50 protein-coding genes, 1 tRNA gene and 1 pseudogene (1 of these 52 running past the window's edge) are annotated in these 56,807 nt (G+C 71.1%); 31 read left to right on the top strand and 21 right to left on the bottom strand.

All coding sequences use genetic code 11. From position 1 onward, the window contains the following. The 3 genes from AB0G15_RS10015 to AB0G15_RS10005 form a co-directional block, all read left to right on the top strand. A protein-coding gene (locus tag AB0G15_RS10015; protein ID WP_362837195.1) for an NACHT domain-containing protein crosses the window boundary here: on the top strand, positions 1 to 848 show its 3' end. It extends 2,620 nt beyond the left edge of the window; the window shows 848 of its 3,468 coding nt (coding positions 2,621-3,468); the start codon falls outside the window, past its left edge; the stop codon is at positions 846 to 848. 661 nt (positions 849 to 1,509) lie between these two features. After that, positions 1,510 to 2,049: a hypothetical protein gene (locus AB0G15_RS10010; RefSeq protein WP_362837193.1), complete on the top strand. Its 540-nt coding sequence runs from the start codon at positions 1,510 to 1,512 to the stop codon at positions 2,047 to 2,049. 293 nt (positions 2,050 to 2,342) lie between these two features. Continuing rightward, positions 2,343 to 2,720, top strand: a complete 378-nt coding sequence (locus AB0G15_RS10005; RefSeq protein WP_362837191.1) for a hypothetical protein — start codon at positions 2,343 to 2,345, stop codon at positions 2,718 to 2,720. A 29-nt stretch (positions 2,721 to 2,749) separates the two neighbouring features. Here the strand turns inward: AB0G15_RS10005 and AB0G15_RS10000 are convergent. Then, positions 2,750 to 2,823: transfer RNA gene (locus tag AB0G15_RS10000), tRNA-Arg, on the bottom strand. Positions 2,824 to 3,197: 374 nt separating this feature from the next. Here AB0G15_RS10000 and AB0G15_RS09995 point away from each other — a divergent pair. The 4 genes from AB0G15_RS09995 (at position 3,198) to AB0G15_RS09980 (ending at position 7,152) form a co-directional block, all read left to right on the top strand. Continuing rightward, entirely contained in the window at positions 3,198 to 4,004 is an 807-nt protein-coding gene (locus AB0G15_RS09995; protein WP_362837189.1) for an aminoglycoside phosphotransferase family protein, read from the top strand. Positions 4,005 to 4,053: 49 nt separating this feature from the next. Then, the gene (locus tag AB0G15_RS09990) at positions 4,054 to 4,962 is read left to right on the top strand and encodes a cobalamin biosynthesis protein (protein ID WP_362837498.1); all 909 of its coding nucleotides are present in this window, start codon (positions 4,054 to 4,056) and stop codon (positions 4,960 to 4,962) included. A 163-nt stretch (positions 4,963 to 5,125) separates the two neighbouring features. After that, positions 5,126 to 6,658 carry a cobyric acid synthase gene (locus AB0G15_RS09985; protein WP_362837187.1) on the top strand — a complete coding sequence of 511 codons (1,533 nt, stop codon included), beginning with the start codon at positions 5,126 to 5,128 and terminating at the stop codon, positions 6,656 to 6,658. 290 nt (positions 6,659 to 6,948) lie between these two features. Further along, entirely contained in the window at positions 6,949 to 7,152 is a 204-nt protein-coding gene (locus tag AB0G15_RS09980) for an SHOCT domain-containing protein (RefSeq protein WP_362837185.1), read from the top strand. 48 nt (positions 7,153 to 7,200) lie between these two features. Here the strand turns inward: AB0G15_RS09980 and AB0G15_RS09975 are convergent, their stop codons facing one another. Then, positions 7,201 to 8,235 (bottom strand): 1-acyl-sn-glycerol-3-phosphate acyltransferase, encoded by a 1,035-nt coding sequence (locus tag AB0G15_RS09975; protein ID WP_362837183.1) that lies wholly within the window; start codon positions 8,233 to 8,235, stop codon positions 7,201 to 7,203. A 180-nt stretch (positions 8,236 to 8,415) separates the two neighbouring features. Next, entirely contained in the window at positions 8,416 to 9,249 is an 834-nt protein-coding gene (locus AB0G15_RS09970; RefSeq protein WP_362837181.1) for a patatin-like phospholipase family protein, read from the bottom strand. Positions 9,250 to 9,378: 129 nt separating this feature from the next. Between AB0G15_RS09970 and AB0G15_RS09965 the strand changes: the two genes are divergently transcribed. The 3 genes from AB0G15_RS09965 to AB0G15_RS09955 are packed head-to-tail and all read left to right on the top strand — an operon-like array spanning position 9,379 to position 12,186. After that, positions 9,379 to 10,311, top strand: coding sequence for an ABC transporter ATP-binding protein (locus tag AB0G15_RS09965; RefSeq protein ID WP_362837179.1), 933 nt, complete (start codon positions 9,379 to 9,381; stop codon positions 10,309 to 10,311). Next, complete coding sequence (locus AB0G15_RS09960) at positions 10,280 to 11,083, top strand: ABC transporter permease subunit (RefSeq protein WP_362837177.1); 804 nt, start codon at positions 10,280 to 10,282, stop codon at positions 11,081 to 11,083. The genes AB0G15_RS09965 and AB0G15_RS09960 overlap by 32 nt, the downstream gene beginning before the upstream one ends. After that, positions 11,083 to 12,186 (top strand): helix-turn-helix domain-containing protein, encoded by a 1,104-nt coding sequence (locus AB0G15_RS09955; RefSeq protein WP_362837175.1) that lies wholly within the window; start codon positions 11,083 to 11,085, stop codon positions 12,184 to 12,186. The genes AB0G15_RS09960 and AB0G15_RS09955 overlap by 1 nt, the downstream gene beginning before the upstream one ends. A gap of 137 nt (positions 12,187 to 12,323) precedes the next feature. Here the strand turns inward: AB0G15_RS09955 and AB0G15_RS09950 are convergent, their stop codons facing one another. From AB0G15_RS09950 to AB0G15_RS09920, 7 genes are all read right to left on the bottom strand, one after another. Beyond that, complete coding sequence (locus tag AB0G15_RS09950) at positions 12,324 to 13,286, bottom strand: quinone oxidoreductase (RefSeq protein ID WP_362837173.1); 963 nt, start codon at positions 13,284 to 13,286, stop codon at positions 12,324 to 12,326. 80 nt (positions 13,287 to 13,366) lie between these two features. Next, the gene (locus AB0G15_RS09945) at positions 13,367 to 15,301 is read right to left on the bottom strand and encodes a serine/threonine-protein kinase (RefSeq protein WP_362837171.1); all 1,935 of its coding nucleotides are present in this window, start codon (positions 15,299 to 15,301) and stop codon (positions 13,367 to 13,369) included. A gap of 37 nt (positions 15,302 to 15,338) precedes the next feature. Then, positions 15,339 to 16,061, bottom strand: a complete 723-nt coding sequence (locus tag AB0G15_RS09940) for an HAD family phosphatase (protein WP_362837169.1) — start codon at positions 16,059 to 16,061, stop codon at positions 15,339 to 15,341. After that, positions 16,051 to 17,196: an ABC transporter ATP-binding protein gene (locus AB0G15_RS09935; protein WP_362837167.1), complete on the bottom strand. Its 1,146-nt coding sequence runs from the start codon at positions 17,194 to 17,196 to the stop codon at positions 16,051 to 16,053. Before AB0G15_RS09935 ends, AB0G15_RS09940 begins: the two co-directional genes overlap by 11 nt. Continuing rightward, positions 17,193 to 18,047, bottom strand: coding sequence for an ABC transporter permease subunit (locus tag AB0G15_RS09930; RefSeq protein ID WP_362837165.1), 855 nt, complete (start codon positions 18,045 to 18,047; stop codon positions 17,193 to 17,195). The genes AB0G15_RS09935 and AB0G15_RS09930 overlap by 4 nt, the downstream gene beginning before the upstream one ends. Next, complete coding sequence (locus AB0G15_RS09925; RefSeq protein ID WP_362837163.1) at positions 18,035 to 18,916, bottom strand: ABC transporter permease; 882 nt, start codon at positions 18,914 to 18,916, stop codon at positions 18,035 to 18,037. The genes AB0G15_RS09930 and AB0G15_RS09925 overlap by 13 nt, the downstream gene beginning before the upstream one ends. Beyond that, entirely contained in the window at positions 18,913 to 20,082 is a 1,170-nt protein-coding gene (locus tag AB0G15_RS09920) for an extracellular solute-binding protein (RefSeq protein WP_362837160.1), read from the bottom strand. The genes AB0G15_RS09925 and AB0G15_RS09920 overlap by 4 nt, the downstream gene beginning before the upstream one ends. A gap of 369 nt (positions 20,083 to 20,451) precedes the next feature. Between AB0G15_RS09920 and AB0G15_RS09915 the strand changes: the two genes are divergently transcribed. Both AB0G15_RS09915 and AB0G15_RS09910 read left to right on the top strand, forming a co-directional pair. Beyond that, positions 20,452 to 21,207 (top strand): GntR family transcriptional regulator, encoded by a 756-nt coding sequence (locus tag AB0G15_RS09915; protein ID WP_362837158.1) that lies wholly within the window; start codon positions 20,452 to 20,454, stop codon positions 21,205 to 21,207. Between the two features lie 69 nt (positions 21,208 to 21,276). Further along, positions 21,277 to 21,543, top strand: a complete 267-nt coding sequence (locus AB0G15_RS09910; RefSeq protein WP_362687045.1) for a DUF6504 family protein — start codon at positions 21,277 to 21,279, stop codon at positions 21,541 to 21,543. Between the two features lie 135 nt (positions 21,544 to 21,678). On the opposite strand, the gene AB0G15_RS09905 is transcribed toward AB0G15_RS09910, so the two are convergent. After that, complete coding sequence (locus AB0G15_RS09905; protein ID WP_362837156.1) at positions 21,679 to 22,455, bottom strand: DUF4328 domain-containing protein; 777 nt, start codon at positions 22,453 to 22,455, stop codon at positions 21,679 to 21,681. A gap of 83 nt (positions 22,456 to 22,538) precedes the next feature. After that, the gene (locus tag AB0G15_RS09900) at positions 22,539 to 23,189 is read right to left on the bottom strand and encodes a response regulator transcription factor (protein ID WP_362837154.1); all 651 of its coding nucleotides are present in this window, start codon (positions 23,187 to 23,189) and stop codon (positions 22,539 to 22,541) included. Positions 23,190 to 23,346: 157 nt separating this feature from the next. On the opposite strand from AB0G15_RS09900, the gene AB0G15_RS09895 reads away from it, so the two are divergent. Together AB0G15_RS09895 and AB0G15_RS09890 are read left to right on the top strand one after the other, a co-directional pair. Beyond that, positions 23,347 to 24,123 (top strand): ABC transporter ATP-binding protein, encoded by a 777-nt coding sequence (locus tag AB0G15_RS09895; RefSeq protein WP_362837152.1) that lies wholly within the window; start codon positions 23,347 to 23,349, stop codon positions 24,121 to 24,123. Continuing rightward, entirely contained in the window at positions 24,120 to 26,168 is a 2,049-nt protein-coding gene (locus AB0G15_RS09890) for an FtsX-like permease family protein (protein WP_362837150.1), read from the top strand. Before AB0G15_RS09895 ends, AB0G15_RS09890 begins: the two co-directional genes overlap by 4 nt. Before the next feature lie 117 nt (positions 26,169 to 26,285). Here the strand turns inward: AB0G15_RS09890 and AB0G15_RS09885 are convergent, their stop codons facing one another. Beyond that, positions 26,286 to 27,305, bottom strand: a complete 1,020-nt coding sequence (locus AB0G15_RS09885; protein ID WP_362837148.1) for an LLM class F420-dependent oxidoreductase — start codon at positions 27,303 to 27,305, stop codon at positions 26,286 to 26,288. A gap of 111 nt (positions 27,306 to 27,416) precedes the next feature. On the opposite strand from AB0G15_RS09885, the gene AB0G15_RS09880 reads away from it, so the two are divergent. Beyond that, a complete protein-coding gene (locus tag AB0G15_RS09880; RefSeq protein WP_362837146.1) occupies positions 27,417 to 28,910 on the top strand; it encodes a sulfatase in 1,494 nt (497 codons plus the stop codon). Here the strand turns inward: AB0G15_RS09880 and AB0G15_RS09875 are convergent. Continuing rightward, positions 28,839 to 29,594 (bottom strand): FCD domain-containing protein, encoded by a 756-nt coding sequence (locus AB0G15_RS09875; protein WP_362837144.1) that lies wholly within the window; start codon positions 29,592 to 29,594, stop codon positions 28,839 to 28,841. The genes AB0G15_RS09880 and AB0G15_RS09875 overlap by 72 nt on opposite strands. Before the next feature lie 70 nt (positions 29,595 to 29,664). Between AB0G15_RS09875 and AB0G15_RS09870 the strand changes: the two genes are divergently transcribed. From AB0G15_RS09870 to AB0G15_RS09810, 13 genes are all read left to right on the top strand, one after another. After that, positions 29,665 to 30,480 (top strand): (Fe-S)-binding protein, encoded by an 816-nt coding sequence (locus AB0G15_RS09870; RefSeq protein ID WP_362837142.1) that lies wholly within the window; start codon positions 29,665 to 29,667, stop codon positions 30,478 to 30,480. A gap of 76 nt (positions 30,481 to 30,556) precedes the next feature. Further along, positions 30,557 to 31,963, top strand: coding sequence for a lactate utilization protein B (locus AB0G15_RS09865; RefSeq protein WP_362837140.1), 1,407 nt, complete (start codon positions 30,557 to 30,559; stop codon positions 31,961 to 31,963). Continuing rightward, positions 31,960 to 32,637, top strand: coding sequence for an LUD domain-containing protein (locus AB0G15_RS09860; RefSeq protein WP_362837138.1), 678 nt, complete (start codon positions 31,960 to 31,962; stop codon positions 32,635 to 32,637). The genes AB0G15_RS09865 and AB0G15_RS09860 overlap by 4 nt, the downstream gene beginning before the upstream one ends. Positions 32,638 to 32,870: 233 nt before the next feature. Then, complete coding sequence (locus tag AB0G15_RS09855; RefSeq protein ID WP_362837136.1) at positions 32,871 to 33,413, top strand: GNAT family protein; 543 nt, start codon at positions 32,871 to 32,873, stop codon at positions 33,411 to 33,413. Between the two features lie 338 nt (positions 33,414 to 33,751). Continuing rightward, positions 33,752 to 34,579 (top strand): sirohydrochlorin chelatase, encoded by an 828-nt coding sequence (locus AB0G15_RS09850; protein WP_362687012.1) that lies wholly within the window; start codon positions 33,752 to 33,754, stop codon positions 34,577 to 34,579. 92 nt (positions 34,580 to 34,671) lie between these two features. Continuing rightward, on the top strand, positions 34,672 to 35,775 hold the full coding sequence (gene cobT / locus AB0G15_RS09845; protein WP_362837134.1) for a nicotinate-nucleotide--dimethylbenzimidazole phosphoribosyltransferase: 1,104 nt from the start codon (positions 34,672 to 34,674) through the stop codon (positions 35,773 to 35,775). A 153-nt stretch (positions 35,776 to 35,928) separates the two neighbouring features. Continuing rightward, positions 35,929 to 37,161, top strand: coding sequence for a uroporphyrinogen-III C-methyltransferase (gene cobA, locus AB0G15_RS09840; protein WP_362837132.1), 1,233 nt, complete (start codon positions 35,929 to 35,931; stop codon positions 37,159 to 37,161). A 971-nt stretch (positions 37,162 to 38,132) separates the two neighbouring features. Further along, positions 38,133 to 41,009, top strand: coding sequence for a GTPase (locus tag AB0G15_RS09835; RefSeq protein ID WP_362837130.1), 2,877 nt, complete (start codon positions 38,133 to 38,135; stop codon positions 41,007 to 41,009). Further along, complete coding sequence (locus AB0G15_RS09830; protein ID WP_362837128.1) at positions 41,006 to 42,646, top strand: GTP-binding protein; 1,641 nt, start codon at positions 41,006 to 41,008, stop codon at positions 42,644 to 42,646. The genes AB0G15_RS09835 and AB0G15_RS09830 overlap by 4 nt, the downstream gene beginning before the upstream one ends. 218 nt (positions 42,647 to 42,864) lie before the next feature. After that, a complete protein-coding gene (locus AB0G15_RS09825; protein WP_362837126.1) occupies positions 42,865 to 43,815 on the top strand; it encodes a single-stranded DNA-binding protein in 951 nt (316 codons plus the stop codon). Between the two features lie 621 nt (positions 43,816 to 44,436). Continuing rightward, complete coding sequence (locus AB0G15_RS09820) at positions 44,437 to 45,735, top strand: GGDEF domain-containing protein (protein WP_362837124.1); 1,299 nt, start codon at positions 44,437 to 44,439, stop codon at positions 45,733 to 45,735. A 60-nt stretch (positions 45,736 to 45,795) separates the two neighbouring features. Continuing rightward, entirely contained in the window at positions 45,796 to 47,460 is a 1,665-nt protein-coding gene (gene ettA / locus AB0G15_RS09815) for an energy-dependent translational throttle protein EttA (protein WP_362837122.1), read from the top strand. Positions 47,461 to 47,637: 177 nt separating this feature from the next. Continuing rightward, positions 47,638 to 48,078, top strand: coding sequence for a thioesterase family protein (locus AB0G15_RS09810; protein WP_362837120.1), 441 nt, complete (start codon positions 47,638 to 47,640; stop codon positions 48,076 to 48,078). Between the two features lie 310 nt (positions 48,079 to 48,388). Here AB0G15_RS09810 and AB0G15_RS09805 read toward each other — a convergent pair whose 3' ends face one another. The 5 genes from AB0G15_RS09805 to AB0G15_RS09785 form a co-directional block, all read right to left on the bottom strand. After that, positions 48,389 to 49,930: a glycoside hydrolase family 13 protein gene (locus AB0G15_RS09805; protein ID WP_362837118.1), complete on the bottom strand. Its 1,542-nt coding sequence runs from the start codon at positions 49,928 to 49,930 to the stop codon at positions 48,389 to 48,391. A 240-nt stretch (positions 49,931 to 50,170) separates the two neighbouring features. After that, positions 50,171 to 50,569 carry a globin gene (locus AB0G15_RS09800; RefSeq protein ID WP_362837116.1) on the bottom strand — a complete coding sequence of 133 codons (399 nt, stop codon included), beginning with the start codon at positions 50,567 to 50,569 and terminating at the stop codon, positions 50,171 to 50,173. 19 nt (positions 50,570 to 50,588) lie between these two features. Then, entirely contained in the window at positions 50,589 to 51,464 is an 876-nt protein-coding gene (locus AB0G15_RS09795) for a mechanosensitive ion channel family protein (protein ID WP_362837496.1), read from the bottom strand. A 629-nt stretch (positions 51,465 to 52,093) separates the two neighbouring features. Continuing rightward, positions 52,094 to 52,378, bottom strand: a complete 285-nt coding sequence (locus tag AB0G15_RS09790) for a hypothetical protein (RefSeq protein WP_326643182.1) — start codon at positions 52,376 to 52,378, stop codon at positions 52,094 to 52,096. Positions 52,379 to 52,748: 370 nt separating this feature from the next. Next, positions 52,749 to 53,189, bottom strand: coding sequence for a hypothetical protein (locus tag AB0G15_RS09785; protein WP_362837113.1), 441 nt, complete (start codon positions 53,187 to 53,189; stop codon positions 52,749 to 52,751). 30 nt (positions 53,190 to 53,219) lie between these two features. Between AB0G15_RS09785 and AB0G15_RS09780 the strand changes: the two genes are divergently transcribed. Together AB0G15_RS09780 and AB0G15_RS09775 are read left to right on the top strand one after the other, a co-directional pair. Continuing rightward, entirely contained in the window at positions 53,220 to 54,290 is a 1,071-nt protein-coding gene (locus AB0G15_RS09780; RefSeq protein ID WP_362837111.1) for a hypothetical protein, read from the top strand. Further along, on the top strand, positions 54,287 to 54,781 hold the full coding sequence (locus AB0G15_RS09775; RefSeq protein WP_362686973.1) for a GNAT family N-acetyltransferase: 495 nt from the start codon (positions 54,287 to 54,289) through the stop codon (positions 54,779 to 54,781). Before AB0G15_RS09780 ends, AB0G15_RS09775 begins: the two co-directional genes overlap by 4 nt. Positions 54,782 to 55,071: 290 nt before the next feature. On the opposite strand, the gene AB0G15_RS09770 is transcribed toward AB0G15_RS09775, so the two are convergent. Beyond that, positions 55,072 to 55,530, bottom strand: a complete 459-nt coding sequence (locus AB0G15_RS09770; RefSeq protein WP_362837109.1) for an NUDIX domain-containing protein — start codon at positions 55,528 to 55,530, stop codon at positions 55,072 to 55,074. Positions 55,531 to 55,706: 176 nt separating this feature from the next. On the opposite strand from AB0G15_RS09770, the gene purU reads away from it, so the two are divergent. Further along, positions 55,707 to 56,561 carry a formyltetrahydrofolate deformylase gene (gene purU / locus AB0G15_RS09765; protein ID WP_362837107.1) on the top strand — a complete coding sequence of 285 codons (855 nt, stop codon included), beginning with the start codon at positions 55,707 to 55,709 and terminating at the stop codon, positions 56,559 to 56,561. Here purU and AB0G15_RS09760 read toward each other — a convergent pair. Further along, positions 56,558 to 56,807, bottom strand: a pseudogene (locus AB0G15_RS09760) (IS630 family transposase); the annotation flags it as partial. The gene purU and the pseudogene AB0G15_RS09760 overlap by 4 nt on opposite strands.

Here is a 56,807-nt window from a genome sequence, read left to right as displayed (position 1 = left end):
CCCTCGCCCTCGCCCGCGCTCTCGATCCCGACTCCGCCATCGACCCCGCCGACGCCGCGCTCGCCCTCGCCCGCGCTCTCGACCCCGATCCCGACCCTGACTTCGACCTCGAACGAGTCCGCGTCCTCGACTCCACCCTCGTTCTCACCCTCGAACGCACTCATGGCCTCGGCCCTGGCTCCGCCCTCTCCGAACAGGCCCTCGATCCCGATCCCGGCCTCGCCCTAGCCCTAGCCCTCGCCCACATCTGCGACCTGGCCCGCTTCCACAACCTCAACCTCAACCTCAACCTCGATCTCGACCTCGCTTTCGCGAGGGAGCTTGCGGCCATCGACAAGGTCGTTGACATGCGTCTGGGCCGCGCTTGTGCGGCGTTGCTGGAGACCTTTTCCAAGGAACGGGCAGCTCAGCCGGGGAGATGGGACAGAGGTGACCGGAAAACCACAGGAGGATCGTTCTCCGATTTTCTGGCACTTGCCTTGACCACGCTCTCGCCGCGGCAGCCCGTTGACGACTTGGAAAGCATGTTCGACCGAGCTGAATACCTAACTCGCGAATCCCACGTTCACAATCACAACATCGGTGGCCTGGACGAGCTGATTCGAAATGCGCGAAGGCTGGCGGCACCTTTATGGGATCGCAGCCAGTCGGATATCCCGCAAAGCGGCGTGGTGCAAGCGGCTGTATCTCTACTGGCCGTCCTGATGACCCTGAGCGAACGCGAAACCGACACTGAACTCACCAAGCTGCTGTCCGCCGTACTCGCGACACTGATTGCGCTCACTCCCGGCACCCATCCCAACGACGTCCCGCCGCCGGTCAAACTTCTGTTTTTAATCCGGAACTGAACCACGCCTCCGGGCTCTGTCAGCGTCGCTCCATTGTCATGACGGCGATGCTCAGCGGAACTGGAAAACGTGTTCCGCTTGTCGTGGGGCCTCATTCGGCGCCAACGTGATCCAACACGGTTGTCGGACCATCCCCCTCTGCATCATCCCGCCCATGGCCAAGGGAGCGATCTCTCGGGATGACATCCGGCCCGTTCGTCAAGCTTGGACTCCTCCCCGCCTGGTAAGCCCTCGATCTCGGCGATGGTGGCGGCGTCCTGCCGGAGGCGGCGGCCGGCTCTCCGCTGAGCCGGTCGCGGATGGCTACCAGCGCTTCCCGCCGATCACCGCCTTGGACGGCCGTGACAAGATTCTTCGCCAAGTGGCCCTCATCTGGTGATCGTGATTTTTCGTCGCGGAGAGAAACGCGAAAGATGGGGTGTGGGGGGTCACCCGAGCACCTTGTTCAAAACCCGCAGGGTGTGTCACGAGCGTCCAGGTCTGGCGGAATTCGTGCATCCATGGCGCCTTGACCTGGAGCGCGACGGGCCTTTCGAGCTGTTCCCGTCTTAGCGATCATGACCGAATGATCAAACCGAACGGAATTTCAGCGCGTACGTGGTCTGGTAGCGATCAGATCACAAGCCGTGACACACCCATCTCTCCGCGATCGAATAGGCGAGTGAATTCTCAAATACCCGGAAGCGGCTTTGAGCGCATCGCGGCCAAGGTGCTCTTGCTGGCTACGGCCACGGTCGGGGTCACCGCTGTCGTGCATTTTGCCCTGTTTGCCGAAGTGTTGAGTTGGGCACTCCCCACAGTCGGCGTGCTCAGCGCAGGCGTTGTCCTCATGTTGGCCGTAGACGTCGCGCGCGGCAGGAGACAGCGACTCGTGCAGGCAGAGGAAGAGCCTGGCGAAGCGCTTCGCCGCCGCGTCGAGCGCGTCAACGAGGCGTTCGTCGAAGCCGCCGCCCTCATGGCCGACCTGCAGCGTGACCTCGCCGCCCAACAGGCCGCCCGCGAAGAACTCATCGCCCAGGCCGAAGAACAGCAGCAACTCCTCACCGTCGACCAGGAACAGGCCAAGAACATCCGGCTGCTCCTCATCGAAGGGGCCAAGGAAGCCAACCGCACCGAACGGGGTCAGCAATGGATGTTCTTCCTGCTCGGCGCCCTCGTGTCCGTTCCTATCGGCGTCGCCATCAACGTGTTCGTCCCCTGACCGAGCCGCCGCCGCGGCCGCGAACTCCGCGCGCAACTCGTCGCGTCCCCGGCGGGTCCGGCACCAGATCATCCCGCCGGACGCAACCCCCGATCGTCACGAGATCCGCGAAGTCGTACACCATGGCGCTACCCACCCGAGCGTCGAACCGGCTGGTCGGAGTCGACGGTGATGGGTGCCAGGTGGTCAGCCTCGTCGGCGCCCGTGTGGCCGCACGGGTGGCTGAAGCGGTCCGGGTCTGATGGAGGCTCTGGTGAACCCGGATCGCTTCAGCCTGGACAGACCCGGATCCGGTGTTCGGCACGGGCCTGGGCACGCCGCCGCAACCGCGCGATGACAACCGGGCGTGGTCCGCGCCGTGCAAGCGTGCGGATCTACGCCGGGGCGACGACGAGGGGGTGAGGATTCACGACCTGCGGCACGCCTGCGAAACGTTCCTGTTCGCCGGAGGCGCCGACATCAAGACGATGTGGGGGGTGTTGCGGCACACCCGGCAGGCGACGGCCGCGGACGTCTGCGTGCATCTGTCGGATGAGGTGAAGCGCGGCGCGGCCGACAGCACGGACGGCATCCTGCCGGACCTTACGAAGCGGCGGGGCGGAGAAGGGGCCGGCGCCATGAACGGCCTGTTGCCGCATCCGCTGTCACAAAATGACCAAGGCACTCCGTAGTGATCAAGGAACGCCCTGCTCAAGACACGTGCACCCTGCAGGATTCGAACCTGCGACCGTCGGATTAGAAGTCCGATGCTCTATCCAGCTGAGCTAAGGGTGCTCCCGCTCAATTGTGCATGATCCGGGGAGTGCCCACGTAACGGTTTTGGGCCGGTGTCGTGAGGATCACTCTGTGGATCACCCGCCCCGCGGGGAGAGAGACCGCTCGCCCGCTCCGGCTCAGGTGGGCGATGGCCGTTCGAAAGGGGGGAACCGGAGCGGGGGAGGATTCCTCCGTGCGGCTGACCTGGAGGTTCTTTCGCCGGGCGCGGCGGGGCCGGGGCAGGGTGTTCGGAAGGGCCGGGGCGGGGTGTTCGGAAAGACGGGGACCGGGCGTTCGGAAGGGCCGGGAGATCTTCCGGGCTGTCCGTCCGGCGGGAGCGGTCTGCCCGAATCGTTCTCTCGAAGAGGCGAGGCGGTCTAGGCTCGTATGCCATGTTCGTCACCACGGTCCAAGAGGAGATTCCCCTTCTGGGCGGTGATGTCACCGACGGGGTGGTGCGGGTCGGGGACACCGTCCGGCGGCCCAGCAGGGCCTCCACCGGGTCGGTACACGCGCTCCTGCGTCATCTGGAGCGCTCCGGGTTCGAGGGCGCTCCCCGGGCACTGGGGGTCGACGAGCGGGGCAGGGAGATCCTGAGCTACGTCGAGGGGGAGTCCGCGGCCAGGCCGCTGCCCTCGTACGCGCTCACCGGGGAGTCGCTGGCCGCGCTGGCGCGGCTGCTGCGCGGTTTCCACGACGCGGCGGAGGGTTTCGTCCCGCCGCGAGGAGCCGTCTGGGAGGCCGGGTCCAACGACGACGCGGCACCGGAGCTGATCGGGCACTGCGACGTCAACCTCGACAACGTGATCTTTCGTGACGGGCTGCCCGCCGCGCTGATCGACTTCGACATGGCCCGGCCGACGACCCGGCTGTTCGACGTGGTCACCACGCTGCGCCACTGGGCGCCGATCGCCGATCCCGTCGACCTGGAGCCGCTCCAGCGCCGTCTCGACGTCGGTCCCCGGCTCCGGCTGTTCTGCGACGAGTACGGCCTGACACCGCGTGATCGCCGTCGCCTGCTGGATCTCGCCCGGCTCCGCTTCGACCGCTCGTACCACGCGATGCGGACCAAGGCCGAGGCGCAGGGCGAGAGCGGCGGATGGGCCCGGATGTGGGCCGGCGGGGCGGGGGAGCGCATCCGGCGGGCCCGCGTGTGGCTGGAGACCCACCAGGATGAGCTCCATGAGCATCTCGTTTAGACAGCGGAAGACCAGGGTGAGGGGACGGCGGCCGGGGGTGGCCGAGGGGCTGGGGATGCTCGCCGGGGTCGCGATCGACGCCGTGCTCGCCGACCCCCGGCGCGGGCACCCGGTCGCGCTGTTCGGCACCGCCGCCGCCGAGGTGGAGCGGCGGGTGTACGGAGACGGCCGGGCCCGGGGCGTCCTCCACGTGGCCCTGTGCGTCGTCCCGGTGGCGCTGCTCGGCCACGCCGCGACCCGGTCGCGCAGCCCGGTGGTCCGGGCCGCGCTGAGCGCGGCGGCGACGTGGGCGGTCGTCGGCGGTACGACGCTGGGCCGCGAGGGTGCGGCGATGGCCGGATTCCTGGAGGACGGCGATCTCGCGGGGGCGCGGGGGCGGCTGTCGCACCTGTGCGGGCGCGACCCGGCCGGGCTGGGAGAGGCCGGGCTCGCCAGGGCCACCGTCGAGTCGATCGCGGAGAACACCTCGGACGCGGTGGTGGCGCCGCTGTTCTGGGGGGCGGTGGCCGGGGTGCCCGGCCTGCTCGCGTACCGGGCCGTCAACACGCTGGACGCGATGGTCGGCCATCGGAACGCGCGCTACGAGCGCTTCGGGTGGGCGGCGGCCCGCCTCGACGACGTCGCCAACTTCGTGCCCGCCCGGATCACCGGACTGCTCGCCGCGCTCGGCGCCCCCCTGGTGGGGGGTTCGGCGCGGCGCGCGGCGGCGGTGCTGCGCAGGGACGGCCACCGCCACCCCAGTCCCAACGCGGGCCGCTGCGAGGCCGCCTTCGCGGGGGCGCTGGACCTCACGCTGGGCGGGGTCAACGTGTACGGCACCCGCGTGGAGCACCGGCCGGAGATGGGCGACGGGCCCGAGCCCTCGGTCGCGGACATCCGCAGGTCGGTACGGCTGGCGCGGGCGGTGGGCCTCGGGGCCGCTGCCCTGGCGGTCCTGGCCGTCCTGCGGCGCCGGTAGGGAGTCCGGGTGGGCGGTGCGGACGCCGGGGCGGCATGCTGGTCGCCATGATGGTTGATTCCCCCGGAGAACCGCCCGTGGTTCCGATCTGTCCTGATGCCACCCGCCGTCCCGGTGCCGCGTGTCGTGGCGGGTTCGCCGTTCCTCGGGCCGGGGCGAAGGCGTGAAGGGGGCGAAAGGGGCGCTGCTGGTCGCGGGGACGACCTCCGACGCGGGCAAGAGCGTCGTCACCGCCGGGATCTGCCGCTGGCTGGCCCGGCAGGGGGTGAGGGTCGCGCCGTACAAGGCGCAGAACATGTCGCTCAACTCCTTCGTCACCGCCGACGGCGCCGAGATCGGCCGGGCACAGGCGATGCAGGCCGCCGCGTGCGGGCTGGAGCCCAGCGCGGACATGAACCCGATCCTGCTCAAGCCGGGCAGCGACCGGCGCAGCCAGGTCGTGGTGATGGGCAGGCCGATGGCCGAGGTCGACGCGATGGAGTACTGGGACGTCAAGGAACGGCTCCGCCAGGTCGCGGTGGAGGCGCTGGAGCGGTTGCGCAGCACGTACGACGTGGTGGTCTGCGAGGGGGCGGGCAGTCCGGCGGAGATCAACCTGCGCAGGGGGGACATCGCCAACATGGGCCTGGCCCGTGCCGCGAACCTGCCGGTCGTCGTGGTCGGCGACATCGACAGGGGCGGGGTCTTCGCCGCGCTGTACGGGACGGTGGCGCTGCTGGAACCCGCCGACCAGGCGCTGGTCGCCGGGTTCGTGATCAACAAGTTCCGGGGGGCGCCCGAGCTCCTCGAACCGGGGCTGGACATGATCAGGGAGCTGACCGGCCGCGAGGTGTACGGGGTACTGCCCTGGCTGGACGGCCTCTGGCTGGACGTCGAGGACTCCCTGGCCCTGGACAACCGGCCCGCGATCGGAGCGCGCGCCCCGTACGGCCGGCAGACCCTGCGGGTGGCGGTGGTGCGGCTGCCGCGGATCTCCAACTTCACCGACGTGGACGCGCTGGCCTCGGAGCCCGGGGTGGCGGTCCGGTTCGTGACCTCCCCCGGCGAGCTGGACGACGCCGACCTGGTGGTGCTGCCCGGTTCCCGGGCCACGGTCTCCGACCTGGCGTGGCTCCGCGCCACCGGCCTGGCCGCGGCCCTGCCGGGCCGGGCGGTGCTGGGCATCTGCGGCGGCTACCAGATGCTCGCCAGGACCATCCGCGACGACGTCGAATCGGGAGCGGGCCTGGTCGAGGGGCTGGGGCTGCTGCCCGCGTCGGTGGAGTTCGCCGCGCACAAGACGCTTGGCCGCCCGGCCGGCACCGCGTACGGCCACCCGGTCGCCGCGTACGAGATCCACCACGGCGTGGTGACGGCCGACGGCGGCGAGCCCTTCCTGGACGGCTGCCGGGACGGTTCGGTGTGGGGGACCACCTGGCACGGCGCCCTGGAGAACGACGGCTTCCGCCGGGCCTTCCTCGCCGAGGTGGCCGCCGTCTCCGGGCGTGACTTCACCCCGGCGCCGGATGTGTCGTTCGCCGCCCTGAGGGAGGAGAGGCTGGACGCGCTCGGTGACCTGATCGAGCGGAACGTCGACACCGGCGCCCTGCTCCGGCTGCTGGAGGGCGGGGCACCTCGGGGGCTGCCCTCGCTGCCGCCCGGCGGGGCTTCGCGCGAGGCCCCGGACTTCTCGGCCGGTGCTTCCGCCGCCGGTTGAGCCGGTACCTACCCCGCCGGTCGAGCCGACGCTCCCTCCGCCGGTCGAGCCGGTACCTTCCCCGCCGGTCGAGCCGACGCTTCCGCCGCCGGTTGAGCCGGTACCTTCCCCGCCGGTCGAGCCGACGCTCCCTCCGCCGGTCGAGGGGCGTGGTTTCCCGGCTCTCCAGCGCTGTTCCCGTGATGCGCGAAGGCGGGCGAATCACTTCGGCCGGCGAAAGGAGAAAGTTCCTCTGCCGGGTAAACTCGATATTCCCCCGCCAGGTCTGATGGGGGTATGGGAGGCCGACCATGTCCCGCATCCTGATGTTGCTCTTCGTCGTCGCGGTGATCGCGGTGGTGGTTCTCGGCGTGGTCATGATGGTCCGCGCCCACGCGGCACGCACCTCCGTCGCCGACAATCCCCGCGAGATCCTCAAGCGCCGCTACGCGGCCGGTGAGATCGACGAGGACGAATACCTCCGCCGCATGTCGGGCCTCTCCCAGGACTGGTAGGCCCGCCGGCCGTGGTCAGGCCGTGGTCAGGCCGTGGTCAGGCCGTGGTCAGGCCGCGGGAGCGGGGGCCGGTTGGTTCGCGGTGATCCAGGCGTCGATCTCCTCCCACTGGTCGAAGAGCCAGCGGATCTGTTCCTCGCGGTCGCGCGGCACGTCGGCGGACTGGACCCGCCACCACTTGGCCTTGATCTGGGCGCTGAGCGGGAGGCGGGTCCAGATGTCCCCGAAGGTGACGAGGTCGTCGAGACCGGTGTGCGCGACGAAGACCACGTCCGCCTCGGGGCAGGCCTCGATGGCGGCGATGGCCCCGTTGGGGCGGGGGGCCATCAGGTGCTCCAGCCTGCGGGCCCGCGCGGCCTCCTCCGACAGGCCCTTCTGCTCCAGCCGCAGGATGGCCCGCCAGCGGCGCTTCGGGGTGAAGTTGCCGCCCTCCGGGAAGATCACCAGGGCGTCGTCGGCGTCCATGTCGGAGGACAGGCGGCGGATCTCGCCGAGAATGCCGCTCTCGGCGACCTTGCGGTGGACGAAGGCGTTGGGAAGGCGGTTGATCACCACGTCCAGCGAGGGGTCGAACTGCAGGGCCGCCTTCATCACGATCCTCGGGCGCCTGCCGTAGCGGGCGAGAAGGTGGTGGACGAGCAGGAACGAGTCGCCGGGGCCCGCGTGGCGGGACAGGACGATGACGGGACGGGTGAGGCGGCGGGAGATCTCCTCGGAGGTCGGCGGCGGCTCGTCGATCTCGACGCTCAGGCGGAAGATCCGCACCGCGGCCTCGTAGATCTTGGACAGGAACCACCGGATCAGCTCGTAGTGCCGCTCCTGGTACTCGTCGCGGCTGAGCCGGCCGCCCAGGCCGTTCGCCACCCACAGCCACAGGCAGGCGCACAGCGCCATCGACTCCAGCGTCAGCCACGCCAGCGCGAACCAGACCAGCCGGGTGCCGCGACGCTGCGGGGGCGGCAGGCGCAGCGAGGCCGCGGTCACCACCAGTAGCCAGATCGGGAGCGTGAGCACCGCGACGACGGTGAGCACGATGACGAGCGGGGCCAGGACCAGGCGGCGGATGATGCGAGGAGGCAGCACGAGCGGCTCCTGCCTGTGTGGATGTGCGGTCGTGGTGCGCATGCGGGGCCGGTGTGACTCAGGAGGCGACGGTCCGGGCGTGTTTCCTCAGGAGTGTCCCCGGTGTGTGCCTACCCCGATGTGGACATATGACGCGGCGTGGTTTATATCGGTCTGGTGCGGGCGATGGCGTGGGGTGGCTCAGGGGGACTGTTGCCGGGCCAGGTAGTCGGACGAGGCCCGGTACGCGCGGTCGATGTATTCAGATATATGCGATAAATCCCGGTAACGCAGCTGAGAGAGGTCTATTCCTGGACGGGACTCGCCCCCGGACGGCATGACATGGACCTCGATGTCGTCCGGCAGGGTGGCCATCTCCTCGGTGAAGCGGTGCCGCCGGGCGATCTCGAAGGCGGTCATGCCGACCTCCCACGGGCGCCGGGGCACGACCAGGGGACGCTCGATCCTGCCGACGTGCAGCACGTAGACCCGCCGGGCGCCGAGCGCGACGGCCCGGCCGACCGGGATGCTGTGCACCAGCCCGCCGTCGAGGTAGTGGCCGTCGCCGACGCGGACGGGCGGCAGCAGCCCGGGGACGGCGCAGGAGGCGAGGACCGCGTCGACCAGGGAGCCCTCGGTGAACCAGTGCGCGGCGGCGCGCTCGACGGAGGCGGCCACGCACTGGAACGGCACGGACAGGTCCTCGATGCGGGAGACCGGCAGCGTCCGGGCCAGCAGGTCGCGCAGCGGCTCGGAGGAGTGCAGGTGGGTGCCGCTCTTGGCGAGGGTGGACAGCCGGGTCACCCAGGACCCCGCGAACGCCGTACGGACGATGTCCGAACCCCACAGCGTGGTCAGGCGCGCGACCGCGTCACCGGGGGCGGCGGCGAGCACGACGCCGTTCAGCGCGCCCACGGACGTGCCGATGATCACGTCGGGCTTGATGCCCGCCTCGTCGAGCGCCCGCAGCATGCCCACCTCGTGGGCGCCGAGGAGGCCCCCGCCACCCAGTACGAAGGCAGTGTCCAGGCTCATGGGCTCACCATAGCCCCGCGGGCGGGCGCGGCACCGCCGGGCGGGTTCCGGATCCGCGCAACGAAGGAGCGGCCAGCTGTCCGGGTCCGGCCATGACCCCGGCGGCGCCGAGCGGGCACGATCTGAGGCATGACAGCGGTAGTGGAGACCGAGGGGCTCACCAAGTTCTACGGCGGGCGCCGGGGGCTTGAGGATCTCGACCTGGAGATCCGGCCCGGGGAGGTGTTCGGGTATCTCGGCCCGAACGGCGCGGGAAAGACGACGACGCTCAGGCTGCTCCTGGACGTCATCCGCCCCACCAGGGGCCGGATGACGGTCCTCGGCAGGGATCCCCGCGAGGCGGGCGTGCGGAGCCGGATCGGTTACCTGCCCGGCGAGCTGGCCCTGGAGGGCAGGGAGAGGGCGGGGGAGTTCCTCGCCTTCCTCGGCGCGGTGCGCGACGGCGTGCCCAAGGGGCGCATCGAGGGGCTGGCCGAACGGCTGGAGGCCGACCTGTCGGTGCCCATGGGCAAGCTCTCCAAGGGCAACAGGCAGAAGGTCGGGCTCATCCAGGCATTCATGCACGAGCCGGAGTTCCTGATCCTCGACGAGCCGACCAGCGGCCTGGACCCGCTGGTGCAGCAGGAGTTCCTGGCGATGGTCCGGGAGGTCCGCGCCTCGGGCCGTACCGTGCTGATGTCCTCCCACGTGCTGGCCGAGGTCGAGGACGTCTCCGACCGGGTCGGCATCGTGCGCGGCGGCAGGCTCGTCGCGGTGGAGGACGTCTCCGCGCTCAGGGAGAAGGCGGTGCGCCGGGTGGAGTTCCACTTCGACGCCCCGGTGCCCCGCGAGGCGTTCGAGAACCTGCCCGGCGTACGGGACCTGCGGGTGGAGGGGGCCGGGCTGCGCTGCACCATCGACGGCCGCCCGGACGCGCTGATCAAGGCGGCGGCGAGGTTCACCGTGGTGCACATGGTCAGCGCCCAGCCCGACCTGGAGGAGATCTTCCTCACCTACTACAGCCAGAACGAAGAAGAAGGGGAGGCGCGCGATGCCCACGCTGGTGTCGAAGAGCCTGCGTGACTACCGCAGGCCGCTGCTCGGCTGGACCGTCGGGATCAGCGCGTTCTTCGCGCTGTACCTGGCCTACTACCCGAACATCCAGAGCAACGCCGACCTCTACGGGGACCTCGCGCTGAGCAAGTTCCCCGGGGCCATGCGCGACCTCATGGGCGGCCTGGAGGGCGGCTTCACCAGCGGCTCCGGCTATCTGCAGACCCTGGTCTACCAGCTGTTCGGGCCGCTGCTGTTCATCATGTGCGCCGCGGTGATCGGCAACCGGGCGATCGCCCAGCCCGAGGAGTCGGGCACGCTGGAACTGGTCCTGACCCTCCCGATCGACCGCAGGCGGCTGGTCCTGGAGCGCTTCGCCGCCCTGGCCCTCGCGCTGCTCGGCGTGGCGGCGGTCACCTTCCTCGTGGTGCTGGGCCTGGTGACGGCCGTCGACATGGGTGTCCCCGCCGACAGGATCCTCGCCGGTCACGTGGGCGTCTTCCTGCTCGCCCTCTTCTTCGGCACGCTCTGCCTGACGGTCGGCGCCGCGACGGGGCGCCGGGGGGCCGCCCTGGCGGTGGTCGGGGTCGTCGCCGTGGCCGGATACGTGGTCGAGACCATGGGCAAGAACGTGGACGGCGTGTCCTGGCTGCGCTGGATCTCGCCGTTCCACTACTACCTCGACGGGCGGCCGATCCAGCTGGGATTCCCGGCGTGGGACTATCTCGTGCTGGCCGGGGCGACCGTCGCGCTGGTCCTGATCGCGATGCCGGCCTTCGACAGGCGTGACGTGGGAGTCTGATGGACGAGCTGCTCGGCGGCCATCTCCGGATGTTACGGGAGGCGGCCGCCACCGGCAGGCTGCCCGGCCGGGCCGAGCTCGACGACTGCCGCGCCGCAGGTGCGCTGGCCGCCGAGCGGGGCGCGTCCGTGCGGGCCCTGGTCGAGGCCGCGCTGGCCATGGCCGAGTCGGCGGGCCCCACCCCGCTCCCGGCCCTGCGGCGTACGGTCTCCGCCCTGATGGAGGGGTACGAGAACGCCCAGCGGTCGGCGCTGCGCCAGGAGGAGGCGGCGCGCAGGGCGTTCGTCGACGACCTGCTCCAGGGCCGCGCCGACAGGCTCGCCGAGCGGGCCGAGCACTTCGGGCTCCGCCTGGCCGAGACGTACGTGGTTGCCGTGGCGCGTCCCGCCGGAGCAGCCGGAGTCGCCGGTTCCGCCGGAGTCGCGGGAGCCGGAGCCGCCACGGTCACCGCGGGCACCGCGCAGGGGGACGACGGGCTCGCGGGAGAGGCCGAGGGGACGGCCCGGCGGATCGAGGACGCGCTGGTCGCCCGGTTCGGCTCGCACAACGTGCTGGTCGCGGTCCGCGACGGGATGCTCGTGTGCGTCGCGCCGGGCAGCCTCACCGTCGCGAACGGCGAGTTCACCCACCACGTGCGCCAGGCGTTCGCGCCCGGCTGGCGGGTCGGGCTCGGCCGGGCGCACCGGGGTCCCGGCGGGGTGGTCACCTCCTACCGGGAGGGCGCCAACGCCATCGAGCTCGGTGACCGGCTGGGGCTGCGCGCCCCCGTGCTCAAGGCCGCGGACCTGCTGGTGTTCCCGGTTCTGCTGCGGGACCGCGCGGCCATCGAGGACCTGGTCACGAGCGTGCTCAGCCCGCTGCTGGAGGCGCGGGGCGGTCCCGAGCCGCTGCTCGCCACGCTGGAGGCCGTCTTCGCCTCCCAGGGCAACCAGACCGCCGCCGCGCGCAGGCTCGGCGTCAGCACCCGGGCGGTGACCTACCGGCTGGAGCGGATCCGCCGCCTCACCGGGTTCTCACCGGATGACCCCACCCAGCGTTTCACCCTGGAGACGGCGGTCCTGGGCGCCCGCCTCCTGGACTGGCCCGCCCACCCGCTGCGCTGACCGGCCCGGCTCGTCCACCCGCTACGCCGATCGGCCCGGCTCGTCTGCCGGCTGCGCTGACCGGCCCGGCTCGCCCGGTCGCCGTGCCGCGGATCGCACGCCGCGTCGCCTGACCGCCGCGCCGACCCGCCGTGCCCTTACGGGATGAGAAGCACCTTGCCGGTAGTACGGCGCGCTTCGAGGTCCTCGTGCGCGCGGGCGGCCTCGGCGAGCGGGTAGCGCTCGGAGACGTGCACCCGCAGCTGACCCGCGGCCACCCAGCGGTAGAGGTCGGAGGCGCGCCAGGTGAGCTCGTCCCGGGTGGCGATGTAGGTGCCCAGAGTCGGGCGGGTCAGGAAGAGGGAACCGCTCCTGGCGAGGAGCTGCGGGTCGAGCGGCGGGACCGGGCCGCTGGCCTGGCCGTACAGCGCCATCATGCCGCGCGGTCGCAGCGAGGCGACGCTCTCGTCGAAGGTGGCCGCGCCCACGCCGTCGTAGACGACGTGCACGCCGGAACCGGTCAGGTCGCGGACCGCGTCGGCGAAGCCCTTGTAGCGGAACACCTCGTCGGCGCCCGCCTGGCGGGCCAGGATCTCCTTCTCCTCGGTGGAGACCGTGCCGATCACCCGGGCGCCGCGCAGCTTGGCGATCTGGGTGAGCAGCAGGCCCATGCCACCGGCGGCGGCGTGCACCAGGACGTCGTCCCCCGCCTTCACCTCGTACGTGGAGTGCGTCAGGTAGTGCGCGGTCAGCCCCTGGAGGGTGACGGCCGCCGCGATCTCGGCGGAGACCCCCTCGGGCACGGCGAGCAGCTTGGAGGCGGGCACCGTGACCCTGGAGGCGTAGCTGCCCGGCACGTTGGCCCAGGCCACGGTATCGCCGACGGCGACGTCACGGACGTCCTCGCCGACCGCGGCGACGGTGCCCGCGCCCTCATCCCCGGGGACGAAGGGCAGGGAGAGCGGGTAGCGGCCGATCCGGTGGTAGACGTCGATGAAGTTCACCCCGGAGGCGGCGACGTCGACCAGGACGTCGCCCGGGTTCAGCTGGGGGTCCGGGTGGTCGTCGGTGTAGGTGAGAACCTCGGGCCCGCCGGTGGCGGAGACGACTATGGCGCGCATCGTGCTGAACTCCTTAGGTCGGACAAATGTCTTGATCGTCCCTATTGTCGTGCGTATCACTCGCCGTCGCGGTCATCCGGTCAAGGCTGCCGGGTGGTGGCCGGGCCGTGCAGGGTGAAGTTGTCGAACGCGGTCCGCAGGAGGGCGTTGCTGTTCTCGCCCACCCTGGCGATCACGCCGACCAGCCCGTTGGGCAACGGGTTGGTGTCGAGGAACGACTGGGTCTGCTCGTCGTTGACCCACATGGTGAGCTGCACGCCCCCCTCGACGCCGGTGCACTCGGCCGTGAGCCGGACGGCCTCGCCCTTGGGCAGGTCGACCTTGACGGGCTTGGTGAGCTCGCCCCCGGCGCTCTTCACGGTCTTGCGGATGCGGGCGTTGCCCGCGGTGTCGAGCAGGAACTCGTACCGGGTCGCCTTGTTGTCGTCCTCGCCCCGGCAGAACAGCCCGTACTCACCCATCCCGCTGGTGCCGGGGCGGATCGTGATGTCGGAGCCGAGCAGGATCCGGCTCGGTGTGATCGGCGTGGGGCTGGCCGTGGGGTCGGGGGTGGCCGGGGGAGCGGACACGAAGGGGATCGGGGCCTGCTCCCGCCTGACCGGGGAGTACCCGCTGACGTCGACGGCGTAGTAGCCCTCGGGGGCGTAGCCGTACGTGCCGGTCGTCGGGCTGTAGGTGCCGCCGCTCCAGCCGGTGCCGCTCTGGGTGAAGTCGTCCTGGTAGAGCAGGGCGAGGTTCTCCGGCGGGCCGCCGGGAGCGAGCGCGAGGCGCAGGCCGAGCCCTCCGGCCGCCACCATCAGGGCCGCCACGGCCACCCCGACCACCAGTTTCCGCCGCCCGGCCGTCCCGCCCCTCGGGGGGAAGGGCCCGGTGCCGTCCCGCGGACCCTCGGGAAGGGTGTGGCCGGGACCGTCGTGGGAGGCGCCGGGCGCGACGTGGCCGGGCCCCGCCTGCGAGGCGCCGGAGACCGTGTGGCCGCCCCGCGCGGACGGCGCGGTGTGGCTCCAGTCGGGATCGGCGATGTGACCCGGGTGCCCTCGGCCGGGAAAGGAGTCGTGTCCCGCGGATCCCCGGACGGAGCCGGGGAAGGGCGGCCCGGCGGGTCCGGTTCCGGTCCAGGGGGCGCCGCCGGGCGGTCCCTGGGGTCCCTGGGGTCCCTGAGGTTCCTGCCAGGAGGCCTGGACCGAGTGGGCGGCCTGCTCGGGCGCGGCGGAGCGGCCCACCAGGTGGTCCAGGAGCTGCTGCGAGGTGGGTCGGTTCCGCGGGTCCTTGGTCAGCGCGTAGGTGACCAGCTCGCGCAGCGCGGGCTCCATGCCCTCCAGGGAGGGCTCGGTGTTGAGCACCTGGTACAGCACCGCGGGCAGCGCCTCGCCGCCGAACGGTGCCCGCCCGCTCGCGGCGAACGCCATCAGGCAGCCCCACGAGAACACGTCGCAGGCGGCCGAGACCGGCTCGCCGCGCAGCACCTCGGGCGCCATGTAGCGGGGGGTGCCGAGGATCTCGCCGGTCCCGGTCATCCCGCTGAGGGTGTCCAGCGCGCGGGCGATGCCGAAGTCGATGACGCGGGGGCCGACGGGGGAGAGCAGCACGTTGGACGGCTTGAGGTCGCGGTGCACCACTCCGGCGCTGTGGATGGCGGTCAGCGCGGTCGCCACCCCCACGGCGAGCGCGTCGAGGCTGGAGCCGCGGAGCGGGCCGCCGGAGTCGACGGCCTCCTCGAGGTTGGGGCCGGTGACGTACTCGGTGACGACGTAGAGCTGGTCGTCGTCGAGCGCCGCCTCGATGACCGCGGCCGTGCAGAACCTGCGGACCCGCTGCGCCGCGTCGGCCTCCCTGCGAAAGCGCATCCGGAACCGTTCGTGCTGGCTGTACTCCGGATTGATGACCTTGATGGCGACCTGCTGCCCGTCAGGGGACTCGCCAAGATAGACCGTGCCCATCCCGCCCCGGCCCAGCCTGCTGAGCACGCGGTATCGGCCTATCTGCAGGGGTTCGTCGGGACTGAGGTTGTTCACCTTTGTACCTAACCGCATACGCCGTCACATGAGTGGCTCAGCCTATCGATCTCTTGCCGCTCGCCAGCAGTCGCAACAGCGGCAGGTCCACTTTTTCCAGACTGTCCACGCTCAGCACGTCCTCCGCCACCGGGTCGCCGGAGACCGACACCACCCGGCACCCGGCCGCGCGGGCCGCCGCGAGCCCGGTGGGACTGTCCTCCACGGCCACGCAGTCGGCGGGGTCGAGACCCAGCCCGGAGGCCGCCCGCAGGTACGGGTCGGGCAGCGGCTTGCCGCGCGCGGTGTCCTCGGCGGCCACGACCAGGGCGAACCGCTCCGCCCCGACGGTGTGCAGCACCATGTCGACGATGAGCCGAGGCGAGGCGCTGACCAGTGCCGTGGGCACGCCTTCCGCCCCCAGGTCGTCCAGCAGCCGGATCGCGCCGGGCAGCGGTGTCACCCCGCCGGAGACCCGCTCGGCGAAGGCCTCGGTGAGCCGCGCCCCGACCCGTTCGACCCTGGCCCGTTCTACCTCGTCCCGTTCCGTATCGGCCCGTTCGGCATCGGCCCGTTCCGCACCGGGAGGTACGGGGGCGCGCCGCGCGAGGTAGCCGGCCGCGTCCTCGACCAGGCGGCCGAGGACGTGGCCGGCGTCGGCCTCCGTCAGCTCCAGGTCCAGCTCGGCGGCGACCTCCACGCACGCCTGCCACCACATTCCCTCGGTGTCCACGAGCGTGCCGTCCATGTCGAACAGGACGGCTCCGAGCTCACCCGACACCCGCGACGTCCTCCGACTCGGCCGCCTCCGGGGACTTCGAGGACTTCGAGGACTCCGGGGACCCCGCGAAGTCCCCGGGGTCCCCGGAGGTGAGGACGGGCGCGGGGGTGGTGCGCGCGGCGACGAGCACCGGCCGCTGCACGAGGGAGACGTCCACCCGCGTGCCCGGCGCCAGGCGTACCGCGTCGTGTCCCGGCACGTCGCTGAGGACCTCCAGCTCGCCCACCCGCACCCGCAGCCGCGCGGTGGAGCCGCGGAAGGACGACGCCACGATCGTGGCGCTCCCGTCGGGGGAGGGGGTGACCAGCACGGCCTCGGGGCGTACCAGCACGTCGACGTCGGGCGAGGACGGCAGGGGGCCGTCCACCGGCATGAGCTTGCCCATGACGGTGACCTCCTGGCCGGACAGGCGGCCGGGGACGTGGTTCATCGCGCCGACGAACTCCGCCACGAACGGGGTGGCGGGCCGGTCGTAGACCTCGGCCGGCGGGCCGCACTGCTCCAGCCGCCCGGCGCGCAGCACCGCGACCTTGTCGGCGACCGAGAGGGCCTCCTCCTGGTCGTGGGTGACGAAGATGGTGGTGATGCCCAGTTCGAGCTGGAGCCGCCGGATCTCCTCGCGCAGCGAGACACGGACCTTGGCGTCCAGCGCGGACAGCGGCTCGTCGAGCAGCAGCACGCGCGGCTCCAGCGCCAGCGCCCTGGCCAGGGCGACGCGCTGCTGCTGGCCGCCGGACAGCTCGTGCGGGTAGCGCTGGGCGTGCGCCGGCAGGCCGACCAGCTCCAGCAGCTCGTCGGCCCGCGCGTGCCGCCTGGCGGTCGGCACCTTGCGCACCCGCAGCCCGAAGGCCACGTTGTCCCTGGCGTTGAGGTTGGGGAACAGGCTGTAGGACTGGAAGACCATGCCCGCGTCCCGCCGGTTGGCGGGGACCCGGGTGATGTCCTTGCCGTCCACGAGCACCGCTCCGGCGTCGGGGTGCTCGAAACCGGCGACGCAGCGCAGCGCCGTGGTCTTCCCGCAGCCGGAAGGGCCGAGCAGGGCCATCAGCTCGCCCTGTTCGACGGTGAGGTCCAGGCCGTCCAGGGCCACCGTGCGGCCGAACGCGCGGCGCAGCCCCCGGAACTCGACGGTCATCTGCGTTTCCTTCCCGCACCCGAGAGGGTGAGCAGCAGCAGCCAGATGAGGAGCAGGCTGATGATCGACAGGGCGACGGAGAGCTGCCCGTCGTTCCCTGAGATGGTCACGATCCAGACCGGGAACGTCTCGTAGCCGAGCAGGGCCGCGATGGTGTACTCGCCGAGCACCAGCGCGAGGGTGAGGAACGAGGCGCTGGCGATGGAGGAGCGGATGTTGGGGATGATCACCCGGAACAGCACGTACGGCCACGAGGCGCCCAGGTTGCGGGCCGCCTCCACCAGCGTCCGCACGTCGATCGCGCGCAGCCCGGCGTCCAGCGACCGGTAGGCGAACGGCAGCGTCAGCATCACGTACGCGAGCACGAGGACGAACGGGAACCTCTCGTCCTGGATGGCGATCAGCGTCGCCCAGAACGGTGTGGCGGCCAGCGCGTCGACGCCCTCGCGCAGCGCCGTGCTGATGCCGACCACGTAGGTGATCGGGGGTACGACCAGCGGGAGCGTGGAGATCAGCTCCAGCGCCGGCCGCAGCCGGGGCGCGCCGAGCCGTACGGCCAGCATCGCCGGAAGGGTGAGCAGCAGTACCGCGACGATGGTGCAGGCGGCGAGCGCGAGGGAGAGCAGCAGGCTGGGCAGGAAGCCGGGCGCCGACAGGATCCGCCCGTAGGCGGCGAGGGAGAAGCCCTGTCCCTCCGAGTAGACGGTGAACCAGAAGGACACCGCCATCGGTACGACGAAGTAGAGTGCCGCGACGACCAGCACGATCCCCCGCCAGGCCCGGCGCTGCCCGGGGCGGGCGGTGGCGGCGGGACCGGGGGTGACGTCGGGCAGGGTGGCTACCGCAGCCATCGGGAGCTCCTCTTCTGCAGCGGCAGGTAGACCGCCATCACCAGCAGCGCGACGACGATCATGTCGAGGCTCAGCGCGAGCGCGACGTTCTCGTACCCGATGAGGACGTCGCCGGTGAGGGCCTCGGCGATCTGCAGGGTGACCAGCGGGACCGTGCTGCCCACCATGGCGTAGGCGGTGGCGTAGGCGGCGAACGCGCCGCCGAACAGCAGGACGACGCCGCCGAGCAGGGCCGGGGTCAGCACCGGGATGCCGACGTAGCGCCAGAACTGCCAGGCGGTGGCGCCGTTGTTCTGCGCCGCCTCCCGCCACTGCGGGCGCAGGCCGTCCAGCGCCGGGGTCACGACGAGCACCATGAGCGGCACCGAGAAGTACATGTAGACCAGGGCCAGGCCCCAGAAGTTGTACAGCACCCCCGGGCCGAGGCCCAGCGCGGTGGTGATCACCCCCGAGTTGCCCAGGGTGGCGATCCAGATGAAGGCCAGCGGCACGCCGCCGAAGTTGGACAGCACGCCGGAGAAGGTCAGCACGGCCTCGCGCAGCGCCGTGAAGCGGGAGGTGATCACGGCCTGGGCCAGGAACGTCCCGGCGACCGCGGCGGCGACCGCCACCACCGCCGACAGCTGGACGCTGCTGAGCAGGGCGTTGAGGTAGGGCCCCTGGAGGCTCCTGGACAGGTTGGCGGTGCCGAGGGAGGACACCTTGGTCGCCGGGTCCTTGACGGTGAACGCGCCGGCCAGCAGCGTGAGCGCCGGGATCCCGAAGGCCACCGCCGTCACGACCAGCAGCGGCAGGGCTCCCAGCCAGTTCTTGGATCGAGGACGGCCGCCGCCGCGCGGGGCGGCGGCCGTGACGGCGGGGACGGTCATCCCGAGACCGCGGCGCCCCAGCCTCCGGCCAGGACCTCCTTGGCCTTGTTGACCTGCTCCTCCGTCGGGAAGGCGGGCTCACCCTCGACCGGCGGGAGGTTGGCCTCGGCGGCGGCGTCGACCGTGCCGTCGGCCTTCATCGCGGGCAGCAGCACCGGGCGGGCGAAGCCGCCGAGGTAGAGGTTCTGGCCCTCGGGGCTGTAGAGGAACTCCTGCCACAGGCGCGCGGCCGCCGGGTGCGGGGCGTCCTTGTTGATGGCCTGGGCGTAGAGCTGGAAGTACTTGCCGTCGCTGGGGATGACGGTCTTCCAGTCGAGGCCCTTCTCGGCCATCTTGGGGGCGTAGGCGGCGTTGTTGTAGTCCCAGTCGATGCTGATCTGGGTCTCGCCCTTCTCGATGGTGGCCGGGGTGGTCTCGACGGGGTTGAAGTTCCCGGCCTCCTTCAGCTTCTTGAAGAAGTCCAGGCCGGGCTGGATGTCGTCGAAGGAGCCACCGTTGGCGAGGGCCGCCGCGTACACGCCCGCGAACGCCGAGCCCGACTTGGTCGGGTTGCCGTTCAGCGCGACCTTGCCCTTGTACTCGGGCTTGAGCAGGTCGGCGTAGGTCTCCGGGCACTTGGCGATCTTCTTGGCGTCGCAGCCGATGGAGACGTAGCCGCCGTAGTCGTTGAACCAGAGGCCGCTCGGCTCCTTCTGGTTCTCGGGGATCTTGTCCCAGGTCTGGACCTTGTACGGCGCGAACAGGCCCTCGGCGGCGCCGCTGATCGCGAAGGACTGGCCGAGGTCGAGCACGTCGGGGGCGCGGTCCTGGCCCTTGCGGGTCTTCACCGCGTTGATCTCGTCGGCGCTGGCGGCGTCGGGGGTCTCGCTCTCGATCTCGATGCCGTACTTCGCCTTGAAGGTCTCGATGATCTTTCCGTAGTTGGCCCAGTCGGGCGGGAGGGCGATGACGTGGAGCTTGCCCTCCTTCTTGGCGGCCTCGACGAGCTTGTCCAGCCCGCCGAAGTCGGCCGCGGAGGTGGCGGTCCTGGCGTCCACTCCGGCCGCGGAACCTCCGTCGGAGGCGCCTGCCGACGGTGCCGTCGTACCGGGGGCGGCTCCGCACGCGGCGGCGCCGACCAGGAGGAAGGCCGCCAGGCCTGCAAAGCGAACTCGGGATGCGATCACTGTGTCTCCCAAGGGGGTGTCGCGCAATATTTCACGAAAGTAGACGAACTTGTACAAACAAGCTAGACCTCCTCTGTCGTGAATCAGTTGCTGTTCGGTGAACGGACGAAGTACGGCGGTGAAATGCGTGAACCCGGGCTATGTGGGCTGTTGACGCTTGTTTAGGGTGGGGCTGAGCCGGCCGCCAGGTGCGCGCAGCGAGGGATCCCGCCGACGCGCGCCGGGCCGGAGGCGAGAGGGCGGCTTGAGAGACGAGGCGAGATTGCGCGGTCACCGGGTGTTCGCGGATGCGTGGAGAGGTGCCCTGGGGTTCGCGGGCGCGCGGGAGGGGACGCGGGCGCTCGCGGGCCGTCCGGAGAGGGCGCGGGCATGACGGCCCGGTACATGGGCATCGCGGAGGAACTTCGCGACGCGATCATGCGAGGCGAGTACCCCGTGGGCGCCCAGCTGCCCTCCGAGGCCGAACTGGCCACCCGCTTCGCCGCCTCGCGCGGCACGATCCGCCAGGCGGTCGCCGTGCTCGCCACCGAGGGCCTGGTCGGGTCCCGGCAGGGGGCCAGGCGCATCGTGCTCGGCCGCGAGCGCAGCCAGAGCTTCGCCGAGCTGCACAGTTTCGCCCAGTGGGCACGGACGATGGGCTATCGGGTCAGCGGGCAGGTGCTGCAGCAGCGCCGCAGGGGCGCCGGCGCCACCGAGGCCGCACGGCTGGCGCTCCAGCCCGGTGATCCGGTGCTCTCCGTGCTGCGGCTGCGCTCCCTGGAGGGCGAGCCGGTGATGCTGGAGCGCACGGTCTACGCGGGGTGGATCGCCCCGGCCGTCGAGCGCATCGAGCCGGGCTGCGAGTCGGTCACCCAGGCGCTGTACGACAGCGTCGGCCTCGTCTTCGCCTACGGCGAGCACCTCATCGACGCGGTGGCCGCGGGAGTCCAGGACGCCAGGTTGCTGGCCGTGCGCAGGGGCAGCCCGCTGCTGCGCCAGCGCCGGGTCACCACCACCCACGAGGGACGGCCCGTCGAGTGGTCCGACGACCGCTACCGCGCGGGCAGCGTGACCTTCAGCATCCGCAACTCGGTGGACGCCAACCCGCTCGTGCGGCAGGTGGGGGACTTGCGCCCGGCCCCATAAGAACGTATGTTCGATACGCCAGGCCCGCCTTCCCCCGGGTGCTCATCCGAAAGCCGCGGGAGAGGCGTCTTGAGCAGACTTTACGGCGACCCCATCGAGGTGTGGATCCGCGACGGGCAGCCCGTCCAGTTCGTCTGGCGCGACCGCCTCTACACCGTCCGCCGGGTCCTCGACCACTGGGTCGTCGCGCGAGAGTGGTGGAAGATCTCCGACAGCGATCCCGGCGAGCGCCGGTTCTGGCGGGCCGAGGCCGCCACGGGCGATCAGGCCGGCACCTACGAGCTCCGGTTCGACACCGCGGGCGAGGGCTGGCTGCTGATCAGGGCATGGGACTGACGCTCCGTCCGGATACGTTTCCGCCGCCGGAGGCATACCGCCGGAGGCGTGCCGACGAAGACATGCCGCCGGAGACATGTGGCCGGCGCCCCGCCTTGCCCCGGCCCGCCTTCCGCCGGGTGGGGCGGTCCTCGTTCACTGCCCTGCGGGGTGGACCTCCTGGGGCTGGTCCTGCTCCGACACCTCCGGCGAGGAAGCCTCCGGGGCGGAGGGCGGGGAGCTCCTCACGAGCAGGTGCGGGACCGCCTCCGCCGGGGGCGGCGGGAGGTGGTGTTCCGCGTCGGCCTGCCGCCGGTGCCCGGCACCCGCGGCCTGGATCCCGGTGATCTGCCGTACGGTCGCCGCGCACAGCAGTGAGGCGACCGCGACGGCGATCAGCTCGGTCGGCCCGAAGCCGGTCAGGTTCGTGCCCCCCCGGGACGCCCCCGGCCACAGCCGGGCCAGCACCAGGGCGAGCGCGACGAGCCAGCTCAGCCACCAGGCGGTGAGCAGTGCCGTCCAGCGGAGGCGGCGGTCCAGCGGCGGGCGGGAGGCCCACCACAGCCGGTCGACCAGCACGGCGGGCGCGACCAGGTTGACCACGGGCACGAACCAGCTCACCAGGACCGGTGCCACCGCGGCCAGGCCGGCGCCCTGCCGGGCGCGGAGCAGCCAGTTCAGGTACGCGGCGACGGCGGCGATCGCGGTCCCGGCGAAGAACATGATCAGGATGGCGAAGACGGTGACCGCGCCGAAGACCGCGTCGGCGCCGGGGGCGTGGGGGTCGCCGCCGAGTTCGGCTATCTCCAGGACGAGGCGCCGGCCACGGGCCTGTTCGAACACCGCCAGGGCGGCGATCGCGATCACCAGTGCGGTGAGCGTGACATAGACGGCCGAAGCCGACCTTTTCTGTAGAGATGGGATAGAGCGCATGTATATCTCCCCCCGCCATGCGCCGAAGACCTGCCCTCTTTCTATCCCGTCAGCTCTCCCGCTAATCAGCCCAAACGACCCGCTCAGCCGACGATGCCGGACTCCCACGCCCACGCGGCGGTCTCCACCCGGTTCCTGGCACCCAGCTTCGTGTGGATGCTCCCCAGGTGCGTCTTCACTGTCGACAGCGAGACGAACAGCTCGGCGGCCACCTCCTGGTTGGTCCGCCCCCTGGCCACCAGGCGCACGACGTCCAGCTCGCGCTCGGTGAGGGGCTCGCTGGGCGGCCGGGCGGCGCCGGTCCGGGGGTGGGACAGGTGTTCGAGCAGGCGTACGGTCACCGACGGCGACACCAGCGCGTCCCCGGCCGCCGCGGCCCGGATCGCCTCGATGAGCAGCGTCGGCCCGCTGTCCTTGAGCAGGAAACCGGTCGCCCCGGCGCGCAGCGCCCCGTAGACGTACTCGTCGAGGTCGAAGGTGGTGACGATGACCACCTTCATCGGGTCCTGCACCCCCGGCCCCGCGAGGATGCGGGTGGCCTCCAGGCCGTCCAGCTTGGGCATCCGGATGTCGAGCAGGCACACGTCCGGTCGCAGCCTCCGCGCCAGCTCGACGGCCTCGGCCCCGTTGGCGGCCGTCGCCAGGACCTCCATGTCCTCCTGGGCGTCCAGAATCATCTGGAACCCGGTTCGTACCAGCTCCTGGTCGTCGGCGATGAGCACCCGAATCGTCACCTGATGGATTGTGCCAGCACGAAGGCGGGACCGGATCGGGCATCCGGCCGATGTGCCGGTGAACGACGGCGAATCATCCTTTCGGCCGATCCCGGCGGGGAGCGCGGAGACCATCGGTCGATCCGTCGCCGCGCTCCCCGCAGGGAGAGTTCTCGGCATGAATGTTGTCCTTGAGGGATCCGGGCTGATCAAGCGCTTCGGAACGACCGTGGCGCTGGGCGGTGTCGGGCTGGCGGTCCACGCGGGCGAGGCCGTGGCGATCATGGGCCCGAGCGGGTCGGGAAAATCGACGCTGCTCCACTGCCTGGCCGGGATCATGAAGCCGGACGCGGGTGAGGTGCACCTGCTCGGCGACCGCATCGACACGCTGGGGGAGCGGAAACGCAGCGCCCTGCGCCGCACGCGGTTCGGCTTCGTGTTCCAGTTCGGCCAGCTCCTGCCGGAACTGCCCGCCGACGAGAACGTCGCGCTGCCGCTCATGCTCGGCGACGTTCCGCGGGCCGACGCGGTGCGGCAGGCGCACGAGTGGTTCGGCCCGCTCGGTCTGGGCGGGATGGAGGGGCGGCGCCCCGGGGAGCTCTCCGGCGGCCAGGCGCAGCGGGTGGCGATCGCCCGCGCCCTGGTCACCCGCCCCGCGGTCGTCTTCGCCGACGAGCCGACGGGGGCGCTCGACCAGAGCACCGGCCACGACACGATGCGCCTGCTGACCGGCGCCACCAGGCGCAACGGGGCCTCGCTGGTCGTCGTCACCCACGATCCCCAGGTGGCCCGCTGGTGCGACCGCGTGGTCGAGGTCCGCGACGGCCACCTCCTGCCCGGCTCCGGCCCGCGGAGTCCGTACGAGGACACCGGCCCGCGGGATCCGTACGAGGACGTCCGGGAGCGGGACGGCGCCGAGGCGGCGACCCGGGCGTTTCCCGGGGTGAGCGGATGAGCGGGCCGCTCGGCCTGAGCTGGCGGCTGCTGCGCGGCGGGGGCCGTCGCGGCCTGCTGGGGGCGGGGCTGACCGTGGCGGCGGTGGCGGTCTCCACCGCGCTGCTGCTCTTCGCCGTCGTGGCCAACCTCGGCTTCCAGGACAGGGCGGCCCGGGAGGCGTGGCGCAACCCGGTACCGGTCGCGAGCGGGGCCGTGGCGGTCCAGGCCGTCCGCACGGACTACGTGCGCGACCTGTGGATCACGGTCGTGGACCTCGCCGCGCTCGGGCCGCAGGCACCCCCGCCGCCCGGCCTGGACCGCTTCCCCGCGCCCGGGGAGATCTGGTTCTCCCCGGGGCTGGCCGAGCTCGCCGGCGAACTCCCGGCCGGGCAGCTCGCCGCCCGCTTCCCGGGCAGGCGCGGCGGGACGATCGGCGACGAGGCGCTCGTGTACCCGGGAGAGCTGGTCGTGGTACGCGGGCAGGCGGCGGACTCACCGGTGATGAGGGCCACCTCGTCGGACGACTCGCGCGGCGGCGCCGTGCCGACCAGGATCTCCGGCTTCGCGGGGAGGACGACGGACGACGCGGTGGGCTACGGCGCGCTCGGGCTGATCGCGAGCGTGCTCATGGTCGTGCCGCTGCTGGTGTTCGGCGGCGCGGCGGCCCGCCTGACCGTGGCCCGCCGGGACCGGCGCCTGGCCGCCCTCCGGCTGGTCGGCGCCTCTCCCGGCCAGGTGGTCGCCATGACCGTCTGCGAAGCGGTGATCACCGCGTTCGGCGGCGCGGTGCTGGGAACGGCGCTGTACGGGCTGCTCACCCCGCTGCTGGCCCGGATCGAGATCAGGGGAGGACCCTGGTTCCTCGCCGACGTGTGGCCGGGGGTGCTTCCCACGCTCGCCGTTCTGGTGGCTGTGCCGCTGCTCGTCGGGGTGTCGGCCGTGGTCGGCCTGCGCCGTGTGGTGGTCAGCCCGCTCGGCGTCGCCAAGCGGGAGACCCCTCCGGCGATGCGCTTCCTGCGGGTCGTCGCGCTGCTCGCGGCCCTGGCGGCGGTTCCCCTGCTCGGCCGCGGCTCCGGGGCCGGGGTGGGGGTGATCGCCGCGGTCATCGGCGTGGCCTTCCTGTGCGTCAACCTCGCCGGACCGTGGGTCGTCGCGGTGATCGGCCGGATCACCACCCGCGCCGCCCGGAGCCCCGCGCGGCTGCTGGCCGGGCGCCGGTTGACCGACGACCCGCGGTCCGCCTGGCGGACGGTGAGCGGCGTGGCCCTGACGGGATTCGTGGCCGGGTTCATCGGCCTCCTCGCCCCGGGCGACATCGTGTTCGACGGCGCGGGGGCGGAACTGCGTCTGGCCGTGCCCTCCGCGCGGGCGGCCGAGGTCACCGCCGAGGTGCGCGAGCGCCTGTCCGCGGCGGGCGTCCGGGCGGCGGTCGGCCTCGTGGAGAAGGGCGGGCGAGCGAGGAAGGGCGACGGCGGCGACGGCGGCGACGGCGACGACAGGGTGGTCACCGTTTCGGTGGGCCGCACCGATACCACCGCCGGTTCCGGTTCCGGTTCCGGTTCCGAGGGGCCGGTGGACGTGGCGGCCGTCGACCGGGCGCGTACCGCCCTGGAGGGGCTGGTGCCCGGGCACGGGGCGACCTCGGCCGCCGACGACGACCGGCTCTCCGTCCAGATCCTCGACGACATCGGCACCGGCACGATCATCGTGCTCGCGGTCTCGTTCCTGGTGGCGATCGCCAGCGCCGGGATCACCGCCGCCTCCTCGGTCCTCGACCGCAGGCAGACCTACGCGCTGCTCCGCCTGGCCGGTACGCCACTGGAGGTCCTGGACGCGGCCCGCAGGGCGGAGACCCTCATACCGCTGACGGTCATGGGAGGCGGCACCATCGCGATCGGCGTCTTCTGCGCCCTGCCGTTCGCCGCCGCCGCGATGAACGTCACGGGCGCGATCATCCTGCTGGTCTGCGTCGCGCTCGGGTTCGCCGGGGTGGTCGGCGCGGGGGCGGCGAGTGCCCCGCTCCTGCGTTCCGTCACCGCCGACCCGGCCCCCCGGCCGGACTGAGGCCCGGTACGGCGGCCCGGAGCGGGACGCCGTACCGGGCGACGGAGGCGAGGAGGGGGCGGCCTCCGCGCGTGGAGGAGCGGCGCCGCCCGGGTCGGTGTGTCCGGCCGGGAAGGGTCAGCCCAGGACCAGGTCCCTGACGGTCTTCAGGGACGCCTCGTCGCGGGGGCCCATGACCAGGAGGTTGCTCACCGGGCTCTCGCGCCACAGCTGCAGGCGCTCGCGGATGCGGCCCACCGGGCCCACCAGGGAGATGCCGTCGGCCAGTTCGTCAGGGATCGCGTTGAACGCCTCGTCCCTGCGTCCGGCCAGGTAGAGGGCCTGGATCTCCTCGGTTGCCTCGGCGTAGCCCATCCTGCCGATGATGTCGGCGTGGAAGTTGCGGCTCTTGGCCCCCATGCCGCCGATGTAGAGGGTCAGCATCATCTTCACCCCGTCCAGCGCCGCCCTGACGTCGTCGGTGATCACGGTCATCACCATCGCGGCGATGTCGAAGCCGGGGCCGGCTCCGGCGAGCGAGGGGCCGTACATCCGCTCGATCTTCTCGGGGAACACGAACAGCGGCAGCCAGCCGTCGGCGATCTCGGCGGCGAGGGCGACGTTCCTCGGTCCCTCGGCGCCGAGGTAGAGGGGGATCTCGGCGCGCAGCGGGCGGGTGATCAGCTTCAGCGGCTTGCCGAGGTTCGCGCCTCCCGGGTAGGGGAGGGGGTAGTGCTCGCCGTCGCTCGTCACCGGCTCCTCGCGGCGCCACACCTTGCGCATGATCTCGACGTACTCGCGGGTGCGGGCGAGCGGCTTGGGGAACGGCGTTCCGTACCAGCCCTCGACGACCTGGGGCCCCGACGCGCCGATGCCGAGCAGCAGCCGCCCGCCGGTGAGATGATCGAGCGTCATCGCGGTCATCGCGGTCGCCGCCGGGGTTCTCGCGGAGATCTGCACCACGGACGTGCCCAGTTTGATGCGGGACGTCCGCGCGCCGTACCAGGCCAGAGGGGTGAAGGCGTCGCTACCGTAGGCTTCCGCGGTCCAGACGGACTCATACCCCAGCCGTTCGGCGGTCTGGACGAGTTCGGTGGCGTCGTCGGCGTTCCGTTGCCAGTAGCCGAGGTTCAGGCCGAGCTTCAGGTCGGTGCTCACGGGGGTCTCCTCGCGACGTGACGCCGGACGGGCTCCGCAATTAGAACACGTTCTATATTGGTCGGTCGAGTGTGAGGTGTCGAAATTCGGTCTCCCGGGAAGCGTGCACTTGTGCTCAATGCCGCTCGCAAACTCCTCTCCCTGATCTCGCTCCTCGCCCTCGCCGCGATGGGAACGATCCCGGCCGTGGCGCACGCGGCGGGGCGGCCCAACGTGGTGCTGATCCTCGTCGACGACCTGGACGCGGGTGATCTGCAGAAATTTCCCAATATCTGGAACCTGCTCGCCCGGAGTGGCACCAGCTTCGACAGGTTCTTCGTGCCCAACTCCTGGTGCTGCCCCTCGCGCGCGTCGATCATGCGGTGCCAGTACGTGCACAGCCACGGCGTGTACACCAACACGGCCCCCGAAGGAGGCTTCACCAAGTACTACACATCCGGACTGGAACGCTCCAACATTGCGACGTGGATGAAGTCGGCCGGATACCGCACCGGACTGATGGGCAAATACCTCAACCACTATCCCGGCGGCGCCACCTCCGCCACCCACGTGCCTCCCGGCTGGGACGAGTGGGACGTACCGGTGCGCAGGCTGTACGAGGAGTACGGCTACACGCTCAACGAGAACGGCATGCTGCGCGACTACGGCTTCGCGCCGCAGGACTATCTGACCGACGTGCTCAGCGCGAAGGCGGGGGCGTTCGTGTCCCAGCCCAGTCAGGATCCGTTCTTCCTCTACCTCGCCCCGGTCGCCCCGCACAACCCGGCCAACTACGCCCCCCGGCACCAGGCCGCCTTCGCCGGGGTGGTGGCTCCGCGCACCCCGTCCTTCAACCAGCCCGACGTCAGTGCCGAGCCGCTCTGGCTCAGGTCGCTCCCGCCGCTCGACACCTCGAAGATCCGCAAAATCGACCGCCACTACCGGGACCGGCTCCGGGCGATGCTCGGCGTGGACGACATGGTGGGCACCCTCGTCGAATCTCTCAGGGCCTCCGGCAAGCTGGATGAAACGTATATCTTTTTCGCCTCCGATAACGGGTTCCACCTGGGCCAGCACAGGCTTCCCCATGGCAAGACCACGCCCTTCGACGAGGCGATCAAGGTGCCGCTGCTGGTCAGGGGGCCCGGCGTGCAGGCGGGCCGCGTCGTCGGGGACATGGCCGCGAGCATCGACCTGGCCCCGACGTTCGCCCAGCTCGCCGGGGCCACGCTCCCCGACTTCGCCGAGGGCCGCTCCCTGCTGCCGCTGCTGCGGGGCGAAAGGCCTCCCTCGTGGCGCCAGAACGTGCTGCTGGAGTTCTACCGCCCGACCAGCCCGAGTTCGGCCCGGCAGACCCCGGTTCCGGCGTACCAGGGGATGCGGACCGCCCAGCACACCTTCGTCCGCTACTCCACCGGCGAGTACCAGATCTACGACCTCGTCAGGGACCCCTACCAGCTCCGCAACCTCGCCGCCGAGACGCCGCTCCCCGTGATCGCCGAGTTCAACCGGCAGCTCGACGCACTGGTCTCCTGCTCGGGCGCCACCTGCCGCTCAGCCGACTCGGTCACCCCGCCCCTGCTGCCCTTCAAGCCCCGCGTCGTCCTCAGTCCCTGGGGGACGTGAGATGCCGGGATAGGCCCGCCGCAGGTGGTCCTCCACGGCGGCCGAGGCCTCCGCCGCGTCCCCGGCGGCGATGGCCCGGTGGATCCGGCGATGGTCGGCCATGAGCCCGGCCGTGCCGCCGAGGCGCTCGACCGCCTCGACCGCGTAGCGGCGGAGCGAGTCGCGCAGGGAGAGCATCATGGCGGTGGTCAGCCGGTTGCCCGAGGCCTCGGCGATCGCCACGTGGAAGGCCGTGTCGTGCTCGACGAACTCCTCGGCCGTCGTCGTGGCGTCCATGCGCTCCAGCGCGGCGGTGAGGGCCGACAGGTCGGCCCCGTGGGCGGCGGCGTGCGCGGCCGACCACTTCTCGATCATCAGCCGGGCGTCGACGACCTCCTCCAGTGACAGGTTCGACAGCCCGAGGTGGAGCCTCAGCAGGTCGCTCAGTGCCTCGGCGGGTCTGGAGATGAGGAAGGCCCCCGCGTCCGGCCCCCGTCCGACCTGCGACGACACCACCCCCAGGGTCTCCAGCACCCGCATCGCCTCGCGTACCGACGACCGGCTCACCCGCAGCTGCTCGGCGAGCTGCCGCTCGCCGGGCAGGCGGTCTCCGACCCTGAGCCCGTCACCCGCAATGCGCCGCTCGATCTGGGCGATCACGTCCTCGAACGCCCGGGTACGCCGGACCGGCTGCCAACCGCTCAAGAGGACCTCCTCTTGTGGGGAAATGTGGTCAGACCATACTGTGGTCGGACCATTGAAAGGAAGGAGTGCCGTGCGCGTCGCCCTCTTCATCACCTGCGTGAACGACACACTGTTTCCCGGTACCGGGCGGGCGGTCGTCACGCTGCTGCGCCGCCTCGGATGTGACGTCGAGTTCCCGCGGGCGCAGACCTGCTGCGGCCAGATGCACGTCAACACGGGATACCCCGAGGAGGGCAGGCGGCTCGCACGGCACTTCGTGGACGTCTTCGCCGGGTACGACGCGGTCGTCGCGCCGTCGGGATCGTGCGCCGCGATGGTCCGCGAGCAGTACCCGCGGCTCGCCCGCACCCCCGCCGCCCCCGCCATGGCCGGGTCCGGCACCCCCGGGGGCCTGATCACCGGGACCAGCGGGGCCGCCGCGGCCGGAGACGCGCCCGGTTCCTTCGCCGCCGAGGTGGCCGAGATGGCGCCCAAGGTCCACGACCTGTCCGAGTTCCTCGTCGACGTCCTCGGTGTCACCGACGTCGGCGCCTACTTCCCGCACCGGGTGACCTACCACCCGACCTGCCACTCGATGCGCGTCCTCCGGGTGGGAGACCGGCCCACCCGGCTGCTGGAGCAGGTCAGGGGGCTGGAGCTGGTCCCGCTCCCCGGAGCCGACGAGTGCTGCGGCTTCGGCGGCACCTTCGCGGTGAAGAACCCGGCGATCTCCGCGGCCATGTGCGCCGACAAGGTGCACAACGTCGCGACCACCGGTGCCGAGGTGCTGTGCGCCGCCGACAACTCCTGCCTGATGCACATCGGCGGCACCCTGAAGCGCCAGCGCACCGGCGTGCGGATCATGCATCTCGCCGAGATCCTCGCCGCCACGGAGGCCACCCGATGAGCGTCCCGGTCGTTGAGCAGAGGATCGACGAGCAGAGGGCCGACGAGCAGAGGACCGACGAGAGGACGGCCCGCCGATGAGCGGCACGTTCCTGGGCATGCCCGCCTTCCCGGCGAACGCCGCGGCCGCCGTGCAGGACTCGCAGCTCAGATACAACCTCCGCAAGGCCACCCACACGATCCGCGGCAAGCGGGCCTTTGCGGTCGGCGAGCTGCCCGACTGGGCCGAGCTCCGCCGGGCGGGCAAGGAGATCAAGGACCACACCCTGCGCAACCTGGAGCGCTACCTCCTCCAAATGGAGGAGGCCGTCACCGCGGCGGGCGGCCACGTCCACTGGGCGGCCGACGCCGAGGAGGCCAACAGGATCGTCGCCGGCCTGGTCAAGGCCACCGGCGAGACCAGCGTGGTCAAGGTCAAGTCGATGGCCACCCAGGAGATCGGCCTCAACGAGGCCCTCCTGGAGGAGGGCATAACCGCGTACGAGACCGACCTGGCCGAGCTGATCGTCCAGCTCGGGGACGACTGGCCCTCGCACATCCTGGTCCCGGCGATCCACCGCAACCGCTCGGAGATCCGCGAGATCTTCCAGGACAAGATGGCCGACTGGGGCCGCGCGGCGCCCGAGGACCTGAGCGACGAGCCCCGCGCCCTCGCCGAGGCCGCCAGGCTCCACCTGCGCGAGCGCTTCCTGTCGACCAAGGTCGCGATCTCCGGCGCCAACTTCATGATCGCTGAGACCGGCACGCTGGTGGTGCTGGAGTCCGAGGGCAACGGGCGGATGTGCCTCACCCTGCCCGAGACGCTGATCAGCGTGGTCGGCATCGAGAAGCTGCTGCCGAGCTGGCGGGACCTGGAGGTCTTCCTCCAGTTGCTGCCCAGGAGCTCCACCGGCGAGCGGATGAACCCCTACACCTCCACCTGGACGGGCGCGGTCGAGGGCCAGGAGTTCCACCTGGTGCTGCTCGACAACGGCCGCACGAAGGTGCTGGCCGACGAGGTCGGCCGCCAGGCGCTGCGCTGCATCCGCTGCTCCGCCTGCCTCAACGTCTGCCCGGTCTACGAGCGCGCCGGAGGCCACGCGTACGGCTCGGTCTACCCGGGCCCGATCGGCGCGATCCTCACCCCGCAGCTGCGCGGGACCGCCTCGGAGCTGGACGCGTCGCTGCCGTACGCCTCGACCCTCTGCGGCGCCTGCTTCGACGCCTGCCCGGTCGCGATCGACATCCCCGAGGTCCTGGTCCACCTGCGCGGCAAGGTCCGCCACGCGCGTGCCGAGCGCATGGGCATGCGCGCCGCCGGGTGGGTGTTCGACCGCCCCGCGCGGCTGGCGCGCGCCCAGCGGCTCGGCGGCCGCCTGCGCAGGTTCGTTCCCGGGCGCCTGCCGGGACCGCTGTCGGCCTGGACCGATACCCGCGACATTCCCGACATCCCCGCCGAGTCCTTCCGCGACTGGTGGGACCGTACCGACGGAGGTGCCCGATGAACGCCGGAGCGGCCACCCCGGCGTCCGGACCCGGACGCTCGTCCGGCGTGGGCGGCGTCTCCGGTACGGGCAGCAGGGAGCGGATCCTGTCGAAAATCCGCTCCGCCGTGGCCGGAGCCCCCGACGTCGAGATCACCCGGGCCTACCGCACGTCACCGCCGGCCGGTCCGGAGGGCGTGGTGGAGTTGTTCGCCGAGCGGGTGGCCGACTACCGGGCCGTCGTGCACGTGGTCGAGGCGGCCGAGGTGCCCGCGACGATCGCGGCGGCGCTGGCCCGCCGGGGCGCCACCCGGCTGGTCGTCCCGGACGGCCTGCCACCGGAGTGGGTTCCGGTCGACCCGGTCACCGACGATCCCCCGCTGAGCGCGGCCGAGCTGGACGGGGTGGACGGGATCGTCACCGGGTGCGCGGTCGCCATCGCGGAGACCGGCACCATCGTGCTGGACGCCGGGCCCGGACAGGGGCGGCGGGCGCTGACCCTGGTCCCGGACTACCACCTGTGCGTCGTACGGGCCGGGCAGATCGTGGCCGGCGTCCCGGAGGCCGTCGGCAGGCTCGACCCCTCCAGACCGCTGACCTGGATCAGCGGCCCCTCCGCGACCAGCGACATCGAGCTGAACCGGGTGGAGGGCGTGCACGGTCCGCGCACGCTGGAGGTCGTCATCGTCCGCTGAGCCCGGGCGCCGTCGCCGTCCGCCGGGCCCGGACCAAGGCCGGCGGCGCGGTCCCGCTCCACCGGGTGCCGGGTGCCGGGAACCGGCCGCCCGCTTCCGCCTTCCACCTTCCGCCGGACGTGGTTTTCCAGCCGCGCCGGCCCGGGACGAGGCGAAGATCCGGGCTTGCGCGGGAGGGGCCGCCGGGATGAGGTTGGGGCCACACATCTCCCGGCCCCCGGCAAGGAGGGCGCGTGACCGCGTTCGCACCCGATCCGCCGATCCTGACCGGGCGGCTCGTGATCCGGCCCTTCCACCCCGGTGACACCGCCCGCGTCCGGTCGGTGATCAAGGCGCGTGCCAGGTTCCTGCCGCCCGGCGCGCCCGGTCATCCTTCGGGTGTCTCCCAGTGGCTCTCCCACGGCGTGCACGAGCTGCGCCGTTCGGGCCAGGGCGTGCACCTGGCCATGGAGGCCGAAGAACTGGTCGTGGGGGCGATCAGCCTCTTCAGGACCCTCTGGGGCGCCGGGACCACCGAGGTCGGATACGGGGTGCACCCGCTGCACCGGGGCCGGGGCTACGCCACCGAGGCACTGCTCGGCGTGGCGCGCTGGGTGTTCGAGACGACCGAGATGCGCAGGATCGAGCTTCGCGCCGACCTGGCCAACACGGCCTCCCTCCGCGTCGCGGAGAAGGCCGGTTTCGTCAGGGAGGGCGTGCTGCGCGCCGCCGAGCTGGGGGAGGACGGACCGCGCGACATCGTGGTGTTCGGAATGCTCAGAACCGACCTGTCCTGATCCCCACCGGATTCTCGGGTCGCGGGCGGCACGATGGAAGACCTGCCCGGTCGGGAGGGGTGAACGGGCCGGGCGACGCGTGGCGTGAAACACCGGCGTGGCCGTGCTGGACGTCTCCCGCGAGCCTGGCTACCGTGCCATGGCGTGTGATCCAGACGGCCCGGCAGGCGAGGGGGCATCGCCCGCCGCCGCCGGTCCCACCTTCGCGGCCCGTCACATCCGCGCCAGAAAAGACAGAATTTACCGATCCGTTACCTGTCCATGAGGTGCCGTCATCGGATATTGTCGCGAGTCGCCACTGCGTAACCCCAGGTCAAGGTCATTGGAGTCCTGTTTCCATGAAACCGCCGCTGCTGCTCATCGGGCAGGGCTCGCACGACGACAACGGATCTGCTGAATTCGGTAGGTTCATCCATCGACTCCGCTGCCGCCTCGACCAGACGGCTGCGGACGTCTCCGGCGGCTACATCGCCAGGGCCAGGCCGCGCCTCAGCGACTCCGTCGCCTCCCTGGTCGCGCGCGGGCACCACCGGATGGTGGCCCAGCCGATGAGCCTCACCGGCGACGTGTGGCTCGGCGCGGACATCCCCGCCGCGATGGCCCGCGAGCAGGAGAGGCACCCCATGCTGACCTGCGACTACGGCCGCCCCCTGGGCTCCGACCCCCGCATCCTCGCGCTGCTCGCCGAGCGTCTGGCCGACGCGGCCGCCGAGGTCGCCAGCCTCCGGCTGGTCCCGGCCGCCGCCGGGGCGTTCGACGAGGAGCCCGAGCACATCGAGATCGGCGAGACCGCCGTGGTCCTGGTCGGCGACGGCTCCACCAGTCCCGAGACGAACGCCGACGTGCACCGGGTCTCGCGCCTGTTCTGGGAGACCCACGCCCACGAGTACATGACCGTGGAGACGGCCTTCGTCTCCCTCACCCCGCCCGGCGTCCCCGGCGGCATCGAGCGCTGCCGCCGCCTCGGCGCCAAGCGCGTGATCGTCGTTCCCTACCTGCTGTTCGCCGGTGGCCTGCTCGACCGCGTCTGGGCGCAGGCCATGGCCTACGCCGCCGGCCACTCGAACCTGGACGTCCGCTGCGCCGACGTCATCGGCGACTGCGAGGGCCTGGCCGACGTGGTCATCGAGCGCTACGAGGAGGCTCTCAGCGGTATCGCCTGGTGATCCCCTGCGATGGCCCTCGGTGACCGTGTGCGGCACGTGTACGGCCTTTCGGCGCTTTTCCGAAAAGCCGCTTCTCAAGGGAGACTGATCACATGACCATCCTTGAGGAGACCATCGCGGCGATCCGTCCCGCGGATCCGGCGGCCGTCGCGGAGGCCCGCGCCCACCAGGACCGCCTGACCAAGCCCCGTGGCGCGCTGGGCGCCCTGGAGGACGTGGCGGTACGGCTGGCCGGAGCAGCGGCGGTCAGCCCGCCCCCGCTCCCGGTCCCCGCGGCTTTGGCGATCTTCGCCGCGGACCACGGGGTCCACGCCAGGGGCGTGACCCCGTGGCCGCAGGAGGTTACCCTGCAGATGGTCGGCAACTTCCTCGCGGGCGGTGCCGTGGCCAACGCCTTCGCCGCCCAGGTCGGCGCCTCGGTGACGGTCGTCGACGTCGGCGTGGCCGCCGACCTCGACCCCGCGCCCGGCCTGACGATCAGCAAGGTCGCGTACGGCACGGCCGACCTGTCCCGGGGGCCGGCGATGACCCCCGAGCAGGCGGTCGCGGCCCTGGAGGCCGGGATCGCCGTGGCCCGCGACCTTGTCGAGGGGGGCGCCCGCTGCCTGGTCACCGGGGACATGGGCATCGCCAACACCACCGCCTCGGCCGCGCTGATCTGCGCGTTCACCGGTCACGACGCGGCCGTCGTGACCGGCAGGGGCACCGGTGCCGACGACGAGACCCTGGCGCGCAAGGTCGAGGTGGTCCGCGAGGCCCTCCGGGTGAACGGCCTGGAGCCCGAGTGGAACGGCGCCTCCGGGACCCTTGCCCCGGTCTCCGGGGTGCCCGCCCTGGAGATGCTGGCCGCGGTCGGCGGCCTGGAGCACGCGGCGATCGCCGGGTTCGTCCTCGCCGGCGCCGCTCTTCGCGTACCGGTCATCCTGGACGGTGTCATCGCGGGGGCGGCGGCGCTGGCGGCGGCGGCGCTGGCCCCCGGCGCCGTCGACCACTGCGTCGCGGGACACCGCTCGGCCGAGCCCGGCCACGCGGTCGCCCTGGACCACCTCGGGCTGCGCCCCCTGGTCGAGCTGGAACTCCGGCTCGGCGAGGGTACCGGCGGACTGCTCGCCCACCCTCTCGTCTGCGCGGCGGTCAGGGTGATGCACGAGGTCGCGACCTTCGATTCCGCCGGTGTGACGGACAAGGAAGCCTGATCTGCGGAAGTCTTGAGCCGGCGGGTTGACAGCGGTCAGCTCTTTCTTGACAGCTGTTAACACGGGAGCAGCGAAGAGGGAGCTGTTAGCCGGTAGGTTTACCTCCTAGCACGCCATGCTTCACAATTCCTCGCGAACGGGAGATTTGTCGCCATGTCGCCCTACCTGCTTGGCTTGCGCCTCTCCGGGCGGCGAGTGCTCGTCGTGGGCGGAGGACGCGTCGCCCAGCGGCGGGTGCCGGCGCTGCTCGACGCGGGCGCCCTGGTCACCGTCGTCTCGACGAGTGTCACGCACGCCCTCGACGACCTCATCGCGACAGGCCGGGTGACCTGGGAGGCCAGGCGCTACCAGGTCGGCGACGTCGACGGGGCCTGGCTGGTCCAGGCCTGCACGAACGACCGCGCGGTGAACGCCGCGGTGGCCGCGGAGGCCGAGGCCAAGCGGATCTGGTGCGTGCGCGCCGACGACAAGGACGCCTCGGCGGCCTGGACCCCGGCCAGCGGCAAGGTGGACGAGATCAGCGTGGCGATCACCGCGGGAGGCGATCCCCGCCGCGCCGCCGGGATCAGGGACGCCGTCGTCGGAGCCCTCAGGGACGGTACGGTCGGCGCCAGGCGCAACCGCACCAAGCCGGTGGGTGTCGCCCTGGTCGGCGGCGGGCCCGGCGACCCCGGCCTGATCACGGTCCGCGGGCGGCAGCTGCTGGCCCAGGCCGACGTGGTCGTCGCCGACCGCCTCGCCCCGCAGGCCCTGCTCGACGAACTCTCCCCGGACGTCGAGCTGATCGACGCCGCGAAGATCCCCTACGGCCGTTACATGGCCCAGGAGAGGATCAACGAGCTGCTGATCGAGCACGCCAGGCAGGGCAAGTTCGTGGTCCGGCTCAAGGGGGGCGACCCGTTCGTCTTCGGCCGCGGCGGCGAGGAGATGCTCGCCTGCGCCCGCGAGGGCATCCCGGTCCTCGTGGTTCCCGGCATCACCAGCCCGGTCGCGGTGCCCGCCGCCGCCAACGTGCCCGTGACACATCGCGGGGTGAGCCAGGAATTCCACGTGATCTCCGTACATGTTCCGCCGGGCGACGAGAGATCCACCGTCGACTGGCCCAATTTGGCCAGATCCGGCGGCACTCTGGTGCTTATGATGGCGGTCGAACGGATCGGAGCGATCGCCGAAACGCTGATCCATGACGGACGTTCGCCGGAAACTCCCGTAATGGTGGTACAGGACGGTACTCTTCCGACCCAACGCGCTCTTTACGCCACGCTATCCACCGTGGCGGAGCGCGTGAGCGCGGCTGGGATTCGGCCACCTGCGATCGTGATCGTCGGCGATGTCGTGAAGGTCGGCCAGGAGGTCGAGATGGTTCGAGCGGAGCGAGTACCGTGAAATCGGCGTCCAACAGGCCCCCCCACTCGGGTGGTGGCCGTGACCCTCGCCTTGCCGGCACCCCCCAGGAGCCACCCGACGACACCTCGTCGGATGACAAGGAATCCCCCGGCGAGCAGACGGTGACCTTCGGCGCCATCCGCGCCGACGACGACGCGGCCTCCATCCGCGCGCGCGGACAGTCCCCCGAAAGCCGGCCCGGGACGGCCGCTCCCGGAGCGGCCGGCGGTCCCGCCGCGCCCCGGGGCCGGGCGGCGGGGCCCGCGGCCCCGGGTGGCGTGACCGGTCCCGCCATGCCCTCGGGCAGGACGGCGGGCCCCGCCGGACCAGGCCGGCCGGGTGGCTCCGCCGGTTCCGCACCCCAGGCCGGGGCGAGCGACCCTGCCTCCCCGCCCGCCTCCGAGGAGGCGATGGCCGCCTTCCGCGCCGCCGCAGCCGCTGCCCAGGCCAAGATCGAAGCCATTACCACCTCCCGCGAGGCGGCCCCCGGCCCCGCCTCCCCGCGCGCCCAGGGCGGTCGTCCGGCGGGCCCCTCACGGGGCGGCCCCGCCGCGACGCCACCCGGTAGGGGTTCGCCCGCCTCGCCCGGCGCGGTCCCCGGCCAGGGCACTCCCACCTCCCCGGGTGCCCGCGAGGGTGCGCCCACCTCGCCGAGCGCCTCGCGCGAGGGCGCCCCCGTCCCGCCGAACGCCTCCCGCGGAGGCGTGCCCGGCGCGGCCCCAGGTCCCGGCGCCCCCGCCTCTTACGGTGTCCCGGCCTCGCCGGGTGCCCCTCGAGGAGGTGTCCCCACGGCTCCTCCGGGCGTTTCCCGGGGGCAGGGTGCTCCCGCCGGGGCTCCTCCGGGCGCCTCTCGCGAGGGCGGCGCCCCCGGCGCCCCCGGCGCGCTTTTCCGCCCGGGTGCCCCCGTCCCGCCGAGCGTTCCCCGCACCGGTGGCCCCGCCATGCCCTCCTCCGGTGCTCCCGGTGCTCCTGTGAGGCCTTCTGCCGGTACTCCCGGCGCTCCCGCCTCCCCGGCCGCCCCCGGTGCGGCCTTCCGTCCGGGGGCTCCTGTCTCTCCGGACGCTCCCCGAGGCGGTGACACCTCCGAGGCCGCGCCCGGTGCCCTTTTCCGCCCGGGTGCCCCTGTCCCGCCGAGTGTCCCTCGCACCGGTGGCCCCGCCGTCCCCCCGCCGGGCACCGCCGGAGGCGACACCCCGAGCCCCGCTCCCCGGGAGGCCCCGGGCCCCGCCTCCGGAGAAGGCGCCGACGCCTCCCGTACGGCCGGCGAGGGTTTCTCCTCCCGGTTCGAGAGCGGCGTCCCCGGCGGCGAGGACGAGCGGTCCCACGCCGAAGGCACCCCGCCCCTTCGCGCGAGCAGGATCGGGCAGGAGCGGGATGAGGTCGCCGTCCTCGGCACGACCCCGCAGGAGCGACGCGACGAGTCCGAGGACGGCGCGGAGAGTGACGGCGGCACGCCGGGCACCGGCCACGTCGAGGACGAGGCCGGGCAGCGGACCCTGACCGCCGGAGAGGGCGGCAGGACCGGCGACGCCTCGCGGGCCGACGACGCTCCCCGGGCCGGTGCCGAGGGCGCCGGCGGCGCCCGGAGCGACAGCCGTGGCGTTCTCGCGTCCCAGGGCGAGGACGGGCCCGCTGAGACCGATGACGGCGGCAGGACCCGCCGCGACGCCGAGAACGCCGAGGCTGAGGCGGGTGATGCGGAGGCCGGTGATGCGGAGGCCGGTGACGCCGAGACCGAGGCCGGTGACGCGGAGATCGGCGACGCGGCCCCGCAGGCCGGTGACGACGCCTCGCGGACCGGTCGGACCGGCGGCGAGGCCGGGCACGACGCCGGCTCCGCCGGTATCGACGACGAGGCCGAGAACGGCGGTGAGGTCCGCCGCGATGCCGGTACCGCCGGCGCCACTGGCCGCCGGGCCACGAGCGAGGCCGATCCCGCCGAGCCCGCCGGCTCCTCCGAGAGCGCTGATGAGACGCGGCACGAGCGTGAGAACGAGATCGACGACGCGGCCGGTGACGAGGTCCGGGACGAGACCGGAACGGTCGACGGCGGCACGGAGGCCGGGAACGAGAGGACCCGAGGCGAGGACGACGAGACCCCGGACGAGGACGACGAGACCCCGGACGGGAAGGGCGCGGGGACGCCGGGCGGCCGGACGCGGGAGACCCCCCTTCCCGAGGCCGTCTCCGAGGCGCTGAGCAGCGCGCTCACCGCCGTACGCACCGGTGTCACCGACCTCAGCTTCGGCCTGGACCTCCCCGGCGCGGACGAGGCCAGGCGGGTCCGGAGCGAGATCCTGGCCCAGCTCGACGACTACGTGATCCCTCGCGTCCACACGAGCACCGCGCCCGCGCTCGTCGTGGTCGCGGGCTCCACCGGCGCGGGCAAGTCCACGCTCCTCAACACCCTGGCCAACGCCAAGGTCAGCGCGACCGGCGTGCGCCGCCCGACGACCGGAACGCCCGTTCTGGCCTGCCACCCCGACGACCACGAGTGGTTCGCCGAGGGTGACCTGCTCGGCAGCCTCCGGCGGCTCGGCGAGCCCGATCCCGAGGGCGCCTCCGGAGGCCTCGTGCTCGTCTCCACCGAGCGCCTCCCTCCCGGCGTGGCACTGCTCGACACCCCGGACATCGACTCGGTCGTCGAGGAGCACCACGAGATCGCCCACCGCATGCTCGACGCGGCCGATCTGTGGATCTTCGTCACCACCGCCGCCCGGTACGCCGACGCTCCGGCCTGGCGACTGCTCCGCCTGGCCAAGGAGCGCGGAGCCCGGCTGGCCATCGTGCTCTCCCGGGTTCCGCCCAGGTCCCAAGAAGTGATCAGCAAGCACTTCGTCAGGATGCTCACCGAGTACGGCCTCGGGGAGGTCGACCGGTTCGTCATCAACGAGAGCAAGGTCACCGACGGGATGCTCCCCGACCACGAGGTGAGCGAGCTGCGTCTCTGGCTGACCGAGCTGTCGGTCGACGACCGGCGGCGCGCGCAGGCCGTACGGGCGACCCTGGACGGGGTGCTGAACAGTTTCCGCACCCGTGTCCCCGCGCTGGCCAAGCAACTGGAGATCCAGGTCGCCTTCCGCAGGGACCTCCGCGGCGACGTGGACGGAGCCTACGCCCGCGCGCTGGCCGAGATCGACAAGAGCACCGGCGACGGTTCGCTGCTCCGGGGCGAGGTGCTCGCCCGCTGGCAGGACTTCGCCGGGTCCGGCGACCTCATGCGTACCCTCCACCTGCGCAGGCCGAGCCGCTTCGGCGGCAAGGCGAGCCAGCAGGCGCCCGAGCGGCTCAGCGGTCTGAAGTCCGCGCTGCGGGCGGGGCTGGAGTCGGTGGTCGTCTCGGCGGCGCACCGGGCCGCGGAGGAGACCTCCTCGCGCTGGCTGAACCGTCCGGGCGCGCAGGAGGCCCTGGCGTCGGTACCCGGTCTCGGCCGCGCGTCCGACGAGCTCCTGCGCAGGACCGGCCGGACCATCGCGGCCTGGCAGGAGCACATCATCGAGCTGATACGCACCGAGGGGGTGACCAAGCGGTCGGTGGCCAGGGTGATCTCGTTCGACGTCGAGTCCCTGTCGCTGATCCTGACCATCGGACTGCTCGGTTACGGCTCCTCGGACGCGCAGAACGGCACCGGGGCGCTGCCGCAACGGCTGGTGCACGCGCTGCTCGGCGCGGAGTCGCTGCGCAACATCGGCGTGAAGGCCCGGAGCGATCTCCGAGCCCGGATCGGCATGCTCTTCGACGACGAGATGGCGCGTTACACCCAGGCTCTCGACGGTGCGGGCATACCTGACGAATCCGCCGCCACCCGCCTTTACCAGGCAACGTACAACCTTGAGGTCGCCCGATGAGTGTTGGCACCACCCAGTCACGCCAGGGTCTCGGCGGCCGGCTCGCCGCGCTGGCTCGGATCGTGGAGCTGGGGCCGGGCAAGGTCGAGCCAAAGCTCCTCGCCGACTCGGGTCAGCTGCTGCTGCGCGCCGGTGACAGGCTCAAGCTCTCCTCCGACCACACCGTGGTCGCGCTCGCGGGGGGTACGGGCAGCGGCAAGTCGACGTTGTTCAACTCGATCTCCGGCCTGGAGCTGTCGCCGACAGGGGTACGCCGCCCGACCACGGCCCGTACGCACGCCTGCGTCTGGGGCCTGGACGGTGCCGGCCCGCTGCTCGACTGGTTGCAGATCCAGTGGCGGCACCGCTTCGCGCGGGCCAGCGCCCTGGACCGGGGCGAGAGCCAGCTCCACGGGCTGATCCTGCTCGACCTGCCCGACCACGACTCCATCCGGGCGCTGACCGACACCGAGGCCGACCGGCTGATCCAGGTCGCCGACCTCGTGGTGTGGGTGCTCGATCCGCAGAAGTACGCCGACGCCTCCACGCACCGGCGCTACGTGACCGATCTGGCCGGGCACGAGGCGGTGACGATCTTCGTGCTCAACCAGTCCGACCGGCTCGACCGGGAGGAGCTGGCCGAGTGCGTCGCGGACCTGGACGGCCTGCTCCGCCGCGAGGGGGTCGAGGACCCCGTGATCGTCACCACCTCGGCGATCACGGGCCGGGGCGTCGACAACCTCAAGGGCGTTCTCGCCGAGACCGTTTCCAAGCGCAGGGCCGCGACCCAGCGGCTGGAGGCCGATCTCGGCCGGCTGACGCTCCGCCTCGCGAAGGTGATGCCCGCCGACGGCGCGTCCGCTCCGCCCTCCTCCATCGACGACGCCCGCAGGATCGGTCTCACCGACGCCCTCTGCGACGCGGTCGGTGTCCCCGCGATCGGCGAGGCGATGGAGAACGTGTACGCCGCGCGGTCCGGCGAGTGGGTCGGCTGGCCCTACACCCGCTGGGCCGCCAAGCTCCGTCCCGACCCGCTGAACAGCCTGCGTCTGGGCGATCTGCGAGACGAGATCCACGGCCTGACCGGCGGCTCGGTCAGCGCGCAGCCCGCCGAGGTGGAGACCGCCGTACAGGCGCTCACCGACGGCCTGAGCTCGGGCATGCACGAGGCGTGGCAGAACGGGATCAGGGACGCCGCGCGTTCGCGCTCCTCGCAGCTGCCGGAGGTGCTCTCCGAGGAGCTGTCGGAGGTCGCGCCGCGCCTGGACAGGGTTCCAGGCTGGTGGCGGTTGCTCTTGGCCTGGCAGTACCTCCTGGTCCTGCTCTTCGTCGCGGGCCTGGCCTGGGTCGGTACGGCTCTCACCTACGGCGTGTTCGGCGCGGGAAGCCCGCCGGAGGGGCTGGAGGTGTTCGGCGACGCCGCCTCGCTGCCCTGGGTCGGATTGATGATCTTCTCTGTCCTGGGGCTCGGCCTGCTCACCGCGATGGCCAGCCGCAACTTCGTCGTGCTCGGCGCGGGCAACGAGCGTGACGCGCTGGAGCGCGAGATGCGCCGCAGGGTCGCCGGTGTCGCCGAGAGCATGGTGATCGAGCCGGTGGAGCGGGAGCTGACCCGCTATAACGAGTTCTATTCAGCCATGCGAGGCCTGCGGGGTTGATCCGCCCTCTTCTCCTCTCGCGGAGGTGAGTTCCGCGCAGAGGTGAGCCCCGTTCGAGGGTGGGTCCCGCTCAGGGTGGCTGAGACCGGGTTGTCCACAGTTTTCGCACGAGTCCCGGGCTTGTCCACAGAGCGTGGTTCGGTAATCCGAGCGGGGGGTGGGCCGGGCCATCGTGTCCTCATGCCGCCGGCACTCAGCCGGCTCTCATGGGAGGCACGATGAACGACATCTACGTCACGCTGACCGGTAACGTCGCGGCCCCGCCGCGCCAGCACACCTTCCCCGACGGCTCCCGGGTGACCTCGCTCAAGATCGCCTCAACGAGCCGTTACTTCGATCGCGAGAACCAGCAGTGGCGCAACGGTGAGACGACCTACTTCGGCGTCCGCTGCTTTCGCGGGCTGGCCGACAACGTCGCACAGTCGGTCCATCTGGGCCAGCCGGTCGTGGTCCAGGGACGGCTGCGGATCCGCGAGTTCGCCCACGAGGGGGAGCGCCGGTTCATGCCCGAGGTGGAGGCCAGCTCGCTCGGTCACGACCTGCGTTGGGGGCTCGGGAGTTTCACCAAGCCGCAGCGCGGCGGGCCGGTCGCGGCTCTCGGCAGCGCGGAGCGGATCGAGCTCGACCGGGAGACCTCCGACTGGGCGATGAGCGGCGGCGCCCCCGTCGCGGCCGGAGCTGTCGGTGCCCTGTCCCTGCTGAAGGCCGGCTCCGACGCCTCGAAGACCGGCCTCGACGACGAGACGTCCACGCCGCGCGAGACGGAGATCACGCCGGGCGGTGAGGCGGCCGGAGACGGTGCGATGCCCGGGGACATCACGCATCCCGAGGGCATCACCCATTCCGGAGACATCCTCGAGTCCCGGGACGCCATCGACCTCCGGGACGCCATCTACCTCCAAGAGGGCGTTGATTCCGGAGAGGCCGCGGGGGTTCCGCCGCGCGGGGCGGATCACGAGGCCTCCGGGAAGGAACCGGCTGAGGGAGAGACCACGGCGAGGCGGGGGAGGGCGGGCAAGAGCACGCCGACGAGGCGGCAGGACGCGGCGGGCAGGAGAAGCTCGGGCACGGGGGAGGAGACGGCCGGGGGTGTGCCGGGTGCGACGAGGATCCGCCCGGATGCGAGCGATGAGACGCCCTGGCCCATGCGGGAGAGCGTGGCGGCCTGAGCCACTTTCCACCGGGAGGCCCGGGCGGCGGGCCTCCCGGTGGACCGGCGTTCAAGCCTGGAGCGCGGGTGTGGGCAGCGTCCGAGGTGAAGCCGAAACGAGCGAGAGGCCGATGCCGGACGGGGCCGGACCAGAGGGCGAGCGCGGGCCCGTACGGAGGACTGAGCCCAGGTTCGGGCAGGGGCGGCAGGGACGGGGTTTGCCTGGGAAGAGCGTCTGAGGGAGCAGGGGCCTTCAGCATCTGCGGGACCTTCGGCATCTGCGGGAGCAGGGGCCTCAGCGTCTGACGGAGCAGGGGCCTCGCGGAGAGGGGGCCTGGTGCGGGCGGAGTGAGGGGGCATCGGCCGGACGCGGTCGGTGTCTCGCCGCGACAGCGCGGTGACGCCGAGATGCCGGCCGATGGTCTTGCCCGTGTCAGATGCCGAGACACCTGTTAGGTCCAGGTCACGCCCCGCAGCATGGCTTGCTCCTTTCCCACACGGCCCGCTCGCGAGCGAGCGGTTTCCAAGTCGTGGGTCAACCGGTGGGCTGACTCACTCTGCCAAAGGTAGCGGTTACCATCGCGCGTCGCACACTCCGCAACTATTGTGTTACACATCGTTAGTCGGAGAGGGGGACGACATGGCGGCTCCCAGTCACACCTCGGTCAAACCGCGCGACGGCATGACACCCTTGGTCGATCGGTGGCCCCTGCTGGGGCAGCGTCGCCCGCTGGTCGGCTACCTCTGCGGGCTGGTGGTGCTGGATCTCGCCGCGATCGTGTTCTTCTCGATATTCGGTGTTTTCCGCTGGTCCGATGTGCTGACCTTCACCGCGTTGATGGCGTGCGGAGCCGTGTGCATCGAGGCGACCCGGAGACTCGGCATGCCCGCGGGGGTCTACCGTGATCTGCTTTCCGCCTGGTGGCTGCCCGCCGCGCTGCTCCTCCCGCCCCTCTACGCGCTCCTGGCGCCCATCCCGCTCCAGTTCCTGTTGCAGAGGCGGGTGCGCGCGACGGTGGTCTACCGGCGGGTCGTCAGCTCCGCGGCGATCGGCCTGGCCGGATGCACGGCCTCCCTGCTCTTCCACGCCGCGGTCGGCGACCTGAACGCGCTGACCAGAGGTGAGGGAGGACCGATCCTGGTGGCCATCGGCTGCGCGGTCCTGTTCACGGTGATCAACACCGCGCTGATCGCCGTCGCCGCGCACACCGCCGACCCCGACAGCCGCTGGCGGGAGGTCCTGTGGAACCGGGAGAACCTGCTCCTCGACGTCGTCGAGCTCTGTCTCGGCGTCCTCGTCTCCATCACCTGCGGGCTCAACCTGGCCCTGCTGGTCCTGGCGCTGCCGCCGGTGGTGCTGCTGCAGCGCAGCCTGCTGCACGCCCAGCTCCAGGCGGCGGCCCGCACCGATCTGAAGACAGGCCTGCTGAACGCCGCGGCCTGGCAGCGGGAGGCCGACACCGAGATCGTCAGGGCGCGTCGCACGGGGGAGACGCTCGCGTTGCTGATCGTCGACATCGACCATTTCAAGAGGGTCAACGACACCTACGGCCACCTGATCGGCGATCAGGTGCTCGTCGGGGTGGCCGACACCATACGCAGCCAGCTGCGCGACTACGACGTGGTGGGCCGGTTCGGCGGTGAGGAGTTCGTCGTCCTGCTGCCCAGGGCCGACGTGACCGAGGCCCGCAGGGTCGCCGAGCGGCTGCGCTCCCGGGTGGGACGGATGGCGGTTCCCGCCGACGAGAACATGATCACCGTGACCATCTCGGTCGGCGTCGCGATCATGAGTGTGCACGGAGACGACCTGATCGAGCTGCTCGCCGCCGCCGACCTCGCTCTTTACCGAGCGAAGGAGCTCGGCCGCGACCAGATCTGCCTGCCCGTCACCGTCGTGCCCCCGGCCCGCCGGCCGGGATCCGACGCCACTCCCGGCTGAACTCCCGGACCCTGTCCGAGGCCGCCCCTAGCTGAACTCCCCAGGCCCTAAACTAAAGGCATGCCGGAGTACATCTACACACTGCAGCGCGTGCGCAAGGCGCACGGCGACAAGGTCGTCCTTGACGACGTGACGCTGTCGTTCCTGCCGGGCGCCAAGATCGGTGTCCTGGGCCCCAACGGCACCGGAAAGTCGACGCTGCTGAAGATGATGGCGGGCCTGGAGCAGCCGTCCAACGGCGACGCCCGGCTCATGCCCGGCTTCACCGTCGGCATGCTTCAGCAGGAGCCCCCCCTCAACGAATCCAAGACCGTCCTCGGCAACGTCGAAGAGGGTGTCGCCGAGACCAAGGCGATGCTCGACCGCTTCAACGAGATCGCCGAGCTGATGGCCACCGACTACAGCGACGAGCTCCTCGACGAGATGGGCAAGCTCCAGGACGCCCTCGACCACCGCAACGGCTGGGATCTCGACAGCCAGCTGGAGCAGGCGATGGACGCCCTTCGCTGCCCCCCGCCGGACGCCGAGGTCACCCAGCTCTCCGGTGGCGAGCGCCGCCGGGTCGCCCTCTGCAAGCTGCTCCTGGAGCAGCCCGATCTGCTGCTGCTCGACGAGCCCACCAACCACCTCGACGCCGAGAGTGTCCAGTGGCTCGAGTCGCACCTGGAGAAATACCCGGGTACCGTCCTGGCCGTCACCCACGACCGCTACTTCCTGGACAACGTGGCCAACTGGATCCTGGAGCTCGACCGGGGCCGCTGCCACCCCTACGAGGGCAACTACTCCACCTACCTGGAGGCCAAGGCGGCGCGGCTCAAGCTTGAGGGCCAGAAAGACGCCAAGCGCAAGAAGCGCCTGGAAGAGGAGCTGGAGTGGGTCCGCTCCAACGCCAGGGCCCGCCAGACCAAGAGCCGGGCGCGCCTCCAGCGCTACGAGGAGATGGCCGCCGAGGCCGACAAGCACCGCAAGCTCGACTTCGAGGAGATCCAGATCCCGCCGGGCCCGCGCCTGGGGACCACGGTCATCCGAGCCGAGAAGCTCACCAAGGGCTTCGAGGAGCGGGTCCTGATGGAGAGCCTCTCCTTCGACCTCCCGCGCAACGGCATCGTCGGCATCATCGGCCCGAACGGCGTCGGAAAGACGACCCTGTTCCGGATGATCACCGGCAGCGAGACGCCCGACAGCGGCGAGATCGTCATCGGCGACACCGTCAAGATCTCCTACGCCGACCAGAGCAGGGGCGGGATCGACCCGTCCAAGAACGTCTGGGAGGTCGTCTCCGACGGGCTCGACTACATCAAGGTCGGCCAGGTCGAGATGCCGTCCCGCGCCTACATCGCCGCGTTCGGGTTCAAGGGCCCGGACCAGCAGAAGAAGGCGGGCATCCTGTCCGGAGGAGAGCGCAACCGGCTCAATCTGGCGCTCACCCTCAAGCAGGGCGGCAACGTGCTGCTGCTCGACGAGCCCACCAACGACCTCGACACCGAGACGCTCTCCAGCCTGGAGAACGCGTTGCTGGAGTTCCCCGGCTGCGCGGTCATCACCTCGCACGACCGGTGGTTCCTCGACCGCATCGCCACCCACATCCTCGCCTGGGAAGAGGGCTCGAACTGGTTCTGGTTCGAGGGCAACTACGCCGACTACGAGAAGAACAAGATCGAGCGCCTGGGCGCCGACGCGGCCCGGCCGCACCGCGTCACCTATCGCAAGCTCACCCGCGACTGATCCCGGTCCCGGAGACCACTCTGGTCTCCGGTCCGGGGTGCCGCACCCGGCAGGGGCCCCGCCCGAGAGGGGCGTGGCCCGGGCCCGGTGTGGTCCGGTCGTGACGGGCCACGCTTCCGACGAGCCCCCGATGCCCCGCCGTACGGCGGGGCATCGGGGGCTCGCTACGGTTCTGGTGTGTTCGGACAGAGAATCGCGGACGGCGTCGGCCGTGGTCATCGGCATGTGTTTCCCAGGCCCGTCAGGTTCGCCGACATCGACTCGCTGGGACACGTCAACAACGTGCGGTTTCTCGACTATCTGGAGGACGCGCGGCTGGCGCTGTTCCATGTCGACCCCCACCGCGAGGGCAACGAGCCGTTCAAAGGGCTCGTGATCGCCCGGCACGAGGTCGACTATCTGCGTCCCCTCACCTTCCGCCCGGACCCGGTCCGGGTGGAGTCGTGGGTGACGGAGGTCCGGCCGGTGCGGTTCACCCTCGCGTACGAGATCCGCGACGATGAGGAGATCTTCGTCAAGGCCCGCTCGGTGCTCGTGGCCTACGACGTGGAGAGGGCCTCCCCCCGACGGTTGAACCAGGATGAGCTCGCCTACCTGAACAGGTTCACCGAGGCCTGAGGCCTGAGGGCGGGGGACAGGGAGCAGGGCGAGGAGGTCGGAGGCGTGCGCCATCCGCCCTCGGAGCGCCTGCCTGGAGCGGCCGGAGCGCCTGCCTGGAGCGCCTGCCGTTCCTCCTCGTGGAGCGGCCCCGCCACCCTCACGGCGCGTCCGCCTGCCCGCCCGTGGCGTGCTCGTCTGTCCGGTGCTCGGCGCCTGCTCACCTGCGGCGTGCTGGTCTGTCCGGTCACGGCACCTGTTCACCCGGTGCTGGTCTCTCCGGTGCGCGGCGGTCCGTCCGTAACGGGCGGACCGCCGCGCACCGGGAGCCTCAGTCGTTGGGGGTGTACAGCCAGACCGCGGTGTCCGGCAGGAGCAGGTGACCGTCCACCGGGGCGCTGCCGATCAGGACGCGGTCGTGCGGGGGCAGTTGCACCGACTCGGAACCGCAGTTGATGACACAGGTCAGGGGGCCTCGGCTGAAGATGAGGGCGTCCTCGGGGGCGTCCAGCCAGGTGATCTCGTCGGGCAGCGTGCCGCGCAGCTCGCGGCGGGCGCGCAGGGCCTCCTGGTAGAAGCTCAGCGTCGAGCTCGGATCGTTCGCCTGACGCTCGGCGGAGAGCACGACCCACTCGACCGGCTGGGGCAGCCAGGGCCGTGTCCCTTCGGGCGAGAAGCCGTAGGGCTCGGCCACGCCGGACCAGGGGAGGGGGACCCTGCAGCCGTCACGGCCGGGCAGCTCTCCCTTGGAGCGGGCGAAGATGGGGTCCTGGCGGGCCTCCGGGGGAAGATCCTTCACCTCGGGGAGGCCTAATTCCTCCCCCTGGTAGAGATATGCCGAGCCCGGTAGGGCGAGCATGGTGAGCAGGGCCGCCCGGGCCCGGGAGAGGCCCGTCGTGGAGTTGGTCAGGCCGTTGCCGTAGCGGGTCACGTGGCGGACCACGTCGTGGTTGGAGAGCACCCAGGTGGGAGCGGTCACGGCGGCCAGCGTGTCATCGATGATCTTCTTGAACGCGGGCCCCGACCAGGGCGCCTCCAGCCAGGCGAAGTTGAAGCTCTGGTGCAGCTCGTCGGGGCGGACGTACAGCGCGAGATCCTCGGCGGAGTCGGTCCAGACCTCGCCGATCGCCATCCGCTCGCCCTCGTAGGAGTCGAGCACCTTGCGCCAGTCGCGGTAGATCTCGTGCACCTCCGGCTGCCCCCAGATCGGCGACACGGCCTTGAACGCCTGTCCCTCCGGAGGGGTGTCCGGCAACCCTTCGGCCTTGTACAGGCCCATCGCCACGTCGATCCTGAACCCGTCCACCCCTCGGTCGAGCCAGAACCGCAGCACGTCCAGGAACTCGGAGTGCACCTCGGGGTTGCGCCAGTTGAAGTCGGGCTGCTCCGGGGCGAAGAGGTGGAGATACCACTGCCCGTCGGGTGTCCTGGTCCAGGCCGGGCCGCTGAAGGTCGACTGCCAGTTGTTGGGCGGCAGGTCACCGCCGTCGCGGAAGACGTAGCGGTCACGCCCCTCGCCCCGCAGCGCGGCCTGGAACCACTCGTGGGCGGAGGAGCTGTGGTTCGGAACGATGTCGACGATCACTCGCAATCCGAGCCTGTGCGCCTCGGAGACGAGTTCGTCGAAGTCGGCGAGTGTGCCGAAGAGCGGGTCGACGTCGCGGTAGTCGGCCACGTCGTAGCCGCCGTCGGCCATGGGAGAGCGGTAGAAGGGGGTCAGCCAGATCGCGTCCACGCCGAGTTCGGCGAGGTACGGCAGGCGCTGCCTGATGCCGGGCAGATCGCCGACGCCGTCTCCGGAGGCGTCGGCGAAGCTGCGAACGTAGATCTCGTAGACGACGGCGTCACGCCACCAGGGGGTTTCCATGAGCATGGGTTGCCCCCGCTCGGTGGTGTTTATGCGTCGCGACCCCCGGCCGTGCGGCGTTTGTGCGTGGAGGGCGTCGACCATGCGGTGGTCCGCGCGTCGTGAACCCCGATCATGCGGTGGTCCGCGCGCCGGGGTTCCTGATCATGCGGTGACTCACCCGCCGGGGTCCCCTGCCATGTGGTGATGCCGGGGACTTTGACCATGCCGTGGTCTGCGCGCCGGGGACCCCGGTCGCGCGGTGGTTCACGCGTCGGGGGCGTTGACCATGCTGTGCGCCGCGTACACGAGGTAGTCCCAGAGACGCTTTTCCAGATCGTCGGGGAGCTCCAGGGAGATCACCGCGTCGTGCATGCGCCGGAGCCAGGCGTCGCGCTCGGCCGAGCGGATGACGAACGGGTTGTGCCGCATCCGCAACCGAGGGTGGCCGCGCTGCGTGCTGTAGGTGTTGGGACCGCCCCAGTACTGGATGAGGAACAGGCGGAACCGTTCCTCGGCGCCTTCGAGGTCGTCCTCGGGGTACAGCGGCAGGAGGACAGGGTCGGCGGCCACTCCCTGGTAGAAGTGGTGCACCAGACGCCTGAAGGTCTCCTCGCCGCCGACGGCGTCGTAGAAGGACTGGGGTTCCTCGGGGGTAGCGGACACGTCTCCAGCCTAATTGACGTCAGGCGGCGATCGTGATGTCGGCTCGGTCGAGGGCGGACTTGATCCGAAGGCGCAGCTCGCGGGCGACCTCCGCCTGGCGGGAGGGAATGGTCTTGGCGCTGACCCGGAAGATGATGGCGGTGTCGGAGATCTGCTCGATGCCCCAGACCTGCGGTTCCTCGACGATGATCGAGTCGCGGAAGGCGGGCTCGTTCCACATGTCGTCGGCGACCTCCTTGAGCAGATCGCGGACCACGGGGATCTCGGAAGCGTAGGCCACCGGCACGTCGACCGTGGCGCGCGACCATCCCTGCGACTCGTTGCCGACCCGGGTGATCGTGCCGTTGCGGATGTACCAGACCCGGCCGTCGGCGTCGCGCAGGCGGGTGATGCGCAGGGTGACCGCCTCCACGGTACCGACCGCGGCGCCCGCGTCGATCACGTCACCCACGCCGTACTGGTCCTCCAGGAGCATGAACATGCCGGCGATGAAGTCCTTGACGAGCTCCTGGGCGCCGAAGCCGATCGCCACGCCCAGGATGCCGACGCTGGTCAGCAGGGGGGCGATGGGGACGGAGAGGCGTTCGAGGACGGTCAGCACGGCGGTGCCCAGGATGATGATCGAGGCGATGTGCCTGAGCACCGAGCCGATGGTCTCCGCCCGCTGCCTGCGCCGCTCGGCCACGATCGCGTCGAGGCCCTCGGGGGTGACCGTCTCCCTGCCGCGCAGCCGCCCCGCCAGGGACGCGCGCTCGGTGGACGCCCGGCGCACCACCCGGCCGATCAGCCGGTGCGCCACGTTGCGCAGGATCAGCGCGATGACCACGATCAGCGTGATGGCGATCAGGCCCGCGATCACGGGGGCCACCCAGTCGACGGCCGCGGGCACGAACATCTTCACGACGTCGCAGACTACCCCCCCGCCGTCCCCGCATCCCCGTGTTAAGCCCGCGCTCGCGTCGAGAAGGTTCTCGACGACGACTCCCGCATCTGAGGTGGGGGTGACGCTGGGGGTGGGGGCGGGCGTGGGGGAAAGCAGGAACACGGAGTGGATCCCTCTCGGATCGGATCGACCGGCAGACCGGATGAGTCATGCGACCCACCCATATTGCCGATCGAACCGGCCTCCGTCACATCACGCCGGGGAAGACGGGGACATCCTGGTCTAGGGCCGCGGGGGCGGACCCGGATGCCCCGGTGACGGGTGGCCCGGACGGGACACGCACCCGGAAGCGTGTCCCGTGCCGTTCCCGAAAGGGATCCCTCCGGTCACCGCCCGGACGAGATGTCGGACGGCAGCCTTTGCTCTACAGCAGTTCGTGGGCTTCGGCTCGCGAGAGCCTCCGCGTTCCGGCCGCGTTTTCGAAGTTTCCGCAGGCGGGAGTTCGCGCGTGTCGGCCGGACGATTCGGAGCCGGCGGGGTGCCCAGCGTCCGAGGACGCTCCGCACCGGTCACCCCGCCGACTCCGTCGAGCCGCGGCAGGCGCGGCACATCGGGCGGTGAAGCCCGCTGTGCCGCTCACCTCACTCCCCTACCGCGGCGAGTACGCGTGCGACCTTGGTCGCGGCACCGGCGGGATCCTCCACCGTGTGCATTCGTTCGCCCCAGGACCACCAGTAATACCAATCCCGATGGCTGGGGGCGGCCTGCGCCCGGCAGGTGACGTTCTCCGCCAGGCTGGTCGCCTTCGGATTGATCACACGCACGAACGCACGGCCCGAGTGGGTCCGCACCACACGGGCGTGCAGCCCGCGGCAGTCAAGCTCCGTCACCAGCCGCTCAAGGTGCCGGAAATCGTCTTCACCCACCTCGTCCCTCCTCGTGGTCTCGGTTCGCCGGCACCGAATCGTGTTCGTTCGATCACGCTTACGGTGCTGCTCGCCAAAGATGACTCACGGTGGCCCTACGGGTCAATTCGGGGAAAACCCAGTTCAGGGTGGGCGATGTGCCAAGTAGGTTGAAAGAAACAGTCCCTCGGGGGACGATTCTTAGCCAGCGGCTTTATTAGCGTGTTCCGGATGAGTCAAACGTGGTCCATCATTCTCGGTAGGCGCAGTGCGACGGAAAGATCACACTGAGTCAAGGGAGAGAGGACCGGTCGGGACCAGTGTGCCAGCCAGCCCAGCTGGCCACGAGAGAGGGGCCGGTATGTCCGGCAGGCAGCACAGGGAGACAGAGTTAGCGCGGCAGGTCAGGGCCCGTGGCCTGGCCGCCGGGAAGTCCTCGGCGCAGATAGCCGAGGAAATCTACGAAAAGTGTAGTTCGCAATTCGGGACCACTCGGATTAAAGGTCACCGCCTCGCGCATGGTGTCGCTCTCGCGGACGTCATCGAACAGATACGGGCGCTGTTCGAACGCGACGGCAAGTCGGCCCCCGGCATCGGTGAGACGCTCCTGTCCGCGTACGAGAGCGGGCTGAAGCGGCCCGGTCCCGAATACCTGCACTACCTGTGCTCCGCCTACCGGGTCGAACCCGCCTCCCTCGGGTACGACGGCCCGTGCATCTGTGGCCACGGCCACAAGATGCCCGGTGTCGTCCGAGGTGATCTCCAGGATGGAAGACCCGAAACTTCCCCTGGTCCGCGTGAGCTGCTGATCCAGCCGATCGGCGTCGATCATTCCGCGGACGGGGGTGAGGAGGACGAGAACGTGCTACGCAGGACGCTCTTACAGCTCCTGGCCGGCAGCGGCATCGCGCTGGACGGACAGGTGCTCGGATCGGTGGAGAGCATGCGCAGGAGGATGGACGACACGCTGGTCTCGGCCACCGTCTCGCCCGCGATGCTCGATCAGTGGGAGGAATCCACGATCGGCTTCGGCCGCCAGTACATGAACACCGCCCCGCTCAGGCTGCTGTGCGACGTGATGCTCGAATTCGGCGCGGTGCGCAAGGCCATGGAGCGGCGACAACCGGTCGACCTGCAGGAACGGTTGTGCCGCATGGCGGCGCAGCTCGCCGGTCTGAGCGGCATGATCATGGTCAATCTCGGTGACCACCGGCTCGCCAGGTCCTTCTTCAGGACCGGCAGGACCGCGGCGGACGAGACCGGCGACCGGGCGCTGAGGGCGTGGGTCACGGCCAGGGAGGCTCTGGTCCCGCTCTACTACGGCGATCCGCGCGAGGCTCTCAACCTCGCCAAGAAGAGCCGTGACCTGGCCGGGCAGACGCCCTGCGCGGCCCAGGCGATGGCCCCGGTGGTCGAGGCCCGCGCGCTGGCGATGATGTCGGGCTCGGGCAAGAAGGACGTGGTCGACCAGGCGAAGCGGGCACTGTCGAGGGCGAGGGCGGCTTTCTCCCAGATGACCGCCGCGGACCAGGACGACTCGACCTTCGGCTACACCGAGCGCCAGCTCTACTTCCACCAGGGAGACGCGCTGGTCAAGCTCGGGCAGGCGATGGAGGCCGACCTCATCCTGGAACAGGCGCTCACCAAGTACGGTCCGACCGACTGGCTCGATCCGACCTTCATCAAGTTCGACCGGGCCCAGTGCAAGATCCTTGAGGGTGACGTGGACGAGGCGCTGGAGATCGCCCAGCGTACGGTCTCGGGTCTCGACGAGGCCTGCCGGCCCGACATCCTCATGCAGCGCGCTCACGAGGTGGGTAAACAGGTCGAGGTGAAGGCGCCCGGCCATCCCAAGCTCAAGACCTACATGGAGTCGCTGCGCAGCCGCAGCGCGTCGACGGAGGATCCGGTGGCCGACAGGAGTGGCAGTTGAAGCCAACGCTTCGGCGTTATCGCTGGTCCGACCTCGAATCGGTCTGGGCGCTCCACCAGATATGCCTGGCCCAGGTCGGTCTCGCGCCGGGGGACGGCGTCTACTACGAGGACGACTTCCCGAGGATCCACGAGATCTACCTCGCCGACCGGGGTGAGTTCCTCGTGGGGGAGATGCCCGCCGGGCGCGTCGTCACGATGGGCGGTCTCCGCCGCGTCGACGACCAAACCGCCGAGATGTGCCGCATGCGGGTCCATCCGGAGTTCCAGCGTCGCGGTTTCGGCGCCCAGATGGTCCTCGCACTGGAGGCGCGGGCCGTCGAACTCGGCTATATACGCCTTCGTGGTGACACCACCCTGAATCAGCTCGCGGCGATGGAGCTCTATCGCAAGTTCGGATGGCGCGAGATCCGCCGGGAAGAGCGAGGGGGATGTGTGGTGATTTATGGAGAAAAAGACCTGGTAGCCGCTATGTCCTCTTTAACTCAATGATCTGAATTTTAGGTTGCTTTACTGCTAAGTGTTGCCTATTTCGTAGATGCGCGAATAATTGTTCTTCGTACCTACCGCTATTCTCTGGTGAGTGCGATAAAAAAGATCATTGTTCACAAAACCGGCGTGTCCAGGCTCGGTGGCGTCGCCAGCGCCATCCACAAGGGATGAGATTCTTCCCGGCCGGAAGAATCGGCCCTGACGGCTGCGGCCCTCGATCGGCGAGATCGAGGGCCGCGCGGGCTTTCACCCCTGTCCATTCGGTACCGGCCGTCTCCGGTGGTCCCGGTTCACCCCAGCCGGATGATCCGGGAGACGACCTCCGGCAGGTCCGGAGGCTCCAGGAAGCCGGGGAGGTCGGCCATCTCCGCCGGTGAGAACCAGCCGGAGCCCAGGTAGGTGATGTTCTCCTCGGCGGTGAACGACCCCGCTCCCACCTCCGGGGTGTCCTCGAACCTGGCCAGATAGAACCGCTCGGTCTTGGCGTAGTGGACGCCGATCCAGTGGAACTCCCGGCGTACCGGCACCCACCGGTCCAGCACCGCCTCACCCGGCAGGCCCGTCTCCTCCGCGAGCTCGCGCCGCGCGGCGTCGAGGGGGGTCTCACCCGGGTCGATCCCGCCGCCCGGCGGCTCCCACAGGGTCTGGCCCCCGACGGGGTCACGCCAGTGCATGAGAAGCACCCGGCCGGCCCCGTCCACACAGATCACCCGGGCCGCGGGCCGGTCGTTCGGCTGAGGGTCGTCCATAGGCCAGGGACGCTACCACCGCCGTCACGTCCGCCGGTCTCACGCTTGCGGCGGCCTCGGCGCCCCCTGCCCGCCACCTGCCGGACCGCCGGGTGCGGCGGCGGGATTCGCTGTACTCTGCCCACGTCAGGTGGAAGCCTCGTACGATCCGACCTCTCAAGCTCAAGGGTGAAGGCATGACTTCCAGGGCCGAGTTTGTGTTGACGCTGTCCTGCCCGGACCGTCCCGGGGTGGTGGCCGCGGTCTCCGGTCTCCTGGCCGGGCGGGGATGCAACATCATCGAGAGCCAGCAGTTCGGTGACGTCGTGTCCGAGCGGTTCTTCATGCGGGTGCAGTTCGCCTCCTCGCTGCCCGACGGGGAACTGCGCGAGGCCTTCGCCGCGCTCGCCCCCGAGTTCGGCATGGATTTCAAGCTGCGGGACGTCTCCATCAAGCCGCGCGTCCTGGTGATGGTCAGCAAGTTCGGTCACTGCCTGAACGATCTGCTCTACCGGATGCGCTCGGGCCTGCTCGACATCGAGATCGTCGCGGTCGTCTCCAACCACCCGGACCTGCGGCCGCTGACCCAGTCGTACGGCATCGACTACCACCACCTGCCGGTCACCTCCGAGACCAAGCCCAGGCAGGAGGCGGAGATCCTGACCCTGGTCGACCACTACCGGGCCGATCTGGTGGTGCTCGCCCGCTACATGCAGGTGCTGTCGGAAGACCTCTGCGTGAAGCTCGCGGGCAACGTGATCAACATTCACCACTCGTTCCTGCCGTCGTTCAAGGGTGCCAAGCCCTACCACCAGGCGCACTCCCGCGGCGTGAAGCTGATCGGCGCGACCGCGCACTACGTGACCGCCGACCTCGACGAGGGGCCGATCATCGAGCAGGAGGTCGCCCGGGTCAACCACACCCACTCCGCGGAGGACCTCGCCGCCATCGGCCGCGACGTCGAGTGCCAGGCCCTGGCGCGTGCCGTCCGCTGGCACACCCAGCAGCGCGTCCTGCTCGACGGCCACAAGACGATCGTCTTTCCCCGCTAGTGTCCTGCGTCAGAAATTTGTCGGCAATATCTGGCGAGTGATTCGAGGATCTCTTCGGCGGTCTTCTTCCAGACAAATGGGCGTGGGTTGTCGTTCCAGTCGGCGATCCAGGCGCGGATGTCGCTTTCCAGGGCTTGCACGCTTTTGTGCACTCCGCGCCGGATCATCTGGTCGGTCAGGAAGCCGAACCAGCGCTCGACCTGGTTGATCCAGGAGGAGCCGGTCGGGGTGAAATGCATGTGGAAG

This window comes from Streptosporangium sp. NPDC023825 (genome assembly GCF_040639575.1).
Taxonomy (GTDB): Bacteria; Actinomycetota; Actinomycetes; order Streptosporangiales; family Streptosporangiaceae; genus Streptosporangium.
This window is presented reverse-complemented; position numbering and strand designations above follow the sequence as displayed.

What these genes read in the sequence shown, in the direction of transcription:
- AB0G15_RS09995 (WP_362837189.1), top strand. Translation starts at nt 3,198, where the DNA reads ATGTTCGTCACCACGGTCCAAGAGGAGATTCCCCTTCTGGGCGGTGAT.
- AB0G15_RS09980 (WP_362837185.1), top strand. Translation starts at nt 6,949, where the DNA reads ATGTCCCGCATCCTGATGTTGCTCTTCGTCGTCGCGGTGATCGCGGTG.
- AB0G15_RS09970 (WP_362837181.1), bottom strand. Translation starts at nt 9,249, where the DNA reads ATGAGCCTGGACACTGCCTTCGTACTGGGTGGCGGGGGCCTCCTCGGC.
- AB0G15_RS09965 (WP_362837179.1), top strand. Translation starts at nt 9,379, where the DNA reads ATGACAGCGGTAGTGGAGACCGAGGGGCTCACCAAGTTCTACGGCGGG.
- AB0G15_RS09960 (WP_362837177.1), top strand. Translation starts at nt 10,280, where the DNA reads ATGCCCACGCTGGTGTCGAAGAGCCTGCGTGACTACCGCAGGCCGCTG.
- AB0G15_RS09955 (WP_362837175.1), top strand. Translation starts at nt 11,083, where the DNA reads ATGGACGAGCTGCTCGGCGGCCATCTCCGGATGTTACGGGAGGCGGCC.
- AB0G15_RS09950 (WP_362837173.1), bottom strand. Translation starts at nt 13,286, where the DNA reads ATGCGCGCCATAGTCGTCTCCGCCACCGGCGGGCCCGAGGTTCTCACC.
- AB0G15_RS09935 (WP_362837167.1), bottom strand. Translation starts at nt 17,196, where the DNA reads ATGACCGTCGAGTTCCGGGGGCTGCGCCGCGCGTTCGGCCGCACGGTG.
- AB0G15_RS09930 (WP_362837165.1), bottom strand. Translation starts at nt 18,047, where the DNA reads ATGGCTGCGGTAGCCACCCTGCCCGACGTCACCCCCGGTCCCGCCGCC.
- AB0G15_RS09925 (WP_362837163.1), bottom strand. Translation starts at nt 18,916, where the DNA reads ATGACCGTCCCCGCCGTCACGGCCGCCGCCCCGCGCGGCGGCGGCCGT.
- AB0G15_RS09915 (WP_362837158.1), top strand. Translation starts at nt 20,452, where the DNA reads ATGACGGCCCGGTACATGGGCATCGCGGAGGAACTTCGCGACGCGATC.
- AB0G15_RS09905 (WP_362837156.1), bottom strand. Translation starts at nt 22,455, where the DNA reads ATGCGCTCTATCCCATCTCTACAGAAAAGGTCGGCTTCGGCCGTCTAT.
- AB0G15_RS09895 (WP_362837152.1), top strand. Translation starts at nt 23,347, where the DNA reads ATGAATGTTGTCCTTGAGGGATCCGGGCTGATCAAGCGCTTCGGAACG.
- AB0G15_RS09890 (WP_362837150.1), top strand. Translation starts at nt 24,120, where the DNA reads ATGAGCGGGCCGCTCGGCCTGAGCTGGCGGCTGCTGCGCGGCGGGGGC.
- AB0G15_RS09865 (WP_362837140.1), top strand. Translation starts at nt 30,557, where the DNA reads ATGAGCGGCACGTTCCTGGGCATGCCCGCCTTCCCGGCGAACGCCGCG.
- AB0G15_RS09860 (WP_362837138.1), top strand. Translation starts at nt 31,960, where the DNA reads ATGAACGCCGGAGCGGCCACCCCGGCGTCCGGACCCGGACGCTCGTCC.
- AB0G15_RS09850 (WP_362687012.1), top strand. Translation starts at nt 33,752, where the DNA reads ATGAAACCGCCGCTGCTGCTCATCGGGCAGGGCTCGCACGACGACAAC.
- cobT (WP_362837134.1), top strand. Translation starts at nt 34,672, where the DNA reads ATGACCATCCTTGAGGAGACCATCGCGGCGATCCGTCCCGCGGATCCG.
- cobA (WP_362837132.1), top strand. Translation starts at nt 35,929, where the DNA reads ATGTCGCCCTACCTGCTTGGCTTGCGCCTCTCCGGGCGGCGAGTGCTC.
- AB0G15_RS09830 (WP_362837128.1), top strand. Translation starts at nt 41,006, where the DNA reads ATGAGTGTTGGCACCACCCAGTCACGCCAGGGTCTCGGCGGCCGGCTC.
- AB0G15_RS09825 (WP_362837126.1), top strand. Translation starts at nt 42,865, where the DNA reads ATGAACGACATCTACGTCACGCTGACCGGTAACGTCGCGGCCCCGCCG.
- AB0G15_RS09820 (WP_362837124.1), top strand. Translation starts at nt 44,437, where the DNA reads ATGGCGGCTCCCAGTCACACCTCGGTCAAACCGCGCGACGGCATGACA.
- ettA (WP_362837122.1), top strand. Translation starts at nt 45,796, where the DNA reads ATGCCGGAGTACATCTACACACTGCAGCGCGTGCGCAAGGCGCACGGC.
- AB0G15_RS09805 (WP_362837118.1), bottom strand. Translation starts at nt 49,930, where the DNA reads ATGCTCATGGAAACCCCCTGGTGGCGTGACGCCGTCGTCTACGAGATC.
- AB0G15_RS09795 (WP_362837496.1), bottom strand. Translation starts at nt 51,464, where the DNA reads ATGTTCGTGCCCGCGGCCGTCGACTGGGTGGCCCCCGTGATCGCGGGC.
- AB0G15_RS09785 (WP_362837113.1), bottom strand. Translation starts at nt 53,189, where the DNA reads ATGATCGACGCCGATCGGCTGGATCAGCAGCTCACGCGGACCAGGGGA.
- AB0G15_RS09770 (WP_362837109.1), bottom strand. Translation starts at nt 55,530, where the DNA reads ATGGACGACCCTCAGCCGAACGACCGGCCCGCGGCCCGGGTGATCTGT.
- purU (WP_362837107.1), top strand. Translation starts at nt 55,707, where the DNA reads ATGACTTCCAGGGCCGAGTTTGTGTTGACGCTGTCCTGCCCGGACCGT.